This is a genomic window from Anaeromusa acidaminophila DSM 3853 (assembly GCF_000374545.1).
Classification (GTDB): Bacteria; Bacillota; Negativicutes; order Anaeromusales; family Anaeromusaceae; genus Anaeromusa; species Anaeromusa acidaminophila.
On record NZ_KB894583.1, the window covers coordinates 1 to 57,671 of the forward strand.

49 protein-coding genes and 1 other annotated feature (1 of these 50 running past the window's edge) are annotated in these 57,671 nt (G+C 49.5%); of the genes, 37 read left to right on the forward strand and 12 right to left on the reverse strand.

Features of this window, described 5'->3' with window-relative positions:
• Positions 1-196, reverse strand: a 196-nt coding sequence (locus C508_RS17575) for a transposase (RefSeq protein ID WP_018701811.1), incomplete at its 3' end; no start/stop codon positions are given.
• A 126-nt stretch (positions 197-322) separates the two neighbouring features.
• Between C508_RS17575 and C508_RS0101755 the strand changes: the two genes are divergently transcribed.
• The 12 genes from C508_RS0101755 to C508_RS0101815 all read left to right on the forward strand — a co-directional run bounded on the left by C508_RS0101755 (position 323) and on the right by C508_RS0101815 (position 15,199).
• A complete protein-coding gene (locus C508_RS0101755; protein WP_018701812.1) occupies positions 323-1,600 on the forward strand; it encodes a cytochrome c biogenesis ResB family protein in 1,278 nt (425 codons plus the stop codon).
• A gap of 40 nt (positions 1,601-1,640) precedes the next feature.
• On the forward strand, positions 1,641-2,450 hold the full coding sequence (ccsB, locus tag C508_RS0101760; RefSeq protein ID WP_018701813.1) for a c-type cytochrome biogenesis protein CcsB: 810 nt from the start codon (positions 1,641-1,643) through the stop codon (positions 2,448-2,450).
• Positions 2,451-2,494: 44 nt separating this feature from the next.
• Positions 2,495-2,974, forward strand: coding sequence for a cytochrome c3 family protein (locus C508_RS0101765; RefSeq protein WP_018701814.1), 480 nt, complete (start codon positions 2,495-2,497; stop codon positions 2,972-2,974).
• Positions 2,967-4,256, forward strand: a complete 1,290-nt coding sequence (locus tag C508_RS0101770; protein ID WP_018701815.1) for an ammonia-forming cytochrome c nitrite reductase subunit c552 — start codon at positions 2,967-2,969, stop codon at positions 4,254-4,256. Before C508_RS0101765 ends, C508_RS0101770 begins: the two co-directional genes overlap by 8 nt.
• 543 nt (positions 4,257-4,799) lie before the next feature.
• Complete coding sequence (locus C508_RS0101780; protein ID WP_018701817.1) at positions 4,800-5,507, forward strand: Bax inhibitor-1/YccA family protein; 708 nt, start codon at positions 4,800-4,802, stop codon at positions 5,505-5,507.
• Between the two features lie 466 nt (positions 5,508-5,973).
• On the forward strand, positions 5,974-6,057 hold the full coding sequence (gene kdpF / locus C508_RS20900) for a K(+)-transporting ATPase subunit F (protein ID WP_071595756.1): 84 nt from the start codon (positions 5,974-5,976) through the stop codon (positions 6,055-6,057).
• A gap of 1 nt (position 6,058) precedes the next feature.
• Positions 6,059-7,750 carry a potassium-transporting ATPase subunit KdpA gene (gene kdpA, locus C508_RS0101790; RefSeq protein WP_018701818.1) on the forward strand — a complete coding sequence of 564 codons (1,692 nt, stop codon included), beginning with the start codon at positions 6,059-6,061 and terminating at the stop codon, positions 7,748-7,750.
• Between the two features lie 30 nt (positions 7,751-7,780).
• Positions 7,781-9,808, forward strand: a complete 2,028-nt coding sequence (gene kdpB / locus C508_RS0101795) for a potassium-transporting ATPase subunit KdpB (RefSeq protein WP_018701819.1) — start codon at positions 7,781-7,783, stop codon at positions 9,806-9,808.
• 24 nt (positions 9,809-9,832) lie between these two features.
• Positions 9,833-10,396, forward strand: a complete 564-nt coding sequence (kdpC, locus tag C508_RS0101800) for a potassium-transporting ATPase subunit KdpC (RefSeq protein WP_018701820.1) — start codon at positions 9,833-9,835, stop codon at positions 10,394-10,396.
• Between the two features lie 24 nt (positions 10,397-10,420).
• Complete coding sequence (locus C508_RS0101805) at positions 10,421-13,126, forward strand: ATP-binding protein (protein WP_018701821.1); 2,706 nt, start codon at positions 10,421-10,423, stop codon at positions 13,124-13,126.
• Positions 13,123-13,818, forward strand: a complete 696-nt coding sequence (locus tag C508_RS0101810) for a response regulator (RefSeq protein WP_018701822.1) — start codon at positions 13,123-13,125, stop codon at positions 13,816-13,818. The genes C508_RS0101805 and C508_RS0101810 overlap by 4 nt, the downstream gene beginning before the upstream one ends.
• Positions 13,819-14,200: 382 nt before the next feature.
• Positions 14,201-15,199 (forward strand): hypothetical protein, encoded by a 999-nt coding sequence (locus C508_RS0101815; RefSeq protein ID WP_018701823.1) that lies wholly within the window; start codon positions 14,201-14,203, stop codon positions 15,197-15,199.
• A gap of 8 nt (positions 15,200-15,207) precedes the next feature.
• Here the strand turns inward: C508_RS0101815 and C508_RS0101820 are convergent, their stop codons facing one another.
• Together C508_RS0101820 and C508_RS0101825 are read right to left on the reverse strand one after the other, a co-directional pair.
• Complete coding sequence (locus tag C508_RS0101820; protein WP_018701824.1) at positions 15,208-16,107, reverse strand: TIGR01777 family oxidoreductase; 900 nt, start codon at positions 16,105-16,107, stop codon at positions 15,208-15,210.
• A 96-nt stretch (positions 16,108-16,203) separates the two neighbouring features.
• Positions 16,204-17,220, reverse strand: a complete 1,017-nt coding sequence (locus tag C508_RS0101825) for an alpha-hydroxy-acid oxidizing protein (RefSeq protein WP_018701825.1) — start codon at positions 17,218-17,220, stop codon at positions 16,204-16,206.
• A 176-nt stretch (positions 17,221-17,396) separates the two neighbouring features.
• Between C508_RS0101825 and C508_RS0101830 the strand changes: the two genes are divergently transcribed.
• Positions 17,397-18,191 carry a C39 family peptidase gene (locus C508_RS0101830; RefSeq protein ID WP_018701826.1) on the forward strand — a complete coding sequence of 265 codons (795 nt, stop codon included), beginning with the start codon at positions 17,397-17,399 and terminating at the stop codon, positions 18,189-18,191.
• 148 nt (positions 18,192-18,339) lie between these two features.
• On the opposite strand, the gene purB is transcribed toward C508_RS0101830, so the two are convergent.
• Positions 18,340-19,695 (reverse strand): adenylosuccinate lyase, encoded by a 1,356-nt coding sequence (purB, locus tag C508_RS0101835; protein ID WP_018701827.1) that lies wholly within the window; start codon positions 19,693-19,695, stop codon positions 18,340-18,342.
• Between the two features lie 205 nt (positions 19,696-19,900).
• On the opposite strand from purB, the gene C508_RS0101840 reads away from it, so the two are divergent.
• Together C508_RS0101840 and C508_RS0101845 are read left to right on the forward strand one after the other, a co-directional pair.
• On the forward strand, positions 19,901-20,269 hold the full coding sequence (locus tag C508_RS0101840; protein WP_018701828.1) for an arsenate reductase family protein: 369 nt from the start codon (positions 19,901-19,903) through the stop codon (positions 20,267-20,269).
• Between the two features lie 10 nt (positions 20,270-20,279).
• Entirely contained in the window at positions 20,280-21,707 is a 1,428-nt protein-coding gene (locus C508_RS0101845; RefSeq protein WP_018701829.1) for a C39 family peptidase, read from the forward strand.
• Here the strand turns inward: C508_RS0101845 and C508_RS0101850 are convergent.
• Complete coding sequence (locus C508_RS0101850; protein ID WP_018701830.1) at positions 21,696-22,559, reverse strand: AraC family transcriptional regulator; 864 nt, start codon at positions 22,557-22,559, stop codon at positions 21,696-21,698. The two genes, C508_RS0101845 and C508_RS0101850, sit on opposite strands and share 12 nt — an antisense overlap.
• A gap of 115 nt (positions 22,560-22,674) precedes the next feature.
• Between C508_RS0101850 and dapF the strand changes: the two genes are divergently transcribed.
• From dapF to C508_RS0101915, 12 genes are all read left to right on the forward strand, one after another.
• Positions 22,675-23,529 (forward strand): diaminopimelate epimerase, encoded by an 855-nt coding sequence (dapF, locus tag C508_RS0101855; RefSeq protein ID WP_018701831.1) that lies wholly within the window; start codon positions 22,675-22,677, stop codon positions 23,527-23,529.
• Between the two features lie 97 nt (positions 23,530-23,626).
• Entirely contained in the window at positions 23,627-24,862 is a 1,236-nt protein-coding gene (locus C508_RS17580) for a purple acid phosphatase family protein (RefSeq protein WP_018701832.1), read from the forward strand.
• A 180-nt stretch (positions 24,863-25,042) separates the two neighbouring features.
• Positions 25,043-26,209 (forward strand): ABC transporter substrate-binding protein, encoded by a 1,167-nt coding sequence (locus tag C508_RS0101870; protein ID WP_018701834.1) that lies wholly within the window; start codon positions 25,043-25,045, stop codon positions 26,207-26,209.
• Between the two features lie 123 nt (positions 26,210-26,332).
• Positions 26,333-27,274: an AEC family transporter gene (locus C508_RS0101875; RefSeq protein WP_018701835.1), complete on the forward strand. Its 942-nt coding sequence runs from the start codon at positions 26,333-26,335 to the stop codon at positions 27,272-27,274.
• A 203-nt stretch (positions 27,275-27,477) separates the two neighbouring features.
• The gene (gene dcuC / locus C508_RS0101880) at positions 27,478-28,728 is read left to right on the forward strand and encodes a C4-dicarboxylate transporter DcuC (protein WP_018701836.1); all 1,251 of its coding nucleotides are present in this window, start codon (positions 27,478-27,480) and stop codon (positions 28,726-28,728) included.
• Positions 28,729-28,906: 178 nt separating this feature from the next.
• Positions 28,907-29,578 carry an aspartate/glutamate racemase family protein gene (locus C508_RS0101885; protein ID WP_018701837.1) on the forward strand — a complete coding sequence of 224 codons (672 nt, stop codon included), beginning with the start codon at positions 28,907-28,909 and terminating at the stop codon, positions 29,576-29,578.
• A 52-nt stretch (positions 29,579-29,630) separates the two neighbouring features.
• Entirely contained in the window at positions 29,631-30,602 is a 972-nt protein-coding gene (locus C508_RS0101890) for a bile acid:sodium symporter family protein (protein ID WP_018701838.1), read from the forward strand.
• Between the two features lie 37 nt (positions 30,603-30,639).
• A complete protein-coding gene (locus tag C508_RS0101895; RefSeq protein ID WP_037350595.1) occupies positions 30,640-31,038 on the forward strand; it encodes a GlcG/HbpS family heme-binding protein in 399 nt (132 codons plus the stop codon).
• A 99-nt stretch (positions 31,039-31,137) separates the two neighbouring features.
• Positions 31,138-31,854: a FadR/GntR family transcriptional regulator gene (locus tag C508_RS0101900; protein ID WP_018701840.1), complete on the forward strand. Its 717-nt coding sequence runs from the start codon at positions 31,138-31,140 to the stop codon at positions 31,852-31,854.
• A gap of 31 nt (positions 31,855-31,885) precedes the next feature.
• Positions 31,886-32,728 carry a class II fructose-bisphosphate aldolase gene (locus C508_RS0101905; RefSeq protein WP_018701841.1) on the forward strand — a complete coding sequence of 281 codons (843 nt, stop codon included), beginning with the start codon at positions 31,886-31,888 and terminating at the stop codon, positions 32,726-32,728.
• A 56-nt stretch (positions 32,729-32,784) separates the two neighbouring features.
• Entirely contained in the window at positions 32,785-33,588 is an 804-nt protein-coding gene (locus C508_RS0101910) for a beta-keto acid cleavage family enzyme (RefSeq protein ID WP_018701842.1), read from the forward strand.
• Positions 33,589-33,590: 2 nt separating this feature from the next.
• Positions 33,591-35,036 (forward strand): four-carbon acid sugar kinase family protein, encoded by a 1,446-nt coding sequence (locus C508_RS0101915; RefSeq protein WP_018701843.1) that lies wholly within the window; start codon positions 33,591-33,593, stop codon positions 35,034-35,036.
• Positions 35,037-35,194: 158 nt separating this feature from the next.
• Here the strand turns inward: C508_RS0101915 and C508_RS0101920 are convergent, their stop codons facing one another.
• The gene (locus C508_RS0101920; RefSeq protein ID WP_215731947.1) at positions 35,195-37,810 is read right to left on the reverse strand and encodes an AMP-binding protein; all 2,616 of its coding nucleotides are present in this window, start codon (positions 37,808-37,810) and stop codon (positions 35,195-35,197) included.
• Positions 37,794-38,045, reverse strand: a binding site (T-box leader). It overlaps the preceding gene by 17 nt.
• Positions 38,046-38,293: 248 nt before the next feature.
• Here C508_RS0101920 and C508_RS0101925 point away from each other — a divergent pair.
• Complete coding sequence (locus C508_RS0101925) at positions 38,294-39,973, forward strand: DUF3329 domain-containing protein (protein WP_018701846.1); 1,680 nt, start codon at positions 38,294-38,296, stop codon at positions 39,971-39,973.
• Between the two features lie 299 nt (positions 39,974-40,272).
• On the opposite strand, the gene C508_RS0101930 is transcribed toward C508_RS0101925, so the two are convergent.
• From C508_RS0101930 to C508_RS0101940, 3 genes are all read right to left on the reverse strand, one after another.
• Positions 40,273-41,121 (reverse strand): ChbG/HpnK family deacetylase, encoded by an 849-nt coding sequence (locus tag C508_RS0101930; protein WP_018701847.1) that lies wholly within the window; start codon positions 41,119-41,121, stop codon positions 40,273-40,275.
• 430 nt (positions 41,122-41,551) lie between these two features.
• On the reverse strand, positions 41,552-41,956 hold the full coding sequence (locus C508_RS0101935; protein ID WP_018701848.1) for a GtrA family protein: 405 nt from the start codon (positions 41,954-41,956) through the stop codon (positions 41,552-41,554).
• A gap of 1 nt (position 41,957) precedes the next feature.
• On the reverse strand, positions 41,958-42,938 hold the full coding sequence (locus C508_RS0101940; protein ID WP_039796618.1) for a glycosyltransferase family 2 protein: 981 nt from the start codon (positions 42,936-42,938) through the stop codon (positions 41,958-41,960).
• Between the two features lie 200 nt (positions 42,939-43,138).
• Here C508_RS0101940 and C508_RS0101945 point away from each other — a divergent pair, with 200 nt between their 5' ends.
• The 3 genes from C508_RS0101945 (at position 43,139) to C508_RS0101955 (ending at position 46,850) form a co-directional block, all read left to right on the forward strand.
• Positions 43,139-43,978: a GGDEF domain-containing protein gene (locus C508_RS0101945; protein ID WP_018701850.1), complete on the forward strand. Its 840-nt coding sequence runs from the start codon at positions 43,139-43,141 to the stop codon at positions 43,976-43,978.
• Positions 43,979-44,059: 81 nt separating this feature from the next.
• Positions 44,060-44,374 carry an SH3 domain-containing protein gene (locus tag C508_RS0101950; protein WP_162143534.1) on the forward strand — a complete coding sequence of 105 codons (315 nt, stop codon included), beginning with the start codon at positions 44,060-44,062 and terminating at the stop codon, positions 44,372-44,374.
• A gap of 430 nt (positions 44,375-44,804) precedes the next feature.
• On the forward strand, positions 44,805-46,850 hold the full coding sequence (locus tag C508_RS0101955) for an LTA synthase family protein (RefSeq protein WP_018701852.1): 2,046 nt from the start codon (positions 44,805-44,807) through the stop codon (positions 46,848-46,850).
• Positions 46,851-46,895: 45 nt separating this feature from the next.
• Here C508_RS0101955 and C508_RS0101960 read toward each other — a convergent pair whose 3' ends face one another.
• Both C508_RS0101960 and C508_RS17585 read right to left on the reverse strand, forming a co-directional pair.
• Positions 46,896-48,860 carry a DUF2075 domain-containing protein gene (locus C508_RS0101960; protein ID WP_018701853.1) on the reverse strand — a complete coding sequence of 655 codons (1,965 nt, stop codon included), beginning with the start codon at positions 48,858-48,860 and terminating at the stop codon, positions 46,896-46,898.
• 77 nt (positions 48,861-48,937) lie between these two features.
• Complete coding sequence (locus C508_RS17585; RefSeq protein WP_018701854.1) at positions 48,938-50,410, reverse strand: tetratricopeptide repeat protein; 1,473 nt, start codon at positions 50,408-50,410, stop codon at positions 48,938-48,940.
• Between the two features lie 160 nt (positions 50,411-50,570).
• Here C508_RS17585 and C508_RS17590 point away from each other — a divergent pair, with 160 nt between their 5' ends.
• The 3 genes from C508_RS17590 to C508_RS0101980 all read left to right on the forward strand — a co-directional run bounded on the left by C508_RS17590 (position 50,571) and on the right by C508_RS0101980 (position 52,930).
• Positions 50,571-51,113, forward strand: coding sequence for a hypothetical protein (locus C508_RS17590; protein ID WP_018701855.1), 543 nt, complete (start codon positions 50,571-50,573; stop codon positions 51,111-51,113).
• 125 nt (positions 51,114-51,238) lie between these two features.
• Complete coding sequence (locus tag C508_RS0101975) at positions 51,239-52,201, forward strand: AEC family transporter (RefSeq protein WP_018701856.1); 963 nt, start codon at positions 51,239-51,241, stop codon at positions 52,199-52,201.
• A gap of 156 nt (positions 52,202-52,357) precedes the next feature.
• Positions 52,358-52,930, forward strand: a complete 573-nt coding sequence (locus C508_RS0101980) for an ATP-dependent Clp protease proteolytic subunit (protein WP_018701857.1) — start codon at positions 52,358-52,360, stop codon at positions 52,928-52,930.
• A gap of 331 nt (positions 52,931-53,261) precedes the next feature.
• Here C508_RS0101980 and C508_RS0101985 read toward each other — a convergent pair whose 3' ends face one another.
• Complete coding sequence (locus C508_RS0101985) at positions 53,262-54,089, reverse strand: RMD1 family protein (protein ID WP_018701858.1); 828 nt, start codon at positions 54,087-54,089, stop codon at positions 53,262-53,264.
• A 301-nt stretch (positions 54,090-54,390) separates the two neighbouring features.
• On the opposite strand from C508_RS0101985, the gene nspC reads away from it, so the two are divergent.
• The 3 genes from nspC to C508_RS0102005 all read left to right on the forward strand — a co-directional run.
• Positions 54,391-55,494, forward strand: a complete 1,104-nt coding sequence (nspC, locus tag C508_RS0101990) for a carboxynorspermidine decarboxylase (RefSeq protein ID WP_018701859.1) — start codon at positions 54,391-54,393, stop codon at positions 55,492-55,494.
• Positions 55,495-55,524: 30 nt separating this feature from the next.
• Positions 55,525-56,787, forward strand: coding sequence for a saccharopine dehydrogenase family protein (locus C508_RS0101995; protein WP_018701860.1), 1,263 nt, complete (start codon positions 55,525-55,527; stop codon positions 56,785-56,787).
• Positions 56,788-57,327: 540 nt separating this feature from the next.
• Positions 57,328-57,671, forward strand: partial view of a peptidylprolyl isomerase gene (locus tag C508_RS0102005; RefSeq protein ID WP_018701862.1) — the 5' portion only. The gene runs 268 nt beyond the window's last position; only the first 344 of its 612 coding nucleotides appear in the window; it begins with the start codon at positions 57,328-57,330; the stop codon falls past the right edge of the window.

The following is a 57,671-nucleotide window of genomic DNA, read 5'->3' on the forward strand; positions in this document are numbered from 1 at the left end:
GGCGAACCCGGTATCCGGAGCGATATCCTTGGCGTCCTTCACTACGCTCGGATTTTTCAGCGCCAAGCTTTCCTTCTACTTCGGCTTCCATAAGCCGTTCACAGAGCCATTTGAGCATAGATAACATGGGTTCTTCGTCCAACACAAATTTCATTAGCATTTTTTCGAAAGGTACGGTAGAATTTTGGTAAGCCATCGATTACACACTCCTTTGGGTTTGCTAGCACTTACCTTTTCGGAGTTTTCGATGGCTTTTCCTTTTTCACTTTTGCGAACTTAATTCTACGCTATCAAAACGACTAAAAGAATTCGAGGTGAGGCAATGAAGCAAAAAACATTTTGGCAAAGATTCACTTCGATGAATACGGGAATTGCCCTGCTGCTGCTGATAGCAGCTCTTGCCGTTGTGGGAACGCTCATTCCCCAGGAACGAGCCGTAGCTTCCTCGTCGCCCTTGGTGCAGATGTTATATCAAACCGTCGGTTTGGGCGATCTTTACCACGCCTGGTGGTTTCGCGGTTTATTGGGATTGCTGAGTTTAAACGTGCTGGCCTGCATGGTTCGGCAGTTTCCTGCGTTGTGGCGGCGCACAAGTTTGCAAGAACCGTGGCCTTCCCTGAAGGAGACTTCGCCGCAGGTAGTGCTGCCTTCGCGAGAGCAAGCGGTTTATAACGTGGAACGCGTATTGCAAGCAGATGGCTTTGCGTGGAAAAAGCAAGAAATAGAGGGGCGGCTTGTTTGGCTGGCGTATCGCCGTCGCTGGGCGGCTTGGGGAACGTTCTTAGCGCATCTATCGGTACTGTTGATTACCGCAGGGGGACTTTATGGCAGCTTGGCAGGCATGCAAGGGGAACTCTCCGTACCGGTAGGAGAACGCCGACTGCTTGATGAGACCTGGGGTGCAGCGACGGGGCTGGAAATAGAATTGGCGGATTTTCGTACGGAGTATTATGAAAATGGACAAGTATCGGATTGGATTAGTGATGTAATTGTTCGCAAGGACGGGCGGGAATTAGCCAGGCAGCTTGTGAAGGTAAACCAGCCGCTCGATTTGGACGGCTTGCGTTTGTATCAATCCTTTTACGGCCAGATGATTGACGCCCAACTGGGAACGGGCATGAAGCAGCGTCTGGCGGAGCGCCAAGTCTGGGTGGTGGAGCCAACTAGGCAGGTTGCGGTGCAGGTTATGCGGTATATACCGGATTTTGATCCGCTGCGGCCGATGGTCAGCCGTTCGACAGAAGCGAGAAACCCTCATTTCCTGTATGTAGTCTATGAAAATGGACGACAGAGCGATTGGGGCGCTGCGGCAACGGGGCAGGAAGTAAAGCTGCCGGGAGGCGGCAGTGTGGTCTTTACCGGGGCGGCTCCGTTTTCAGGCTTTCAGATTAAGCTGGATCCGGGAATTCCAATTGTTTTTACGGGCTTCATTTTGTTGGTATTTGGCTTTTTTGCGGGCCTGTACGGAAAAACAAAGTATTTTTCCTGCCAGGTAGATGCTAAAGGAAATTTAGCGGTAGGCGGCTTAGGGAAAGCTGAAGAGGAAGTCTTTTGTCGGCGCATTCGTGAAGGGAAAGAAACAGCGAAGGAAGCGGTGTAGAAAGCCTAGCTTCCTGGTAAGCAAAGCAGGAGGTGGTCCGATGGCAGCCTATGAAGGCGTATTGTTTGCAGGAGCATTTTTTCTTTATTTTTTGGCGGCGTCGTGTTATTTGCTGCGTTTAGTTTGGAAAGCGCCTGTTTGGGGAAAGGCGGCTACGATTCTAGCGGTGCTGGCGGTAAGTTTGAATGCAGCGGCCGCTGTAGCTAGAACCGCTGGGGCAGGAAGAGCGCCGTTTGCCAATATGTATGAGTTTGGCATGCTCTTTGTTTTGTGCTTGGGGTTGCTTCACTTATTCATTGAGTGGCGGCAGAAAGAACAGTCTTTTGGAGCGTTCATTATGCCGGTGGCCTTTTTGTTCAGCGGTTTTTTTGCGCTGTATTATCAAGAAGCACGCCCGTTGATGCCGGCGCTGAAAAGCAATTGGCTCATGGCGCATGTGTTGACGGCGGTAGTGGCCTACGGCTTTTTAGCTGTATCTTTTGCGCTGGGGCTGATGTTTTACTGGCGTCAAGGGCTCCAAGGCGTTACGACGCTGCCTTCTTTGGAGCGGTTGGAGAACATGACACATCAGGCCATTGTTGCGGCGATGCCCTTTTTGACACTGCTTATCATTACCGGCGCCGTCTGGGCGGAATATGCCTGGGGAACGTATTGGCGCTGGGACCCTAAAGAGACGTGGTCGCTGGTGACCTGGATTATTTACGCGGTATATTTGCATGGACGGCTTAGCCGGGGCTGGCGGGGGAGGAAGGCTGTAAATTGGGCCTTGGGCGGCTTTCTAGCAGTGGTTTTTACCTTTATCGGTGTCAATCTGTTGTTGTCCGGTCTTCATAGCTATGCATTAAATTAAAGGTTGTAAGCAGGCTTTTTCGTAGTGTGAAAGGAGGTTTTGAGATGGACGAGAGCCCGCTAAAAAAGAAATTTGTCTTGCTGTATATGACGTTGGGAGCCGTTTTAGCAGTTGTGGTGCTGGCTGTTTCAGCCGGGTCTATGGCTTATGCCGACAAGCCGCAGTTTTGCGGCAGCTGCCATTCCATGCAGGAGGTGTATGCGACCTTCAATGAATCGACGCACCGGGGAATTAGTTGTGGGGACTGCCATTTGCCGCAGCAAAACATCGTTGTGAAAATGACGGCGAAAGCAAGTAATGGCCTGCGGCATACCTATCATGAAACGCTGCGGGATTATCCGGAACCCATCCTGGTCAGTGGCAGTGCCAAACAGGTCGTAAATGACAACTGTCTGCGCTGTCACAGCGGTTCAACAGCTAATACGCACTTGACTGCAGGGGGCGACTGCATTTCCTGTCACCGGGATCTGGTGCACAATGAACGCCGCTTGGCAGAGAAGAAAGGAGGCGTAGGTCTTGAATAGGGGGCAGAAGATACTCATTGGTTTTCTGGGACTTCTGATGCTTGTTTTCGGCTTAGTCGTGGTGATGCGGGTTTGGGTTATGCCGCCGGCTTCCGCTACGGTGGCTGCGGCGAAAATTCCTAAAGGCGAATACGATCCTGCCGTTTGGGGCAAAGCCTATCCTTTGCAGTATGCCAGCTATGAAAAAAACAAAGAAATGAAAGCGTCTCCTACGGGATACGGCGGCAGCATTAATGTGCAAAAGTGGGATATGCAGCCGGAACTTAAGGCGAATTTCGCGGGGATGCCCTTCAGCAAAGACTATCGGGAGGATCGCGGACATCCCTATGCTTTGCAGGATCAAAAAGAATCAGCTCGGGTGACTCCAGCGACGGTGGGTTCTTGTATTGCCTGCAAAACGCCGTATGTAGAGAAACTATATGCGGAGCAAGGATGGGGATTTACCAAGACACCCTTGCTAAAACTAATTGATGAATCCAAGCATCCTGTAAGCTGTGCGAACTGTCATGATAATGAAACCATGGCTCTGAAAGTGACGCAGCCTGCTTTTGTTGAAGCGATGCAGCGCAAAGGCGTTGACATCTCTAAAGCTAGCCGGCAGGATATGCGCACCTATGTTTGCGCGCAGTGCCATTCGGAATATTATTTTGAACCCGGAAGCAATCGTGTGGTTTTCCCGTGGGATAACGGCCTGACGGCGGAGGCTATGTATTCGTATTACAGCACGAAACCGAATGGTTTTGAAAAGGACTGGATCCATGGAACCTCACAGGCTCCAATGCTGAAGGCCCAGCATCCGGACTATGAAGAATGGTCGACAGGTGTACATGGTCAGTCCGGCGTCTCTTGCGCGGATTGCCATATGCCGTATATGCGCAATAACGGGCAAAAATATACGTCCCATCATATGACAAGCCCGCTGCAGGCCATTCAATCTTCTTGCCTTACCTGCCATAAGCAGGATGAAGCATGGGCGTTGAACCAGGTTAAGGGCATTCAAGATTCGGTGTTTGCTATGCAGCACAGCGCCGGCCAAAATATTGCGCGAGCCCATGAGACCATCGCAAAAGCGGCGGCGCAGCCGGGAGCGAACGAAGCTGATTTGGCTGCGGCGAGAGAACTGGTGCGGCAGGCGCAGTGGTATTGGGATTATGTAGCTGCTGCCAACAGCATGGGCTTCCACAGCCCGGTGCAGGCGCAGCGCAACTTAGGTCAGGCTCTTGACTTGTCCTATAAGGCCATCGAAAAGGCCAACCAGGCGGCAGGCCGCGGCGGGTTCTAGAAGCTCCGTTCAACAGGGAGAAAGATTGGTGTTGTAATCTCAAATGTTGCTTGGGCAGGCCCTGCATTTTTGCGGGGCCTGCTTTTGACTTTTCGGTTCCTCACTCTACTCACGCTGCTCTTGTTCAAAAATATATTCTGTAACTCTCAATCAGGCCCTCGTGTGGACGTCGGTTGCCATGCCATCCATGGCATTTTCAGCGGAGACCGGCAATTATGCCATCCGTGGCATTGCCGGCATTAGGCACTTCACGTGCCGTCAGACGCATCCAGCGCCGTCGCCGGTTCTCCTGTTCAATTCTTGTTTTTCCTGTTTTCTCTCTGCTTCCTCTGGCCTTTTCTCTGTTGCTCTGTGTAAACCGAATATCCCCGTCGAGTCTCCCACTACTCCTGTTAAAACTCGTTTTTGCGTATCCCTCAGTCATGCCCTCCGGTTCTCCCGTGACTCTTGTTCAATCCCCGTTTTTTCTCTATGCTTCGTTCCCTGTATTGTTGCCAGATGTGGTATAATAAAGTTCACATTGACATAAAGGAGATGAATAAAATGGCAAATCCTGTCATTTCAAAGGTTAAAGAACTTCACAGTTACAGTGGCGAAACGGCCACCTATGCAGGGGTAGCCGTAAAAAGCCTCTCCCTGGTCGGCATTGCTCTCGCTTCGGCGGGGGTGACCTGGGTTATGGGTTACGCGTCGCCCGTCACGGCGACGGTGACGGCGATTATGGGCTTGATTACCGCTTTCGCAATCAGCTTCCGGCCGCAATGGGCCGGCTTTCTCTCGCCGCTCTATGCTATTCTGGAGGGGATGTTCTTAGCGTCCATATCCGCCATGTTTGCCCGGTTCTATCACGGTATTGTCCTGCAGGCGGTGATGATTACCCTGGGGATTGCTGTGAGTTCGGCGTTGATTTACGCTAAAGGCTATGTGAAGGTAAATGAAGGCTTTATGCGTGCGACGATGATGGCTACTATGGGTATCGCCATTACGTATTTTATTGAGTTCGTATTGAGCTTTTTCGGCATCCGCATTCCCATGATTCATCAGGGCGGCATCGTCGGCATCTTGTTTAGCCTGGTTGTGATTGGCATTGCTACAATGAACCTGTTTGTTGATTACGAGCAGATCCAGCAGAGCGTGCGTCAAGGCATGCCGAAAGAGTACGAATGGTTTTGCGCCTTTGGCCTTTTGGTAACGCTGGTTTGGCTATATATTGAGGTCTTGAATTTGCTGCGGAAGTTGAAAGACGAATAAGCTGCAGCGGTGATTCCCTAAAAAATTAATCAGACATAGATTTAAAGCGAAGAAGTCTTTCACTTTGGTGAGAGGCTTCTTCGTTTTTTGGTCTATACCAAAGCTTATAAGTTTTGAGAGGCTGAGACAGCAGGATTGGAAAGGGTTTGTGAGAACGACAAATCAAATTTCGTGCTTTTCGCGATTTTCGCGGTTGGATAATAAAATCGGGAGACGTTGCTAACGAACCGCGAAATACACGAAATACGCGAAAGGAGAGTTTGAGGGCTAAGAGCTTCCGTATAAACGGCGGCCTCGAACGTACCCTCCCTTTACTCCTTCTACTCTTGTTCAAAACCCGTCACTCATCTGTGTTCGTCCTCTGCCAATTTTTACATTTTTTTTATACGCAGCCCTGCTTTTTTGACACCATTTTGAAGGGTATCAGGAGTACAATCAAAGTAAGAAAAGACAAGGGGGCGTTTATATGGAATGGTGGCTGGGCGCGGCAGTAAGCGCGGCTTTGTTTGTCTATTTATTTTATGCCTTATGGAAGCCGGAGGATTTTTAAGATGGGATACGATCTGATTTTAGTAGGCTTGTTTTTAGTGGTTTTGTTGATGCTTGCTTGGCCGATAGGACATTATCTAGTTCGCGTTTTTCAACAGGAAGCTACACTGCTGGATCGAGCCTTGCTTCCTATTGAAAAAATCATCTATCACGTCAGCGGAATTCAGCCGCAAGAGGATATGACCTGGCAGCGTTATGCCGGATCGTTAGTGGCGTTTAACCTGTTGGGCTGCGCCGTTGTTTTTGCTTTGCAGCTGCTGCAAGGCGGGCTGCCTTTAAATCCCCAAGGCTTGCCAGGCGTAGAGTCGTGGCCTTTGGCCTTTAATACGGCGGTCAGCTTTATGACCAATACGAATTGGCAAGCCTATAGCGGCGAAAGCACAATGTCTTATTTGACGCAGATGCTGGCGCTAACGGTGCAGAATTTTCTTTCCGCTGCGACGGGCCTTGCAGTGGCGGTGGCCTTGATTCGCGGCCTGCAGCGTCAGGAAGAAAAAGGCATTGGGAATTTCTGGGTAGATATGACGCGCAGCGTACTATGGGTTTTACTGCCTCTTTCGTTGCTTTTGGCGCTGGCGTTGATGCAGCAAGGGGTTATTCAAAATGTATCCGCCTATGTGCAGGCGGTAACGCTGGAAGGAGCGGAGCAAATTTTGCCAATGGGACCGGTAGCTTCCCAAGAAGCTATTAAGCTTATTGGAACCAATGGCGGCGGTTTTTTCAACGCCAACTCGGCGCATCCTTTTGAAAATCCTACAGCCATTACTAATTTTCTCGAAATGCTGGCTATCTTCTTGCTGCCGACGTCGTTGGTGTTTAGCTACGGCTTTTGGTGCGGCAATGTCCGGCAGGGCTATGCTATTTTGGGTGCGATGCTAACCTTGTTTGTGCTGTTCTTTGGTGTCATGTACGCCAGCGAACAGGCGGGAAATCCGAGCTTGGCTCCCTGGGGGCTGTCGGGTCCGACGGCTATGGAAGGCAAGGAAGTGCGCTTCGGTCTAGGAGGGTCTTCGCTCTTTGCTACGATTACGACCGCCGCTTCTTGCGGCGCCGTCAATGCCATGCATGACAGCCTGACTCCCTTGGGCGGGATGGCGGCGATGCTGCAAATGCTGATTGGCGAAGTGGTTATTGGCGGCGTGGGCGCCGGGTTTTACGGCATGCTATGTTTTGTGCTGCTGACCGTCTTTATTGTGGGGCTTATGGTGGGACGTACGCCGGAGTATTTGGGTAAGAAAATTGAAGCCTATGAAATGAAAATGGTGGTTCTGGCGGTGCTGGTCCCGGCGCTGACGGTTCTTTTTGGCACGATGACGGCCGTGTTGAGCCAAGCTGGGGTGGCGGGCGTATTAAACGAAGGACCTCATGGCTTCAGCGAGATTCTTTACGCCTTTGCTTCGGCGGCGGGGAATAACGGCAGCGCTTTTGCCGGCTTGAGTGCGGACAGTCTTTTTTACAATATGATTTTGGCGGTTTCTATGCTGCTGGGACGCTTTGGCGTGATTTTACCGATTTTGGCAGTTGCAGGCAGCTTGGTTCGCAAAAAAGCGGCGCCCGTTTCGGCAGGCACCTTTGCTACGGATCAGCCGCTGTTTTCGTTCTTGCTTATGGGGGTCATCCTTATTGTCGGGGCCTTGACGTTTTTACCGGCCTTGGTGCTGGGCCCGGTTGTGGAACAAATGCTGCTGTGGTAGACGAACGCGGTGCAAAAGGAGGAATAAGTCGTGAAAAAAGCACAAGGCTTTGACCGGCAGCTGCTCACTGCTGCCGTATGGCAGGCTTTTTATAAAATGAACCCCAAGGTGCAGCTTCGCAATCCGGTGATGTTTTTAGTATGGGTAGGCTGCGCTTTGACGACAGTTTTATTGGCTGCAAGTCTATATGAAGGCGGCAGGGACGTAGTATATGAGCTGCAAATTATCGTGTGGCTTTGGTTTACTGTGTTTTTTGCCAATTTTGCGGAAGCGGTTGCTGAAGGGCGTGGTAAAGCGCAGGCTAATGCGTTGCGGGGCACGCGGGGGCAGACGCTGGCAAAACGCTGGGAGAATGGAGCCTGGAAAGCGGTGGATGCTGTCTCGCTTCGCAAAGGGGACGTCATTTATGTGGAAGCAGGCGATACCATTCCTAGTGACGGGGAGATTTTAGAAGGTATGGCGACGGTGGATGAGAGCGCCATTACAGGAGAGTCAGCGCCGGTCATCCGCGAATCCGGCGGCGACCGTTCTTCGGTGACGGGAGGAACGCGGATTTTGTCGGATTGGCTGAAGGTAAAGGTCAGCGTTAATCCGGGGGAAACCTTTTTGGATCGCATGATTTCTTTGGTAGAAGGAGCTAAACGAGGCAAGACGCCGAACGAGATTGCCTTGACCATTTTACTCATTGGTTTGACAATTATCTTTTTGGCAGTAGTGGTCACACTTCAGCCGTTTGCTCTTTATGCTAAGACCAGCCTTTCGTTGACGACGCTGGTAGCCCTTTTAGTCTGTTTGATTCCGACCACTATTGGCGGGCTGTTGTCCGCCATCGGCATTGCCGGCATGGATCGTCTGCTGCAGCGCAATGTGCTGGCGATGTCCGGCCGAGCCATTGAGGCGGCCGGGGATGTCAATGTGCTGCTCTTGGATAAGACCGGTACCATTACCTTGGGTAATCGGATGGCGACACAATTTTTGCCTGCGCCGGGCGTTAAGGAAGAAGAATTGGCAGATGCCGCGCAGTTGGCCTCGTTGGCGGATGAGACGCCCGAAGGGCGGAGTATTGTGGTGCTGGCTAAAGAACGTTTCAATTTGCGAGAACGAGACCTGACGGGTCTCAGTGCGGAATTTGTTCCCTTTACCGCGCAAACGCGGATGAGCGGGGTAAATGTTCAGGGGCGGGAGATTCGTAAAGGCGCCGTGCAGGCGATGGCGGACCATGTTCGGGTCTGCGGCGGGAAGTGGCCGGAAGAAGTAGTGAAAACGGCGGACGCGATTGCTAACAAGGGCGGTACGCCGCTGGTCGTAGCGGACGACAAAAAGGTGCTGGGCGTAGTGTATCTGAAAGATGTGGTCAAAGGCGGCATTCGCGAACGCTTTCAGGAATTACGGCGCATGGGCATTAAGACCGTCATGATTACCGGTGACAATCAACTTACGGCGGCTGCCATTGCGGCGGAAGCCGGGGTGGATGATTTTCTGGCGGAAGCCACGCCGGAAGATAAATTGGCCTTGATTCGTTCGTATCAGCAAAAGGGGATGCTTGTGGCTATGACCGGAGATGGGACAAATGACGCTCCTGCCTTGGCCCAAGCCGATGTAGGAGTGGCCATGAACAGTGGTACCCAAGCGGCGAAGGAAGCAGGCAATATGGTGGACATGGACAGCAATCCGACCAAACTCATTGAAGTGGTGGAAATTGGCAAACAGCTGCTGATGACAAGAGGCTCGCTGACTACCTTTAGCATTGCCAACGATGTGGCCAAGTATTTTGCCATCATTCCGGCGTTGTTTATGGGAACGTACCCAATTTTGGGGGATTTGAACATTATGGGGCTGGCTACGCCCCAAAGTGCGGTACTAAGCGCCGTTATTTTCAATGCCTTGATTATCATTGCCTTAATTCCGTTGGCGTTGAGGGGCGTTGCCTACCGTCCGGAAGGAGCGGCGGCGGTACTGCGACGCAACCTGCTTTTATACGGCGGCGGCGGCTTGGTGGTTCCTTTCATTGGCATCAAACTGATTGACTGCATCTTGTCGTTGCTGGGCGTGGCGTAATGCAGAAGGAAGGAGGGGAAGAGCATGATAGGCATTTTGAAAATAAGTGCAAGGCTGCTGTGCATATTGACTATTTTAACGGGGTGTGTGTACCCGTTGGTTTTGACGGGCCTGGCGCAGGCCATCTTTCCGGAACAGGCGCAGGGAAGCCTCCTTGTGGAAGGGGGACAAGTACGCGGTTCACTGCTCATCGGACAGTCCTTTCAGAGCGAACGCTACTTTCATGGACGACCGTCGGCGGGAGAGTATGATGGCTTGCTTTCCGGCGGTTCGAATGCAGGCCCGTCAGCAGCTAAGCTGCATGAAGCAGTAGGTCAGCGGGCGATGCAGGTCCGGCAGACGGAAAGATTGACGCCGCAGCAGCCCGTCCCTGCGGATTTGGTTACCGCATCCGCCAGCGGCTTGGACCCGCATATTTCGCCGGAAGCGGCTATGCTTCAAGCGCAGCGTGTTACCCAAGCAAGGGGACTGTCGCTAAAACAGGTAGAAACGCTGGTGTATGAAACATTGGAAGAGCGGCATGGCGGATTTCTGGGTGAACGCCGGGTAAATGTGTTAAAATTAAACCAAAGATTAGACCGGAATTAAAAATAGAATCATGAGGCTGAAGACATGAAGCAAGAGCGCGAAAGAAAAAAACCGGAAGACTGGCTGGAACAGATCGCTCGGGAGAAAAAGGGCGAACTGACGGTGTTCTTAGGTGCGTCGGCAGGGGTCGGAAAAACCTATGCCATGCTGGAAACAGCTCATGAACGATTGTTGGAAGGCCAAAATGTCATTGTGGGCTGGATCGAGACGCATGGCCGGAAGGAAACGGAGAAATTGGCGGCCGGCATTCCTAAAACAGAGCCGAAAAAAATAGTCTATCGGGAACGGGAATGGCTGGAAATGGATGTGGACGCTATTTTGGCGCTGCACCCGGATATTATCTTGGTGGATGAACTGGCGCACACGAACATTCCCGGAAGCCGTTACGTACGGCGTTTTCAAGATGTGGAAGAACTGTTGGCTGCCGGCATTGACGTCTATACGACACTCAACATCCAGCATATTGAAAGCCTGAATGATGTAGTGGCTAAAATTACGGGCGTTGTTGTGCGCGAAACCGTGCCGGATTCCATTCTCGAACAGGCGGCGGTAGTGGAGCTGATTGACCTGCCGCCGGAGAAACTGCTCAAGCGGTTGCATGAAGGCAAAGTATATGTAGCAGAGCAGGCGCAGCAGGCGGTGCGCAAGTTTTTTCGCCCAGGGAATTTAAATGCTCTGCGTGAGCTGGCGCTGCGCTATACGGCTCGCCGAGTGGATCAGGAGCTCAGTGCCTATATGCGGGCCCATGGCATTCCCGGCCCGTGGCCTGCAGCGGAGAGGGTTATGGTTTGCGTCAGCGCCAGTCCTTTTTCCGCGGAGCTAGTCCGCGCGGCAAAACGGCTGGCGGACGGTCTGCAGGCGGAATGGCTGGCGGTATATGTAGAAAGCTCTTCGCAGCGAGCGTCTCTCGGCGATGAAGAGAGCGCCCGGGTCAGTCGGAATTTGAAGTTAGCCGAAGAATTAGGCGCTAAAATCATAACTGTTTTGAGTTCGGAGCCAGCTGAAGAAATCTTATCGTTGGCTAAAAATCATAATGTAACGGCGATTGTTATTGGGAAGACCCGCAAAACAGCCTGGTGGCAACGTTGGCAAAGCTCTATTGTTGATGAGATTTTGAGGGGAAGCGCGGGGATTAGCGTTCATGTTATTCAGGCGGAGGACGAGAAGGTCAAAGTCCCTGTTATTGCGATAAAATATCCTTTGACTCCTTTTGCATGGAAGAATCACGGCAAAGGGCTGGCGTTGGTGGCCTTGGTGACGCTGGCGCTCTGGCTGCTTCGCGAACAAGTGGATGCAGCCAGTATTGTACTTATTTACCAATTGCCTACGTTGCTAAGCGCCTTTTGGTGGGGACGCTGGGAAGCGTATAGCAGTGCTGTTGCCAGTGTGTTGGTTTTTGACTATCTTTTTGTAGAGCCTATTTTTACCTTTGCTGTTTCCGATATCAAGCATTTGTGGAGTTTTCTTGCTTTTTGGGGTTTGGCTGTCGTTATTGGACGGAGAACGGAGCAAATGCGTCTGGATTTGAAAGTGTCTCGGCAGCGGGAAAAAAGTACGCGCTTTCTATATGAATTTAGCAGTGAGATGGCTGGTACTGTTGAACGAAGCATCGTGGCGGAGCGACTTTCCTTACAGGCGGCGGAGACATTGGGGCGGGAGACCTTGGTGTTTTTACCGGTAAAAAACCGCTTGGAGTTGTGGGCGCGCCATAGCGGAGAGTGGAGTCGGCAAGGTCTGAATTTGAACCCGCCGGAACCTGCGGAAATGGCAGTGGCCAACTGGTGCTTTGAGCACGGTCAAGCAGCTGGGAGAGCGACGGAAATTTTGCCTAGCGCCGATTATTTGCATGTGCCTCTGCGCAGCCAGGAACGGGTGATGGGAGTTTTCAGCGTACGCTTACAGGAAAGCAAGGTTGCGCAAGAAGAGCGTCGGCTTATTGATGCTTGGGCCGCTTTAGCAGCGCTTACGCTGGAGAGAGCTTCTTTGGCGGAAGAAGCGCGCAAGGCCGCTCTTTGGAGTGAGTCGGATCGCTTGCGAACGGCGCTATTCAATTCCGTGTCGCATGAATTGCGGACGCCTCTAGCTTCGATTTTGGGAGCTACGCAGACATTGCTTCTTTGTCGAGAGCGTTGCGATGCGGCACAGCTTCAGGAAATGTTGCAATCCATCAGTGAAGGAGCGATGCGCATGGAGCGGGTTGTTTCCAATCTGCTGGATACAGCCCGCCTGGAAAGCGGCATGATGCAGTTAAAAGCAGATTGGTGTGATTTAGAAGATGTGCTGGGGGTGGTGCTGCGCCGCTTGGAGGGCTCGGTTTATTCGCGAGAAATTATAGTTAAAATGGAACCGGAATTGCCGATGATTTGGGGAGACTGCGTTCTTTTAGAACAGGTCATAGTAAATTTGCTGGATAATGCGTGCAAGTATTCTCCGGCTGATGCGCCGGTTGAAATACGCGTGTCCAAGGCGGCGGATGAGGTTAAATTAGAAGTGCTGGATCGCGGGACGGGGATGGCGCAGGAGGAATTAGAATTAGTTTTCGAGAAGTTTTATCGTGCGCCGAGGACGCATGCGTCGAAGCCGGGCGGAACCGGTTTGGGACTATCCATTTGCAAGGGGATCGTGGAGGCGCATCATGGGCGCATTGAAGCGGCTAATCGCGAAGCTGGGGGAGCGATTTTTAGAGTGTATTTGCCTGTGAAAAAAGCAGAGGAGGCTGTTTCTTCATGACAGAAGGGCAACTTCGAGTGCTGATTATTGACGACGAGCTGCCGATGCGACGAATGTTGCGGGTTGCCTTAGAGTCGTATGACTATACGGTAACAGAGGCGGCAAACGGCAAAGAAGGTTTGACGCAGGCGGCCATGCAGCAACCGGATCTAATTCTTTTGGATTTAGGCTTGCCGGATTTAGACGGCAAAGAAATCGTGCGGCGTTTGCGCGAGTGGACCCAAGTTCCCATCGTTATCTTGTCAGCTCGCGACCAGGAAAGAGAGAAAATTGAAGTGCTCGATGCCGGAGCCGACGATTATTTGACGAAGCCTTTCGGTATGGGCGAGTTATTAGCAAGAATGCGGGTGTCGCTGCGGCGGTCTGGCCGAGAGGATAATGGACCGGCCTTGCTGTGCGGCGCTCTTTGCGTGGATGTAGCTTCTCATACAGTGACGCTTCAAGGGGAGGAGCTGCATCTGACGCCGACGGAATATACGTTGTTAAAAGTGCTGATGCAGAATACGGGAAAAGTAATGACCCATAAACAATTATTGAAGCAAGTGTGGGGCGACGCCTATTCCCAAGACACGCATTATGTGCGGGTCTATATTGCGCAATTACGCCGGAAAATAGAAGAGAACCCCTTGCGGCCACAGTACATTATTACAGAGTCCGGCGTGGGGTACCGGTTTACGGAACCTAGAAATTAAAGAATACAACAGTTTTTTTGATGGATACTATAAAATAATCAAACTGTATTGATGGTGTTGACAATGATACAATAAATTTAACAAGTCGTGACGGGCTTGGGGCATCTGTGGCCTTTTGGCGCGGATGTGTCTCCCCTCTGTGCGGATGCTCGAAAAGCGAGGCCTTTGGCCTTACGACTTCTTGAGCCATTGCCGCGCGTTTTGTTGCTTGGCGTTTAACAATTATATTGGAAAAGGCTGATAGCGACAGGCTCCCTGAGATGCAGGGGGCGTTTTTTTTTATTTAAAGAGCAGCGTGCTTGGGAACGTTCTAGACGAGCAGGGTTTTAAGGGCGGCGAAAAGAATGTATGTTAAAAAGCAATGTCGAGGGGGGGCTAGGCAGTGGAACAGGACTTTCAACTGGTTTCGGTTGATGCCGTCAATGCCAAGCATGTAGGAACGGTATTTCGTTCGGTTTATGGAAATGATTTTCCCATTCAATATGTGTATCAACCAGAAGCCGTAGCCGCAGAAATAGCAGCGGAACGTCTGACTGCGGTGTTGGCCTTTGATGCGGCAGGGCAGCCCGCAGGCTATGTGTCTATGTTCAAAAATGCGCCTAATTTTCAGCTTTGGGAAGTTGGCAATATGGTAGTGAATCCTGTGTATAAGCAAAGCCGCCTATCGTTACTGTTAGCCAATTGCTGCCAAAATGCGGAACTGATGAATATTGCAGGCAGCGATGGCTTGTACAGTGAAGCCGTGTGCCACCATTACATGACGCAAGTAGGCAGCGCGAAAGCGGGGATGGCGGACTATGCACTCGAAATAGATCAACTCGCTGGTTCTAGTTTTAAAGAGCACTGTGCTGATACGGAACGGATCTCCTGCGTTTTTAACTTTATCGAATATACAAAGCCTTCTTTGCCTACGTATATTCCTCCAGTCTATGAAACTATGGTACAAACCTTGCTGGAGCCCTTGGCCCATAGAGAGATCCTTATCTCGGCAGCAGCGTTACCGCAGCAAGGAAACTTGCGAAAAGAAGAAAAATATTACGAGTTTGCCGGCACCTGGAAACTTGCGGTGTGGGAAACCGGCGCCAAGTGGCGTGAAGAAGTGGAGGCTCTTTTGCAGGAAGCGGCGCGCAGAAAGGTCGTCAGCTTGCAGGTCGCCATTGATATGGCGCTGCCCCATCTGGGTGCGGCGGTGGAAGAAATGCGCAAGCAGGGCTTCTTTTTTGGAGGCGTTCTGCCGCGTTGGTTCGGCAGCGACGGCCTTTTGATGCAAGTTGTATTAGGCGGGGCGCCGAATTTTGCAGGAGCTAAACTTTACACCCAGACGGCCCGCTCCTTGCGTCAGTACTGCCAGGCGGATTGGGAGAAGGTGCGCAAGGCGTAGGGCAAGCTTTATTCTTCTGCAGGGTACAAGTCCGCCAAGGCGCTTGCAAGGTCGGGGAACTGAAATTGAAACCCTGATTCCAGCAAGCGTTGCGGCAATACCTGTTGATCCGCCAGTAAGACGGCTTCCGCCATTTCGCCTAAAAGGAGTTTGGATGCCGAAGCGGGAATGCGGGTCCAAGCTGGCTTTTTCAGCTGCTTTCCCAAAGAGGCGGCAAATTGGCGCATCGGTATGGGGTTCGGACTGGTGAAGTTATAAGCTCCTTGCAGAGAAGGAGTGGTAAGCGCTAACTGCAGCATCTGCAGCAAATCTTGCAGGTGAATCCAGGAAAGGTGCTGCGTGCCGTCGCCGATGGTTCCGCCAACGCCCCAATGAAAGGGAAGCGCCATGCGGGGCAAAGCGCCGCCGCTAGTTCCGAGGACGACGCCAAAGCGGCCAATAACGGTTCGTATTCCCAAGCGCTCAGCATGAAGAGCTGCTTGTTCCCATTGCTGGCAGACGGAGGCTAAAAAGTCAGTCCCAGGAGGGCTTGCTTCGGTTTGAACTCCTGCCGGCGATATGCCGTAATAGCCAATCCCTGAGGCGTTTATGAAAACAGAAGGAATAGGGAGCTGGAGTTCTTTGGCGCACTGTAAGGAGTCTACCAGAAAACGCGTAGTGTTGAGACGGCTTTCAAGAATGCGGGCTTTGGTTTTTTCGTTCCAGCGCTGGCTAATACTGACTCCTGCTAAATTGATGATGCCGGAGATGTCAGACAGCTCTTTAGCGGGAAATACTTCGTTTCTATTTTGATAAGCGAAAATATCTTGGTGGGATAAGGGTGTGAGTTTAAACTGGTTTTTGTTTAAGAAGCGGAACAGCTCTTGGCCGATGAAACCGCTGCTTCCTGTGACTAGAATTTGTTTCATAGTCGCTCCTCCTTGTCCATGCGAGAAATGCGCTTGACGATCAACTGAAAAAGGCTGTGCAGAAAGAGTATTCTGCACAGCCTTGCTTTTTTACTTCTATTTTCGCACCATATCTTTGGTAATTTCTTTTAAACTGAAAGCGCCGCACATGGCCATGGTGTCCTTCAGTTCTTCTCCCAGCTTATCAATATAGAGCTTGACGCCCTCGGCTTCAGCGCCATACACGGCGGTAACAAAGGGGCGGCAGATCAGTACGCCGTCAGCGCCCAAGGCCAACGCTTTAAAAATATCCGTACCGGAGCGGATGCCGCCGTCTACGAGGATTTTCAGATCGCTGCCGATAGCGGCTGCGATTTCCGGCAAGACTTCAGCGGTGGAGGGGCATTGATCCAGCACCCGACCGCCGTGATTGGAAACAACAATGGCTGCAGCCCCGGCGTCTTTCGCCTTTAGGGCGCTTTTAATGGTCATAACTCCTTTGACGATGAAGGGGATGCCCGCCAATTCCGAAATGCGACGGAGTTCTTCGATGGATTTGCTCCCGGCAGGAGGCGTCATGTTTTTTAGAAAAGGCAGGCCGGCAGCGTCAATGTCCATGGCAACAGCGAAAGCGCCAGCTTTTTTTACGAGCGCTAATTTTTCCTGAATGGTATCTAAATTCCAAGGCTTAATAGTAGGTACGCCGCAGCCGCCCGCTTTGGCGATTGCCGCGGTGGCGCCTTCCATAACCTTGGGATCAACGCCGTCTCCGGTAAAGGCGGCAATGCCGTTTTCCTTGCAGGCGGAAACGAGAATATCATTGTAGGTGGTATCGGTGTATTTATCACTGTAGTGCATATTGACCGCACCGACGGGAGCGGCAAAAAAAGGATACTTAAAGGTTTGCCCGAATAATTCCAAAGTGGTGTTAACCGGTTTGTTTTCGCAAAGGGTATCCATGTTGACCCGGATGTCCTGCCATTTTTGATAGTTACGGATGGCCGTATCGCCGACGCCCTTAGCGCCGGGGCCGGGGATGGTGTTTTTGCAGACTATGCCGTTGCAAACGGTACAGGCTTTGCAATAAGCGCCGATACAGGTGCGGGCGCTCTCCAGAAGTTCCTTGTAAGTCATAGTAGTTCCTCCCTCTTTTTCTCTATGTAGGTTCCTCGCTGAATTGAATCAATACTATTTTTATTATACTGCGCCGAAACGTCTTGGTTAAAGAGGTTTTGGATAATTGATAAAATTAGTTTCTGATGTATAATTTTTACATAAAAGAAACTGCAAATTACGTAAGGAGAAGATGTATGCAAGCAAACCTTTTTAAATCAGGGAAAAAAGCAGTTGCTGCGTCAGCGGCGCTGGCTTTTTTAGGAGTTTTTTTCCTGGCTAATCCTGTAAGCTTTGCGGCGGCAGAACGTACGATCCCGTATCCGCCGGGCTATGTTATTGACAAAGAGGGCGCCTCGTCCTTTAACGGCGTAGGCAATGTGGAAAAATCGCCGTATTTTTCAACGCAAGATTATTATACTTTGCAGTCGAACAGCCATCTGACGATTTTATCGCACTATAAGACGTATCAGCAAACAACTGAAATTACTTGCGGGCCCGCAGCAGCCTTGACCGTGCTGGCGCATTTTGGAAATCACGCTTGGGACGAATTGCAGATTGCTAAAATCATGGGAACCAAAGCGGAAGTAGGCACCGATACAAAGGGCATGGTGAAGTTTTTTAAAGCGATCCATTGGGATGTAAATTCCAGCTTGCAGGCATCCGGCAAAGACGGCGCGACTTTTGCGAACTACTACGAATTTCGCGATTTTGTGCTGAAGAATCTGCAGGCTAATACGCCCATTATGGTGGAAAATATTGAATGGGGCGGACATTGGCGGGTTATTATTGGCTATGACACTATGGGGACGGAGACCGTGGCTGATGACGTCTTGATCATGGCTGATTCGTACGATACGGCGGATCAGCAGCAGGACGGCTATGCCGTCCATTCTGCAGTGAAATTTTACTATATGTGGTTTGACGCGCATATGCTGCCGAAAGGACAGCAAAACCAGCAATGGCTTGTGGCTAAGCCATTGGCAAAATGAAACGAACAAGAGAACCAGAGTGACCTGAGGGTACGCTGGAGGACTATAAAATCTAAAAAAGCTCCGCTTTTGCTTGACGCAAAAAGCGGAGCTTTTTTAGATTTTATGGTTGGATAATAAATTCGAGAGACGTTGTTTAATCTCGTACCTAAATATGCTTGAGCAGTGAGGAAGCAATGCCCACGTATTGCGCTGGGGACAGGGCCAACAGGCGCTGTTTGTCAGCGGCCGGCAGGTCGACGCTTTCGATGAAAGCTTTGATGTCGGTTTCGCTGATGCCCTTGCCGCGAGTAATGGCTTTAAGCTTGTCGTAGGAGTTGGCATGGCCGAATTTACGCATCACTGTTTGCACGGCTTCCGCCAGCACTTCCCAGGCGTGATTCAAATCGCCAGCCAGGGCTTCCTGGTTGACGACGGTTTTCTTCAAGCCCTTCATAGTGTAGGTAATGGCAATATGGGAATGAGCCAGGCCGGTACCCATGTTGCGCTGCGCCGAAGAATCGCTCAAATCGCGCTGCAGACGGGAAATAGGCAGCTTGTTGGCCAAATGATCCAACACCGCGTTGCTCAGGCCTAGGTTGGCTTCGGAGTTTTCGAAATCAATGGGGTTGACCTTGTGCGGCATGGTGGAGGAGCCCACTTCGCCGGCAATGGCTTTCTGTTTGAAATAGCCCATTGAAATATACAGCCACATATCGCGGTCAAAATCCAGCAGGATATTGTTGAATCGGGCCAGCGCATGGAAGGCTTCGGCCACGTAATCATGGGATTCGATCTGCGTGGTCAGCGGATTGTAAGTAAGACCTAAAGATTCCACGAAAGAGCGGGATACTTGCTCCCAATCTACTTCCGGGTAAGCGATGCTGTGGGCGTTGAAGTTGCCTACGGCGCCGTTGAATTTTCCTAAGTACTCTAACGCGCGAATTTGCTTTAATTGGCGATTCCAGCGGTAGACGAAGACGGCCAGTTCTTTGCCGATGGTGGTAGGCGAAGCGGACTGACCATGGGTATGGGCCAGCATGGGGATGTTTTTTTCTTCCTCTGCCATGGTAGAAACCATTTTTACCAGCGTTTCGGCAGCCGGCAGCCAGACGTCGTTGAGACCTTCCTTAAGCATCAGCGCATAGGAAAGATTGTTGATATCTTCCGAGGTGCAGGAGAAGTGAATGAATTCAAGCAAATCTCCTAGGGACATGGCGCCCATGGTTTCGCGCAGGAAGTACTCGACCGCTTTTACGTCATGGTTGGTAGTGCGCTCGATTTCCTTGATGCGGAGCGCTTTTTCGTCGTCAAAGTTGGCGACAATATTGCGCAAGAAAGAAACCTCTTCAGCCGTGAAGGGGCGAATTTCAGCAAAAGCCGGGTTGGCGGCCATGGCAATCAGCCATTCTACCTCTACGTGCACCCGGTATTTAATCAAAGCCCATTCGGAAAAATAATCGCCAAAAGGCTCGGTGATGGCGCCGTACCGCCCTTCCAGCGGCGTCAATGATTTAATGCTCATGTTTATACCTCGTCATTTCAAATTTTCATGGACAGCAAATAACCATCTGCTGCGCATATATAATCTATTGTACTACTAAACGGCTGAGGGAACAATTGCCATCTACGAAGTGGCTTGGGGAAATTTCCAGCGGCAGGATTTGCTGTAAAAGGAGAGAAAAGTGCTTATAAGTTGGTTGATGGATTCTTGAAGGAGGGCTTGAAGTATGAAACGGCAATTTATTTGCTATCCCAAGTGTACAACCTGTCAAAAAGCGAAAAAATGGCTCGATGATCAAGGGCTTGCCTACGAACAGCGGCATATTAAGGAACAGCATCCTACAGCGGTCGAACTGGAAGCATGGTGGAAGCAAAGCGGCTTGCCTTTGAAGCGCTTTTTCAATACAAGCGGTCTTTTATATAAGTCGCTGCAATTGAAGGAAAAGCTGCCAGCCATGTCGGAACAAGAAATGCTGGCCTTGTTGGCTACGGACGGCATGCTGGTCAAGCGGCCGCTGCTCATTGAGGCGGGCAGAGTATTGGTGGGATTTAAGCAGGCGGAATGGGAGCAAGCCCAAGCAGACGCCCGTGAATAAGGGGAAATGCATGAAAACGGCAAGCGGCAAGAAGGGATTCCTGGATTCTTGGCGGGCCATTATTCAAGGCGCAAGCTTTATTTTCGTGTGGGCGTTGAGCTTGTTTGGGAGCGTTGAAACCGTCTGGGCGCAGGAGAGACCGCCAGAATTGAGACAAGAACAGAGCATGGCCGGAGCGTTTTTAGATAATTTTATGGCTGGTTCTTTTGAGGGAACGCAACGAATGGCGCAGGGAGAACTTGTATTAGCCGGGCCTAGGAGGAACTTGGGCGTATACTGCTCGCCTATTTTTAAGAGTGCCTCGTTTACGGAACTGGTGATGTCATGGAATGCGGCTACCCCGCAGGGAACGTCAGTAGAGGTGCAAGCGCAGGTTCGCGTAGAGGGCAAGTGGTCTGCCTGGTTTTCCTGGGGAAAGTGGAACTCCTGGAGCGCTGTCGGTTCGCAGCAAGAGACGGTAAAAGACGGCTTAGCTGTCATGGATATTGACACTCTCAAAGTGGTTAAAGGAAAAACGGCCGACGCCTTGCGGTATCGTATCTTCTTAAGTAGTGAACAAGCCCACGTGACGCCCCGCGTTACTTTGTTGGCGGCGACGGTAAACGCCGAGCAAAAAACTTCTAAGGAACTCACGGAGAAAAAAGACGTGGTGCTGGAAGTCCCGGCGTATGCACAGCGTCGAAGCGATCCAAGGATTGCGGGGCAGATTTGCAGTCCCGTATCAATGGCTATGACGCTCAACTATCATGGCGTGGACGTGTTGCCGGAAGAACTGGCTTGGCGCGTGACAGACCATAGTCAAGACCGCTTTCCCTTTGGAAACTGGTCTTTTAATTGCGCAGCCGCCGCCGCTTTTGGGCTCAAAGCGTATGTGGCGTATGAAAATTCGTTGGTGGAACTCAGAGAAACGCTGCAGCAAACAGGGCCGGTGATCGCCAGCGTTATGTACAAGAACAGTGAGGATGTTCCCGATGACTTGCCTGTGCTGCATGGTGCGCCGGTGGAGGCGACAGACGGGCATTTGGTGGTAGTGAGAGGCTTGGTGCAGCAAGGCGGTAAGGAGTGGGTCCTTGTGAACGATCCGGCGGGGGACAGCGGCTCGGTTCAGCGGCAGTACGCGGCGGAGGAATTTGAAAAAGCTTGGACGCATTACGTATACGTAATTGCCAAAGAAAAAGAGGCCGCCTTGCGGCAGCCACGGCGTATCTCGGTAAAACTCCTGCAGAAAACGGCTCAAACTTTTTTGCTCCAAGGAGAAAAAGGCGAACGTATTGTTTTGGAACTGCAAAATATCGGCAGTATTGTGAAACGCAAAAATCAGGAAACAATCGGCTTTTTAGAGCCGGAATCCCTGGGCGCGTTGCTGCTGAGACCCGAAAAAGACAGCCAATGGCTGCTTATTACGAAACAGCAACAAACGTTTTGCTTAACGTTCTAGCTGCAGGGAGTAATATTTTTTAGGAGAGACGCCATGCGCTTTTTTAAAGGCGCGCGTAAAATTAGCATAATCTTGAAAGCCGCTTTCCAGGCAGGCTTGGAGGACGGAATGCCCCGCGCGGAGTAATTGGCCGGCAGCGATTAAACGCCGCTGCAGAACATATTGGTGCGGCGTAAAGCCGGTATGCTCTTTGAATTTGCGCGAGAAGTAACTGGGCGCAAGAAAGCAGAGAGAAGCTAGTTTTTCCACGGACAGGTCTTCAGCAATATGTTCTTGCATGTACTGCAAAATCCCGTTGATGGTGTCGTCGCTGCGCCGTTCAATACCGATCGGCCCCGTTTGCCTCAAAGAAAGGCGATTTAGATACACTAAAATTTGCAGGAACAACGTGCGTTGCAGGATATCGGAGCCAAAGGCGTCGCTTGCTCCTGCTTCTTCCAGTTGGGCGCATAATTCCTGCAGACGAAGCTGCTGAGGAGCTTCTGGGCGCAGCAAGTGCAGGCCGCTTGCTGTTTGCGTAAAACAGGCTTGCAGGTCAGTGCCGGGGCTGCTGCTTGCTTCCAGAAAAGAAGGCTTGAGCCACAGAATGATACGGTTATAAGGGGAAGCGGCATCGATCAACGGTTTGTGAATGGTATCTCTTTCAATAAGCAGCAGATCCCAGGGCTGCAGCGGATACGCGGTACCTTCCACATAGTACGTGACCTTGCCGGAAAGGAAAATGACGATCTTGTTGAAATCGTGATAGTGAGAAGCGATACGCAATTTTCCCGTATCTTGCAAATGAAAAAAAGAAAACTCTTTGGTCAAATACCCTCTGCGATTGTGTTGCGGTGTTGCGTTGTTTTTCATACCAAGGTAATTCGCCACCGCAGGTTTTGCAACCTTTTTTTCAGCTTCTGCAATGTTTAGGCAAGCGGAGTTGTTTATAATGAGCTTGCAAAATACAGGCAGGAGGAATGCAGAGATGAAATTCCATTTTTTCAAATACCATGGTTTGGGAAATGATTACTTGGTGTTAGATCCCAATAGTTTTTCATGGGAGCTTTCACCCGAGACGATTCGCTTGCTTTGCCATCGACACTTTGGCATCGGTTCAGACGGGATTTTATGGGGGCCATTTCTGGAAAATGGCCAGATGCGTTTGCGCATTTTCAATCCTGACGGCAGCGAAGCCGAAAAAAGCGGCAACGGGGTGCGGATTTTTTCGCGTTACTTAGTAGACGCCGGTTATGTTACAGGCCGGAACTTTTCGCTAAACACCTTGGGCGGCCAGGTAGAAGTGGAGCTGTTGGCGAAGGATGGCAGCAGCAGCCGGGTGGACATGGGCGCGGTGAGCTTTCTTAGCAGCCAAGTTCCGGTGAAGGGATCGGAACAAGAACTGGTCGGCGCGCCTTGGGCGGTGCAGGGAGAAAACTTGCTGATGACCTGTCTTTCTGTGGGCAATCCGCATTGCGTCATTTTACGCGAGGAAGTATCAGCCGAAGAAGCCTGCCGCTTAGGTCCGGTCATTGAAAAACATGAACGGTTTCCGCAGCGGATTAATGTGCAGTTTTTGAAAGTGTTAGACCGAAAAAATATCCAAATTGAAATTTGGGAGCGGGGCGCCGGCTATACGCTAGCTTCGGGCAGCAGCAGCTGTGCCGCCGCAGCTGCCGCCTATCGCTTAGGGCTGGTGGATGAGGAGGTAGACGTGCATATGCCGGGCGGTGTGTTGGCGGTGCAACTGCGCGAGGACGGTCATGTGCTGCAAAGCGGCGCAGTATCTTTTGTGGGCAAGGGCTTCTTGGCAGAAGAACTATTGAAGCAAGGAAAATCTTAGACAACAAGCTGTGTTTTAGGAAGGATGCGCATTGTCAGCGTCCTTCTTTTTCTTTATGATGTAGGTAAAGAAAAAGAACGGAGGTCTGGCGGGACCCATGAAAATAGGATTATCCAAACGGAACTTGCTGTTGTCGGCATCGGTTGCCGCAGTTTTGTGGGCGGGAACCTATTTTGCGCCGCTGTTGGCCGTTACGCCAACTCACGTGATGCTGACGCAAACGGCCAATCCGGCGGCGGAGCAGACCATTATTTGGCATACAGGCCCTTTGGGCAAGGGCAGTAAAGTGGAATTCTCCGAGGCGGACGGCGGGGCGGTGCAAACTAGTAGCGGCACAGAAACGGAACTGCAGACGGAGCGCGGGACGATCGTGGTTCATACCGCGCAGTTAACTGGACTTAAGGCGTCCACTCCCTATCGTTACCAGGTTGGCGACGGGGTATTCTGGAGCGAGAGCCATACCTTTACGACGGCGTCAGCCCAGGACAAGCCCTTTCGCTTTCTTCTTTTCGGGGATTCTCAAAGCTACACGTATGAGTTGTGGCAGGAGGTGCTGCATATAGCGTACGCCAGGAATCCGCAGGCTTCTTTTATGGTGAATATCGGAGATCTAGTAGACGTAGGCCTTGATTACGGCCAATGGGACGGCTGGTTTGGAGCAGGCAAAGGAGTTATCGACTCCATTCCCGTCGCGGCGGTCATGGGAAATCACGAAACCTACACGCCTCAAGGAAAGATCGTCTTGCCGGAGTACTTTGATGCGTTTTTCTCTTCGCCAGGGAACGGGCCGAAAGAATTGAAAAAACGCGTATATTCCTTTGACTACGGAGACGCCCACTTTTCAGTTCTCGACAGCCAGCGCCAGGAAGAAGAGGAATGGCTGCCGCAGATGCTGGCGTGGCAGCAGTCCTGGCTGGAACGGGATTTGGCGGCGACCAATAAACGCTGGAAGCTAGTGCTTATTCATCGTCCGTTGTACCATAATCGACCGTCTTTGGATTCGGACGCGGATTTGCGAGCAGCCTTTGGGCCGATTTTGGATCGATACGGCGTGGATGTCGCTTTTGCCGGACATGATCATGTCTATGCCCGTTCCTATCCGCTGCAAGGGGGCCGCTGGAGCGAAGCGTCGGGAGACGGCGTTGTCTACATTACTGTGGGCCGCAGCGGCACGAAGACCTTTGCCCGAGCGCAGCCAAAGGAATGGGACGCCGCTTTTCATAATCCGACAGAGCAGCCGAATTATTTGACCGTGGATGTGAGCGATAAGGAGCTGGTGGTGCACAATTTTGCCGCAGATGGTACGGTTCTTGATTCGTGGACGAAACGATAGGGCCATGGCAATGGTTAGGCAGATGGTCTCTGGAAAGAGATTTTTCTTTATGATCGCGTTGAAAGTAAAAAGAGCTTGCCGGTTCTTTGTTGCTTACTTTATAATTATACAGACAATTGATTGCTTATGTATTTTCTGGAAGGACGATTTGGTTACTAGAGAGATAACGGGGGGAGAACTATGAGAAAGAAGCTGTTTTGGAAAAACATGCTGCTTAGCGGCCTTGTTTTGGCGTTGGGGCTGGCGGCAGGCTGCGGCAATAGTGCTAGCGGCGATTTGAAGATCGGCATGGTCTATGAATTGACGGGGAATACGGCGACCTACGGAACTTCGGCGGCGAACGGCGCTAAGCTGGCTTTTAAAGAAATCAATGCCGCTGGAGGCGTCTTAGGTAAGCAGATTCAGATTGTAACGGCCGACAACAAAGGAGAGCCGTCGGAGTCGACGAATGCCATGACCAAAGTGATCACGCAGGACAAAGTAGTGGCGGTGACAGGCTTTACAGTCAGTTCCTGCGGCATTGCCGGTTCCTCTGTAGCGGAAGGGAGCAAGATTCCTTTTGTGGCGGCGGCTACGGTTAACCCGAAGGTGACGGTAGACGGCAATACAGGCAAGGTGAAAAATTATACGTTCAGGGCGTGCTTTATTGATTCTTTCCAGGGCGCGGTGGGGGCGCAGTTTGCGTTGAATAGTCTCAAAGCCCAAAAGGTATCGATTTTGACGGATAGCTCCAGCGACTATAGCAAGGGCTTGACTCAGATTTTTAAAGACTCCTTTACTAAAAATGGCGGACAGATTGTCGGCGAAGAAGCGTATTTGCAAAAAGATCAAGACTTCAAGCCGGTGTTGACCAAGTTGAAGTCTCAAAATCCGGATGTTTTGTACATTCCCGGCTATTATGAAGATGTTGGTAAAATTGTCAAGCAAGCGCGTGAGCTAGGCATGAATATGCCTATTCTCGGCAGCGATGCTTGGGATTCGCCGAAACTGGCGGAAATAGGCGGTCCTCAAGCCTTGAATAACACCTATTTTACCAACTTCTACTCGATCGAAGATCGCAATCCGGTTTCCAACGCTTTTGTGGAGGCGTACAAGAAAGAGTACGGGCAAGTGCCGGACTCCATGGCGGCTATGGGGTATGACGCGGCGCGACTGCTGGTTGACGCCATCAAGAGGGCCAATAGCACCGACGCGGCGAAAATCACGAAGGCTCTGGCGGAAACCAAGGACTTTGCCAGCGTCAGCGGTCCGATGTCATTGAATGATACCCATGACGCCGTGCGCGGCGTGGTCATCGTGGAAATGAAAGACGGAAAACAAGTCTATAAAGAAACCATTAAGCCCTAGGGTCACTGATTAATTCACTATCGACTCCCTTGGAAATCTAAAAAATAGCCATGTCTGCCTATGGGTAGGCATGGCTATTTTTATCAGGAATAGGGAAACGCATTATACTAAGGAGGCCTGACGATGGACATTCAAACCAAATTGCTGTATTTAGTAATTGACCTGCTGTTGCCGCTGGCCATCGGCCAGGTCTGCCGGAGTCAAACACGTCTGAGCGCAAGCTTTTTTCAGCGCATGATCATTCTTAATATTTGTCTGGTGTATCCGGTGCTGGCGGCGCTGACCATTTGGAGCTTGCGCCTTAATTATGAGCTTGTTGGCTTACCGCTCATGGGCGTGCTTCTTTGTATTATTCCCGGCGCTGCGGCGTACTTGCTTGTGGAACGCAAGTTTGACAGCGAACTGGATAAGGGTAGCTACCTTTTAAGCGCTATGTTGTCGAATACGGCTACCTTGGGAGGATTGTGCACGTACATTATGTACGGGGAAGCCGGTTTTGCGTATACGCAGATGGCGGTCATCTTGCAGAACGTGGTTATGTTCATGTTTTGTTTTCCCTTGGCGCAATATTATTATCAAAAAAGCATCGGACGTCCTTTTGATCGGCAATCGGTCATCTCTTTATTTATCAACCGCAACCAACTGCCAGTAGTGGGCATGGTTATCGGTGTAGCGCTGAACGTATCTGGCGTAGTGCGGCCATACTTTTTGGAAGTGTTAGTGGATCCGCTAGTGCATCTAGGGGCTTGGACGGCGCTGGTTCCCATTGGCTATTCCATTGATTTATATGGAATGCGGCGGTATTACGGAAAAATTTTGGACTTGCTGCCCATTAAGCTGGTGCTGACGCCACTAGCCGCCTATGTTTTGGCGAAGTTTGTTTTTGAAGAACCGGTGCTTATCAATACCATCGTGATTTTGGCCGCCATGCCGACAGCGATTAACGCGGTAGTGGCGGTGCAGCTTAATAAGCTGAATGTGGATTTGGCGACGGCGTCATTTGTGTTGACGACAGCCGCCTGTTTACTGGTGGCGCTGCCCATTCTATTTGTCGTCCTGTCTTGACAAAGAAACCGATACACGGTATAGTATGTTTGCAAAAGATGCTATATTCAAGAGGATAGTTCCAAGGTATTGTAAAAGTAAGAGCAAAGAAGCTCAAAGCGAAATTAACGCTGCTTTGGGCTTCTTTTTTTACGGTGAGTGTAAGTTTGTACTATCTATCAATAACGCATCAAGAAAGTGAAAATGCAAGGAGGATACAAGAAATGATGACGGCAATCGGCGTAATTATTGTTGCAGTGACGGTCTATTTTCTATTAAAGAGGTACGACGCGCGATTGGTTCTTTTGACTTCGGGGATTCTTATGGCCTGTGTGGCGGGAACGCCCATGGCTTCGTTAGATGCGTTCGCTAAAAACATGACTAATGGGGGTTTAATTCAAGCAGTTTGTTCGGTTATGGGCTTTGCGATGGTCATGCGCTATACGGAATGTGACAAGCATTTGATCAACTTGTTGGCTGGGGGGCTTTCTAAGGTTCGGCCTCTGTTGATTCCCGGCGTGGTACTGGCTACCTATGCAGTCAATGTGGCCTTGCCTAGCGCGGCAGGAACTGCTGCGGCTGCGGGCGCTATCTTTGTGCCTTTGATGATGTCTGCCGGTATTCATCCGGCGATGGCTGGAGCTGCAGTAAAATGCGGGACCTATGGGAGTATGCTCAATCCGGGGCTGGCTCATAATCCATTTGTGGCGAAAATTGCCGGCGTAGGGGTCATGGATGTGATTGCTTTTCACTTCAAAGCCAATATTGCCTCGCTTTTGACGGCGGCAGTGCTGATTACCCTGATTGCTTATTACCGCAAAGAACATAAAGGATACATAGCGGAAGGCTTGGAAGCGGAAGCTTCGTTTAAGGTTAACTGGCTTTACGCCATCATGCCGATTTTGCCGATTGTGATTTTGATTTTGGGAACAGCGGGTGTTGTGCCTGCGTTGAAAATGGATGTGCCGCAGGCTATGGTGATTGGGGCGCTGCTGGCGCTAGTGGTGACACGAAAAAACCCGACAAATTTGAGCAATGCTTTTTTTGACGGTATGGGTAAAGCGTACGGTTCTATTTTGGGTATTATCATTTCCGCCGGAGTCTTTGTTTCGGGCATGACGGCGCTGGGGCTTGTGAAAACCTTTACTACGGCCATGCTTAACAATCCGGCCATCGTTAAAGTTTGTGCGGCGGTTGGTCCGTTTGTTCTTGGCGTTATTGTCGGCTCCGGCGATGCAGCAACCTTTGCGTTCAATGAAGCCATTACGCCGCATGCCGCTGATTTTGGTATGTCCGCTGTGCAGATGGGCAGCATGGCGACGCTGGGAGGAACCCTGGGCCGCACGATGTCGCCTATCGCCGGTGCAACGATTATCATTGCCGGCATTGCCGGAGTGAATCCTATGGAAATCGCCAAACGCAATTTTTTGCCGATGGTAGGGGCTATGGTTTTGGGAATGGCTTTCTTGATGTAAGCGAATTAGATACTAATAATAGAAGAGGTAAGACCGGGTGCTGTAAAAGCCGGTCTTACCTCTTTTTTGCTATAATCAGAAAATTACTATTTACTTTTTCAGGCTGCTGTGCAATAATTTACTTAAAGTCAAACGTAGGATGTAGTATATACTACATAAAACAAAAGGAGGAAGAATCATGAAAGTAGCATTGGTGTACACAAGTACCACTCCGGAGTTGATTGAACTAGTAGAAAAAGAAGTGCAGCAGGTATTGCCCGCCGGTACAGAGATCATCAGCAATCAAGACCCGTCCATTTTAGCAGAGGTGCGGGAAGCGGGCTATGTGACGGCGCCGCCAGCTTCGCGTTTGGTTGGCATGTATATGAAAGCCATCGGTGATGGAGCGGACGCTATTCTCAATATCTGCTCTTCGGTTGGGGAAGTAGCGGATTCGGCGCAGGATGTAGCCAAGTATACAGGCATCCCTATTGTGCGAATTGATGAAGATATGTGCCGCGAAGCAGTGCGGCAAGGAACGCGCATTGGCGTTATGGCCACGCTGCCGACGACGCTGGCGCCGACGAAGAACACCATTTTACGGGTAGCTCGAGAAATGAACAAGCCGGTGGAATTGGTGGATTCTTTGGTGGATGGCGCATTTGGCTTGGATCAAGAACAGTTCAAAGAGCTGATGACCAAGTATGCAGGAGAGATCAGCGATAAAGTAGACGTAATTTTGTTTGCTCAAGGTTCGATGGCGTATTGTGAAGAATACATTCATGAGAAATATGATTTGCCGGTATTGTCCAGCCCGCGTTTTGGCGCTGTAGCGCTGCAAGAAGCATTGCAGAAAAAAGGCTTGATGTAAAAAAGTAAAGTTGACGGTATAATTTAATAATCATCGCAAAGGAGCAAAAGCCATGATCGAAAAGCTTGGAAATATCGTAAAGTTCATTACGAAATACTTCTCGGTGTGGATTATTCTGGGCGTTGTAGCCGCATTCTATCAGCCGGAGCCGTTTAAGCCGTTGGCTAAATATGTGCCGTATTGTATTATGGCGGTTATGTTGAGTATGGGTCTTACGGTGTCGCTGAATGATTTCAAACTGGTTTTTTCGCGGCCCAAGGATGTCTTTTGGGGGATTGTGCTGCGGTACATGATCATGCCGTTCATTGCGTTGGCTTTGACCAAAGTGCTTGATTTACCCCCTGTGTTGGCAGCAGGCTTGATTTTGGTAGGGTGCTGCCCCAGTGGTGTAGCCAGTAATGTCATGACGTTTCTGGCCAAAGGCGATACGGCTTTGTCCATTACAGTGTCTACGATTAATACTTTAATTGCTCCCTTTATTACGCCCTTTATGTTTGCCTTGTTAGTAGGCTCGATTGTACCGGTAGATGCCAATGCTATCTTGTTTGACATCTTAAAAATTGTCTTGGTGCCGGTGGTTTTAGGAGCGGTTATCCGCGGGGTAGCTTCTGATTTTGTCGATAAGATTATGCCGATTATTCCTATCGTATCGGTTGTGGCTATTTTTGTCACGACGAGCTCCGGGTTTGCCTTGAGTGCCAGTAAATTGGCGGATGTAGCAATTATTGCGGTGCTGGCGGTGGTTCTGCATAATTCCTTGGGCCTGATGACCGGCTACTGGGCTGCACGAGGCGTAGGCATGCCTCCGTATAAATCGAAAGCGCTGTGTTTTGAAATTGGCATGGAAAACGGCGGCCTGGCCATGGCTTTAGCTTTGGCGCATCTGGCTCCGCTGGCCTTTATTCCTGCAGCTATTTTCAACCTGGTGCATAATCTGACAGGTCCTATGTTGGCCAGCTATTGGCGGGAAAAGGAAGAAAAGCTGGAAGCGCAGGAACAAACTAAGGAAGCGGCGCAACTGTGACGCAAACGTTAGCAGGGAGGTTTTAAGGTTGGAAAATATGACGTTAGAATTGGCTAAAAAGCTTGGCGCGTATGCGGAAAATCTGGTAGCTAAAGAATACGGAGCCAAGCCATTTAGTGTAGCGATATGTGATAAGGACGGGTTTATGGTGCTTTTCAACAAGCTGGATGGTGCGAAGCTGTTGACCATTAAACTAACGCCAAACAAGGCTTACACGGCGGTACGGATGGGCGTGAGCACGGCAGATTTTCTGAAGAGGCTGCAAACGGACAATCTTAATATTTCCTATTTTGCCGATGAAAATTTTGTAGGCATGCCCGGCGGCGTGCCGGTATTGAACGCACAGCAGCAGATTATTGGCGCCGTGGGTATTGGCGGTCTGAAAGAAGACGGCGAGGTAGCGCTTAAGGTTGCAGCGGCGGCAAATTCCTTGTAGGATGAGGCAAACAAGTGTATCACATACGGGTGATTGATTGTTTTGGACCGACGTATGATGTTATACTGAAAAGGTAAAAATAGCATCAGGAGGTCCGGCATGCAAGCAGAAACATTCTTAAAGGAAATTGGCGGTAAATCCGTTGTCGAACAGATTGTTGAAAATATTACCAATGCCATCATTAATGGTGAGTTGAAACCCGGAGATAAAATACCGACGGAAAATGAATTGTGCGCATCTATGGGCGTGGGCCGCAATTCAGTGCGCGAAGCCATTAAAATTCTGGTGGCTTATGGCGTGCTGGTAATCAAACGGGCGGAAGGCACCTTCGTTAAGCAAGATTATGACAAGAAAATGCTCTTCCCCGTGCTGTACGGAATCATCTTGCAAAAAGATTCTGCCAAACAGCTGATAGAGATGCGCAAAATTATTGATGTGGGGATTTTGCAGCTGGCCATTGAGAAGTTGGATTTTCAATCGCTGCATAAGTTGGAGCTGGCCATGCAAGAATTGGAGCGGACCATGTCGGCGGCTCAGGTAAAAGCCAGTGACATTTTTGCTGCAGATACCGAGTTTCATAAAGTGTTGGTGGATATTACGGAGAACGCGCTTCTGGAAGGGATCTGCTACTATGTCGACCAAATTACCAAAGCCTCCAGGTTAAAAGCCATTGAGATGTTTTTGGAGGCAAAGGCGACGGAAGAATTCCTGCGCATGCATCGGGATATGGTGCAGGTATTGCAAAAAAAAGATCACTCGAAAATTGGCGAAGTCATTGAAAAACACTATGAATATTGGGAAAAAGTAAGTCTATAGCTTGCCAAGAAGCAGGCTAGGAGGTTATTTTATGCTTATTTCTTTTAACGATATCTTGCAACAGGCGTATCAAGAACAGTACGCGGTAGGTTCCTTTAATGGCTACAATTACGAAACCTTTAAAGGCATTATTGAGGCAGGCGCGGAGGCGAAGCAGGCGGTTATTCTGGCTTTTGGCGCCAAGTATTTGAAAAATATGTCGCTGGAAACGGCAGCCGCATTGGCTAAAAGTTTGAGCGAAGAAAGCGGCGCTCCAGTTTGTTTGCACCTGGATCATTGCAGCAGTCTGGATACGGTATATCGCGCTATCCATAGCGGCTTTGGCTCGGTTATGTATGACGGTTCGGCGCTTCCGTTTGAAGAAAACATGAAAAACACCAGGCAAGTATGTCAGGTAGCTCATGCCTGCGGCGTATCCGTAGAAGCCGAGCTGGGCTGTTTAGCGGCTGGTGAACGTTCCCATGAAGGCTCGGCGGAGGACGTCGAAGCGTATACCGATCCGCAGGCAGCCAAGGAATTTGTCGCTGCAACGCAAGTAGATGCGCTGGCGGTTTCCATTGGCACCGTACATGGTTTGTACAAGGCTGAACCTTGTTTGCGCCTTGATATTTTGGAAAACATCAATAAACGTTTGACGATACCTTTGGTGCTGCATGGCGGCTCCGGCTTGTCGGAGGCGGATATTGCCGCTTGCCGGCAGCGCGGGATTGCCAAGGTGAATGTAAACACGGAAATATCCGTCTATGCGGTAGACAAGACGGCGGCCTTATTGGCTGGCAAACAACCTCATTTTTCCGAAGTATCTTTGCAGCAGATTGACTATGTCAAAGAAGTAGTAAAAAAATATATCGCCTATTTTGCGGCAGGCAAGTAAAGGCACGGAGAACCGCTGCAGAAGCAGCGGTTCTCCGTATTTTAAGGAGGACTATTATGAATAAAGTGCTTGTTTCAGTGGCTCCAGTAGCCAGTACCGATACGAATATTGTGCCGGAGAAAATTGCTGCGGAAGTAATCCAGTGTTGGAAGGCTGGTGCGGCGATGGTGCATCTGCATGTGAGGGATGCGCAAGGCCAGTTGACTACCGACATGGAACTGTTGAATGAAACGCTGCAGTTGATTCGTCAAGAGTCGGATATGATTATTGAAGTATCTACCGGCGGCGTTTCCAACTTATCCATTCAAGAACGCTGTGTGCCACTGTATTCCGAATTGGTAGAAGCCTGTTCTTTGAATGTTGGTTCTACTAATTTGGGAAAAGCTGTTTACTGCAACCCGCTGGACGAAGTAGAGTACTGTATTAAAGAACTGCTGAAGCAGAAGAAAACCCCTGAAGTGGAAGTGTTTGAGATTGGTCATATCCATACGATGCAGGAATTTATGGGACAATATGATTTTGTGGCGCCGGTACTGTTCAGCATTGTCTTAGGGCATCAAGGGGAAGCGCCCGCTACGCCGCAAGCGCTGACAACCATGATTCAGATGATTCCTGCAGGGACGCTCTGGGGTATTACCCAGGCCAATCGAAAAGATTTTGGTCTGATTGCCGCCGCATTAGGATTGGGAGCGCGTACGGTGCGCATCGGCTTTGAAGACAGCCGGTATTTGGATACGCGCACAGTAGTGGGCAGCAACGTGCCTCTCGTAGAGAAAACGGTGCGGCTTTTGCAGGCGATGGACAAAGAGCCGATGAGCCCGGCAGAAGCGCGGCAACTCTTTAAAATAGGCGGTCAATAAGTATGATGGCGCAGCATAAGCAATGCCCTACTTTAGACACAGCCGTGCTGGACCGCTTTCCTTCTGTAGACGCGGTGAATTTACAGAGGCTGTTGGAAGCGGCGGTTGCCGGGGATAAGCACAAAATTATTGTGTTGGATGACGATCCTACCGGTGTGCAGACGGTTCATGATTTATCCGTGTACACGGATTGGTCCTATGAAAGCGTACGACAAGGCTTTTTGGAAGAACGCAAAATGTTTTACATTCTGACTAATTCCCGAGGCTTTACCGAAGAGGAGACCATCAAAGCGCATCAAGAGATTGCCAAGATGGTATCTCAAGTGGCTCGGGAATTGCAACGACCATTTCTGCTTGTCAATCGCAGCGATTCGACGCTGCGGGGGCACTACCCTTTGGAAACACAGGTGCTGAAAGAGCAATGGGAGGCTGAAAGCGGTCAGGCGGTGGATGGAGAAATTCTCTGCCCTTATTTCAAGGAAGGAGGCCGGTTTACCCTTGGCAATGTGCATTACGTTCGGTATGGCGAGCAACTGGTACCGGCTGGAGAAACCGAATTTGCCAGAGATAAAACTTTTGGCTATTGTGCATCGGATTTGACAGAGTATGTAGAAGAAAAGACAGTCGGCGCTTATCGCAGCGAGAAGGTAACGACCATTTCGTTAGAAGAACTTAGAAGCCTGCAGGTGGAAGCCATTACGGAGAAGCTGCTTCGCGTTCACGGCTTCGGCAAGGTGGTTGTTAATGCTGTGGATGCTTGCGACGTGAAAGTGTTTTGCCTAGCTTTGTACCAGGCTCTTAGCCGAGGGAAACGCTTTCTATTTCGCGTGGCGGCCGGTTTGGTAAAAGAACTTGGCGCTGTATCGGACAGGCCTCTTTTAACGAGAGAGGATATGTTGAAGAGAACGCTTGGCACCGGCGGAATCGTCATTGTTGGTTCTCATACGGTTAAAACTACGCAGCAATTAGAACGTTTAAAAGAATTGCCGGACGTTTGCAGTCTAGAATTCAACTCCGACTTGGTTTTGGAAGAAGAGCGTTTTGCCGAAGAAATTGAAGCGGTTCTACAGCAGGAAGAAGCTTTACTGCAAAGCGGTAAAACTGTTGTTGTTTATACCAAACGCAAGCTGCTGTCTTTAGAGGGAGACTCTAAAGAAGCCGCTTTGCGGCGTTCGGTAAAGATTTCCGAGGCTGTGCAATCCTTAGTAGGACGGCTGCGGGTAACGCCAGCTTTTGTCGTGGCCAAAGGAGGCATTACCTCTAGCGATGTTGGTACTAAGGCGTTAAAGGTTAAACGCGCTCGCGTTCTCGGCCAGGTGCGGCCGGGGATTCCCGTATGGCAGACTGGAGAGGAAAGTAAATTTCCCCGCATTCCCTACGTGATTTTTCCGGGAAATGTCGGCGAAGCCGACACCCTAAAAGACGTTGTGAAAGTGTTGATGGGCTAAAGGGGGGAGGGATTCACAGAGCAGCGGGAGCAAGAACGTTTGAAGCAGTTTATATAAGGATAACGCAGAAAGAGGGCGCCTTTAAAAGGCAGCCCTCTTCTTTGTGTAGTCTATATTTTTTTCGTAACCCTTCTCGCATCCTTCGATTCCTAGTATCCTTACGCGGTCTCGACCTTGCTGTCTGCCGCAAGGCCCAGCTTTGCCACAGCCTGTTCGCGCATTTTGTACTTCATGATCTTGCCGGCGGCATTCATGGGGAATTCGCTGACAAAGTCAATATAGCGCGGGGTTTTGTGTTTGGCCATATGAGAGCGGATGTAGTCTTTGAGTTCATCCGAAGTCATCGTTGCGCCGTCTTTCAAGATGACGCAGGCCATGATTTCCTCGCCGTACTGTTTGTCCGGCACGCCGATGACTTGTACATCTTTGACTTTTTCATGGGTATAGATGAAGTCTTCAATTTCCTTGGGATAGATGTTTTCGCCGCCGCGGATGACCATATCCTTGATGCGGCCTGTGATTTTGAAATAACCATTTTCATCGCGCTTGGCCAAATCGCCGGTGTGGAGCCAGCCGTCTTTGTCGATGGCGGCGGCGGTAGCCTCGGGCATTTTGTAGTAACCTTTCATGATGTTGTAGCCGCGGGCGACAAATTCCCCGGACACATTGTCCGGCAAATCTTCGCCGGTTTCAGGATCCACAATTTTGCACTCCACGCCCGGTAAGGCGCGGCCGACGGTAGAGACGCGAAGCTCAATGGAATCGTCTACACGACTTTGGGTGCAGCCTGGAGCGGATTCCGTTTGGCCGAAGACAATGGTAATCTCCGTCATGTTCATCTTGTTGACCACGTCTTGCATGACTTTGGTGGGGCAGGGGCTGCCGGCCATGATGCCTGTGCGCACGTGAGAAAAATCGGTTTTGGGAAAATCCGCGTGTTCCAGCATGGCGATGAACATGGTAGGGACGCCGTGGAAGCAGGTGATTTTTTCGCGGTTGATGCACTCGAGCGATTGCTTGGGAGAGAAGTAAGGCAGCGGAGACATGGTGACGCCATGGGTCATGGCGGCTGTCATCGCCAAGACCATGCCGAAGCAGTGGAACATAGGTACCTGGATCATCATGCGATCAGCGGTGGACAGATCCATGCAGTCGCCAATGTTTTTTCCGTTGTTGACGACATTATAGTGAGTCAGCATGACGCCTTTGGGGAAGCCGGTGGTGCCGGAAGTGTATTGCATGTTGCAGACGTCGTGCTTGTTCAAAGAACGTTCGCGTCTATAGACCTCCTCTACCGGCACGGTTCCCGACAGTTCAACCGCCTCATCCCAGGTCAGGCATCCTGGCTGCTTGGAGTCGACGGTAATGATGTTGCGCAAGAACGGCAGACGAACCGAGTGCAGCGGTGTGCCAGGCTTGGTTCGTTCCAACTCGGGGCAAAGCTCTTGCATGATTTCAACGTAGTTAGAGTCTTTATAGCCGTCAATCATGACCAGCGTATGCGTATCCGACTGACGGAACAAATACTCGGCTTCGTGAATTTTATAGGCTGTATTGACGGTAACCAGAACGGCGCCGATTTTGATGGTAGCCCAGAAAGTAATGAACCATTGCGGCACGTTGGTAGCCCAGATCGCGACATGATCGCCTGGCTTTACTCCCAAAGCAATTAAAGAACGGGCAAAGGCATCCACGTCGTCCCGGAATTCCGCATACGTGCGTGTGTAATCATGCGTGGTATAGCGAAAAGCATACTGGTCGGGAAATTCAGCTACGACATGATCCAGGACTTGGGGGAAGGTTAGGTCAATAAGGCTGTCCTTTTCCCAGATGAACTTGCCTGTTTTGGCATTGTTGTCAAACAAGCGGCCCTTGGAAGTATTCTTTTCAATAAAGCGATTCATGTAATGGGCGAAATGAGGGAAGACAACTCCGGCATTCGCCAAGTCCGGTGCCCAGGCTTTGACCCATTCCAAGGACAGGTAACCGGCGTATTTGATGGAGTTCAGAGCGGACATGATTTGCGCAATCGGCAGATCTCCTTCGCCCAGCATGCGATATTGAATGGCATCATCTAGGACGACAGAATCTTTGACATGAGCGTATTTGATGTAAGCGCCGAGGTTCTGCACGGTTTGCTCTGGAGTTTCTCCGGCAAAACGGTAAGGATGATGAATGTCCCACAAAGCGCCGATGGCGTCACTTGCGATCTGGTTGAGCAACTGGCCCAAACGCTTGGTATCGGCGTAAACGCCGGAGGTTTCGACCAAAAGCGTGACTTGATTGGCTTCGGCAATGGGAATCAGACGGCGCAGGGCGGCAAGAACCACCTGATCGTCAACGGCTCCTGTTGGTTGGGGTTCATTATCGCCTAGAATACGAACATAAGGCGTCCCCAGTTTGCCGGCTAGCGTAATGTAACGTACAAGTTCTTTATGGTTGTCCTCGGCTTTTTCGGCGAACTTCAGACAGCAGCCGGAGGAAAGGCAAGATATTTCAAGGCGCAGTTCTTCCAACTTTTGTTTGGTATGCGGCCATTGCTCTTCGGAAAGAGGCTGACCTGGGCCGGTGAAGCGTTTGTTTCCCAGTCCGCGGACCTCAATACCGTCAAAGCCAAAGTCTTTGGCCAGAGAGTAAATGTCGCGCCAGCCGAATTCAGGACAACCCAAGGTGGAAAAAGCTATTTTCATACGAATCTCTCCTCTGCTTTTGGTTTCCAGGGGGCGGAAACAAAAAAATCGTCCCCTGGCATTGCTGCCAAGAGACGAAAGCATACACTTCCGTGGTACCACTCTTGTTGATATGAACTATATCCACTCTGCAGGCGCGGCCTATAGGCGATGCCCCTCTCGTGATAACGGCGAGATGCCCGTTCACGCCTACTTGCAAATTGCTTTCGGGTGAATGCTCAAGGGTGAGTTTCGCCATGGCGCAGTACGCTGTTTCGCACCAACCAACAGCTCTCTGAAGTGACGCGGCGCTAGGCTTTTTCCCTTTCAATGCATTTTGTATATTAAAATCTTGGTTATAATTTAGCAAAAAGACTAATCCTTGTCAAGAGAAAAGTTACAAAAAATATCGAAAGAACAAAAAACAAAGAATGTTAGTGTAAATTAACATCCGGCAGAACGAGAGAAACAAGCGCTGGAATCCTATGATCGGCTTTGCAAGAAAGATGGCAGGGCTTGAATTTTGTGGTACACTAAGGAAGCGCCTGATTAGTATTGTGTAACGAACAAGGAGGAACTAAAAAATCCATGGAAACGCAAGAAAATAAAGCATATAGCCGCAGTGATTTGCTGTCGTGGGGCATGCTGGCTTTGCTTTTTGTGTATATGCTATCTCTGAACTTTCTCATGCCGCTGCATCGCGATGATTATTGGTATTCCTTGATATGGGGAACGATGGATAAGCTAGCGGTTTTGCCGGATGTCTTTCAATCTATGTACGCCCATTATTTGACCCATGGCGGTCGTATGACAGCCTATGTGGTACTGAGCAGTTTTTTATTGGCAGGAAAGTTTTGGTTTAATCTATTCAATTCGTTTCTCTATGTGGCTTTAATTGTATTGATGTACTGGCATTCGCAACGTCAGCTTACCTGGCGTTTTCAGCCGCATATACTATTGCTGCTGATAACCTTTGCTTGGTTAGGACTGCCGCATTTTGCAGAAGTGACGATTTGGATGGCCGGTTCCTGCACGTATTTATTTACGGCCGTACTGATTCTTGCATTCTTTCTTCCCTATCATTTTCAAGCTTTGGGACGCGGCTTGTGGCGGGGAGGTTTTTTATCTGCTGCAGGTATGTTGCTCTTGGGGGTCCTGGCAGGCTGGGGAATTGAAAATACTTCGGCGACAACGGCATTCATCAGTGTTTGCGCCACCTTCTACTTTTACAAAAAGAAACAGCTGCAAACATGGATGTTGACAGGCGCTTTTGGCGCGGTATTAGGCATGATTATGCTGGTTATTGCGCCGGGAAACTATGTACGCTATGACGATTCGAAAACGAAATTGATTTATCATTTTACCAATCTTATCGCGGCAGGGGCGGAGGCGCTGCTCTATGTGCTGCCGGTTGTACTGTTTTTGCTTTTGGCTTGGCGGGTTTTGCTTGTTTGTCATGCGAAGGGCGCTGCTGCTATAGTGGAAAATCGGCAATTGGACGGACGTTTTATTTTTTCCTCCTTTCTGACCATGGCTGTGATTGCTTTTTTACTGCTTTCCTATAGCAATGGACACTTCTTTTCTACTTGGCTGGGGCCGTTGCTGATGGCTAAGGTGGCGGTGCCCCTGGGAGTCGCTACGCCGCGCCTGCAGGTGCAGCTTTTCAATACCTTGTCCGGTCTGGAGGAGATGTTGATCTATTTGCTCACGATCGCCCAACTGTATCGATATGCCTTTACGAAGCTGTCGTTGCGCAAAAAGGATTTGCAAGGGCTGGCGGCTGGTGTTCGCTGGCGGGAGATTATGGCGGCGCATCCGGCTTGCTGGCATGTGGCGGCCTGGCTGGGGCTGGCTTTGTTTAATCATTTTGTCATGGTGGCGTCGCCGCGCTTTCCGGCGCGGGCTACCTTTGGTTCGGTTGCATTCCTGCTGGTTGCGACAGCCAGCGTATTTACTGTGCCCGAAGTGCGGCAATATTTTTTGGAAACGGCGCGCAGGAAATACTTGGCTTTCTTCGCAGTCTTACTCCTCCTGCCCATGATGGCGGCAACCTTGAATCAGTATGTCACTATCTATCGGGAAGACGGGGCTCGGATGGCTTATGTGCAGGAAATGGCGGCTCAGGGAGTGACAGAACTCGAAGTGGCGCCGATTTCCATTAAAAATCGCGTGCTGCGCCATGTGTACTTTGAGGATTTAAATAATTCCGTCTCACGCGACCTGCTTTGCAATTATTACGGCCTGAAAACGATCAAGCTGAAAGAATAGCCGAGGTTAGGAACGAACAAGAGAATTGGAGAACCGGAGGGGCCGCAAGAGGGGAAAAACAGGTACTTCAAGTAACAACAGGATTTAGAGAGGAATTTAGAATTTAAAAAAGCCAGTGAAACCTTTTACATAAGGATTTCACTGGCTTTTCTGGATCATGTTGATCTTTTTTGATTATACTTCCAAACATCGCAAGCCTCATGAGAACCTTCTGGTTCTCTGCGCGACTCCTGTTCAATCCAACCTCGTCGTGCCCTCCCTTTACTCCTTCTACTCATGTTTAGATATTCCGTTCTTTCTTACGGAATATCCCGGAAAGAAGCCAGGGTAATTGAGCGCTCTTTGAGCAGCGATTTCGCTTGGCTGCTTAGGACGGTTTGTAGTTCTTCTTCAAACTGGTGCGCCCAGCCGCAGGCGGTAGCTAAAGCTTGATTATCAGTGCCGGGATGAATCATGATTTCTGTAGAACCGGCGGGCAGCTTTTGCAGGATTTCTAATAAACTTGCTTCGCGCAGACCGCCGCCGGCGACAATGCCGTAGAAATGGTCCGGCGTCCGAAAGCCGTGCTGTCGCGCCTTGCGGCGGGCTAAGGCGGCCAGAAAGATAAGGCCGGAACGGCCGACGAACTGTCCAGGCGTGCAGGAGTAGCCTCCGGTAAAGCCGAGCGGTACGGCAGGAATGCGTACGGCGTTGATTTTGTGGGCGGCGGCCAGTTCTAAGGCGATGTCGATAATCCCGGGCAGGACATGAAGATGCTGATGACTGTCAATGTGGGTGACGCGCAGGCCGCTGGCGATAACTTTTTGAATTTGCGCGGCCAGTTCGGCGCGCACTTCTTTTAAAGAAACAGCGCCTTTGAAAAAACGAGCCATAAACTGCGGGTATTTTTCAGCAAGCTGGCCGTTTTCATCGACTAAGCTGGGAATTTGCTCCGGCGGCAGCAAGGGCTTCTCGCCAATGAGCGTCAAATGCACCCCTACTCCTAACGAAGGATGGGCGGCTGCCTTGGTTACGGCGTCGTCAAAAGCGGCGGCGCTGGGCATCAAGGTGGCGCTGGTGATGCAGCCGTCTACATGGCCTTGGATGACAGCATCGTTTATTAAAGCATGGCGGCCGAAATCATCGGCATTGACAATGAGTTTTCGCATGAGTACTCCTTTTTCTGTGTCAGATAGTAAAATTTCTTATGCAAGTAAGCCGAAAGCTGGAGGCTTACTTGCATTTGAGACAAGATTTGCGCGCGCCTCGAAAAAGCGGGCTAAGTTGGCAGTTTCTTAACTCGCTGCGCTCAAACAAGCGAAACTGTATTCCGTCTTAACTCGCTTTTTCGTCCTGCGGACCGGCTTGCTCCAATAAAAGTCTCAAATACAAGCAGTGCCGCCGTAACCGACCCTAGGCGCATCCAGCGCTTTTATTAGCATTATTCTGTAGAGAACCGATGACTTAATGAGCACTCCGCTTAAGCACGAATTTTTTTCGTCAGACGAGAAAGAAAACGCAGGCATAGCGGCGCTTTGTCGAGTATTTCTGACGATGTATGACGAGAAAAAGGCCGCTTTAGTGTGAGATGCGAATAAGTCATCGGTTCCCTAGACGAAAAACCACGTGCTTGCTGGCAAAATAGTTAAGAATCGCCACAATTACGCTTGCGGCCAATTTCGCTGCAGCATCCGGGATGAGCAGCCCTTCAACCATGATAATCATGGAAAGAATATCGGCAAAATACGAAAGGGTTCGGAAAAAGAGAAAGCTGGAAAATTCTCTAAAGAGAAGGGCGATATCGGTTTTTCGGCTTTGAAAGACATAGAATTTATTGGTAATAAAGGCGAAAAGGACTGCCAGAATCCAAGCCAAAGAGGCTGCGATTTTGTAGTCCAAAGGAATGGTTTTGGTGAAAAACAGGTAAACAATAAAATTAACCAGTGTGGTCAGCAGGCCAAAAACAATATAGGAGCTAGTTTGGCTTATCTTGCATAGCTTCAAGTCAATTCTCTCCCTGGTCTTCAAAATGCAGGCGGTCACGGCGGTAGAGACTTTTTTTGCCGTTATACTCGTTTACAAGATATAAGGGACGTCGTTTGGTTTCGTTAAACACCCGCGCCAGATATTCGCCGATGACTCCCAGAAAAATAAGTTGGATGCCGCCTAAGAATAAGATGATCGATACCAGCGTGGGGAAACCTTGCACAGGGTCGCCAAACATCAGGGTGTTGAAGATGATCCAGCCCATATAAGCAAAAGAGATGAGAGAAATGACCAGGCCGGCAATGGAAGAAAGGCGCAGGGGAAAGGTGGTGAAAGAGGTAATGCCTTCTATTGCCAGATTGATCAGTTTTAACCAGCTCCACTTAGTGGCGCCTGCAGCGCGCAGCGCAGAGTCGAAAAGAATTTCTTTTTTGCGGTAGCCGATCCAGCTGAAAATACCTTTGGTATAGCGCTGGGTTTCGCGCATCAATTTGATTGCTTCTACACAACGGCGGTCCAGTAACCGGAAATCGCCCACATGCTCTTGGATCTTGATGGTGGATATTTTTTGCAGCAAGCTGTAAAAGGTGTTGGCTGCGCAACGGCGGATAAAAGATTCGCCGTTGCGCTGGCGTCGTTTAGCACAGACGTCATCATAGCCTTCTTTCCAGTAGGCAATCATTTCAGGAATGAGTTCCGGAGGATGTTGTAGGTCAGCATCCATAATAATAACGGCATCGCTGTCGGCGTAATCAAGACCAGCAATCATAGCCAGCTCTTTGCCGAAGTTACGGGACAAATCTAAATAAGAAATTTGCGGATGCTGAGCTGCGAGCTTCTTAATAACGTGCAGCGTAGTATCGGTGCTGCCGTCGTTGACGAAAAGAATTTCAAAAGAGACGGCGGATATTTCACCGAGAATGGTGTTTAAACGCAGCCAAAGCTGCTCTAAAACTTCTTGCTCATTATAGCAGGGGATGAGGAGCGTAATTTTATCCAAAATGGTTTTCATCCTCTCATTGCGATGGATAGAAAAAATATATCGTGTCTATTATACATCTGCGCCTTCCTATAAGTACAGATTGAATCCTGCATGGGAGTAGTTTTGCCTTTTTTCTGGGAAAAATTGTTTTTATTTGGTAAAGTAGAAGGCGAGATATAACGCTGGAAAACTCGTGCGACGAGGAGGCGGAAATAGCGATGGCTGGTTTGGGCAGGAAAAACGAAGTCTATTTTGTGGGCTTGTGTATGTTGGTTGCAGGTATTGCTTATTTGGATTACTTGACCATTCATGAGATCGATCTGTCTATTTTTTATTTATTGCCTGTAGGTTTGGCCTCGTGGCAGATGGGGCTTGTCTGGGGACGCAGCGCAGCCCTTTTGGCGGTAGCGTCGTGGGGATTGGCGGATTGGCTGGATGACTATGTTTATAAGCTGCCGTGGGGCGTGTATTGGGCTTCGCTGAATCATGCCGTGTTTTTTTGGGCTACGGCGGAAGTAACAGCCCGGTTGCGCTTAGCCTATCAAATGATAGAAAAGTCGGCGTTTTATGATGCATTGACTGGTTTATATAATCGACGAGCGTTTTTCACTATGGCGGAAAAAGAATTGCAGCGCAGTCGTCGCTATGGTCACCCTTTAACGGTGTGTTATATTGACGTGGATCATTTCAAGCAAGTCAACGATACGAGAGGCCATGAAGCGGGTGATCAACTGCTGCGCGAAATTGCTGCAGCGCTTACCGATCTGGTGCGACAAAGTGACCTTGTATCCAGGCTGGGAGGAGACGAGTTTGCGTTGCTTTTGCCGGAAACCGATACTGTAGCGCAAAGCGTATTGGAACGCCTGCGCGAACGGTTGCAACAGCGCATGGATACAGCTGGCTGGCCGGTGACCTTCAGTGTGGGCGCCGTTACTTGTCGGCAGTCGCCGCAATCTATTGATGATCTGGTGCAGTATGCCGATGCATTGATGTATCAAGTGAAGCATCAGGGGAAAAACCAACTGCGCTATGAAGTGTGGCAGGAGGAGAATAAATAGCTGTAATTTTTGGAATTAGTAGGGTTTTGGATGTGCAAAACAGAATATGTAAAACAAAAAGAACAGCAAGAGGTGTCAAAAATGAAACATTGGACGCTGATGATCCTGTTGATCCTGTGCTTAGCGGTCATAGGAGGGCAGCCAAGGACGGTGCACGCGGCTGCAGCAGGTATTGTTTCGGTAGACCAGGTGAATTTACGCACGGCGCCAAACTTGGAGAGTGCCGTGATTGGCGTTTTGGTGAAAAAAGACGTTGTGCAGTATCTGTATAATCGCAACCCCTGTCAGGTGAATGGGTATGTCCGGGTGTTGGTCGTGCGGGCTGCAGACAAGAGCCTGGAAGGGATGGAAGGATGGGTTGTCGAGAAGTATTTGTATTGTCCCCAGGCGGATTGAGTCACATAAACAGTAAGGCTGTGTCTAAGGGCTTGCTCTTGGACACGGCTTTTTTTATGCTTTTCAAGATTACGTGGTATAAACGGCGGTATGTTTGCATTTGAGACAAGATTTCCGCGCGACTCGCAAAAATAGGAGTCGACGGCAGTTCCGCGAACTCGCTGGGGCTCAGACATACGGAACTTTTCTCCGTCGTTTCCTGTTTTTGCGTCCTACGGACCGTCTTGCTCCCCAAAAGTCTCAAATACAATCATTGTCGCTGGCGCAACCAACCCTAGGCGCGTCCAGGGCCATCGCCGATTCTCTTGTTCAATATCTTCAGGCTTAAGAATATTTTTGAAAAAGAGGACTGCGCGCGGAAGGGTTTATTGGTATAATAGATCGAAGCGTTATCAGAAATACCTTGTACTGCCTCAAGACGTTGATTTTATTGGCGGCATACCTTGCGGCGGTTGCGAGAAAGGTTGGGTTTGCGATTAAACTTGCAAGTTGGGATGAGTTCTTTAGAGAACTGCAGCAAGACTGTAAATTATTTGTTTTTGTCTTGGCGCTGTTTACTCTATTTCGCATTGCCTTCATCGTCATTTTGCATTCGTTTATGAGTGATGCGGCTACGTGGGAAGACATTGGGACTGCCTTGTATTATGGTTTGCGCCTTAGCTTGAAGAGTACCGGATTGTTGATTTTGGCGCCTCTTTTATGCTGCACCGGCTTGCGGCTAATTTTCCCCTGGCGGCGGCTGGAACATTTGCGTTATTATTTGGGAGCGGTCTATGTGGTGGTTTTGAGCTTCTTATTTCATGCTCGACTGCCGTACTATCAGGAATTTCGTATGGCTTTTAATCAGTTGCTGTTCAATACGGTAAATGATGATGTAATGGCCATTATTTATACGGTTATCGAGCAGTACAATCTGCCTTTGCGCTTTGTGGTGGCCTGTGCGACGGCCTGGGCGCTGTGTCGGCTGCTTAAGCGGCTGTTGACGGCGGGGACCTTTTCGTTTCCGAAGCTGCCTCGCTGGTATCTGAATTTGTCTCTGCGTGCGGTGCTCCTTGTAGGGGTGTATTATTTCGCTATTTTTGTATCGTATGGCGGAACGATGGATGATATTCACAATCTTGATTGGGAAAACGCAGGTGTTACGCGGGATCAGCTTCTCAATGAGGCTATTTTGGATGATATGCATGCGTTGTATCGAGCGTATATTTTGCATGAGCGAATTGCCTCGTCTACTGGCTTGTTTATGGATCCGCAAAAGCTTGGCGCGTATGGCAATTATGTGGCAGGGCGCGAAGTGGACTCAAAGGAGATCGATGATTTCTTACGACATAAGGTCGTGGTAGGACAAGCTGCCCCACCGCGCCATGTGTTCTTTATTATCAGTGAGAGCTACGCCAATTGGCCCTTGCTGCCGCAGTACAAGTACCTGAATGTCGCCAATGGGGTTAAGCAGATTATAGAGCAAGATAACGCGGCGTATTCGCCTAATTTGCTGCCCAACGGTTTGAGCACAATTTCCGGAGTTATGGGCGTGGTGACTGGTTTTGCCGACGCCAATTTGTATTTGAATCAATTGCCTGATGCCTACAAAGAACCTTATAGCACAGCGTTGGCGGCGCAAATGAAGCGTCTGGGCTATAAAAGCGACTTTTGGTATGCAGGACCGTCTTCTTGGGAGAAAATTCGAGAGTTTACTTTGTCGCAAGGCTTTGACGTTTTTTATGGCAAAGGGGATTTGGCCAGTGAGAGCGGCAATGTCTGGGGCTGTGACGACCGAGATCTTTACCAAGCTGTCTTGGGGCGTATTCAAGATGAACAGCCAGGCTTTCATATGATCTTGAACGTGTCTAATCATTCTCCGTATACGGTGGATTTAGATGCGGAAGGCTATGATCGGGCGGCCATGGAGGCGATCTTGCCGGAAAAGGCCAAGCAAGATCCGGAAATGGTTAAAAAGCTGGGGCATTTCTGGTATGCTGATAAAATGTTGTCTCAGTTTGTAGCGGAAGCTAAAAAACGGTATCCAGATAGTGTTTTTGTGATCGTTGGCGATCACGCGGATCGTTTGAACCTGGATGTTAATCCGACGATGTATGAGCGCTATGCCATTCCGTTGGTAGTGTATGGCAAAGGAATTCATAAAGAAGCCATCCCCGAAACGGCGGCAGGCAGTCATATTAATTTGACGGCGACCTTGATGGAGCTTATTGCGCCTCCGGGCTTCGAGTATTATGCAATCGGTCCTAGCTTGACGCGGGGCAGCTCTTTTGGCATCAATTACGGTTTTTGGATTACCGCCGATTATATCGGCGATGCTGACAGCGGCGAACGCTGCGAGCCTCATTCGGCGCGGGCGGGCATTGCACCGCCGGATGCGGAAAAAATTCGCATGGAAGTCGATTCTGCTCGGGGGCTTTCCTGGTGGCGCATCAAATACGGCAAAACCCTGCGGCCCTTGACGGAAGCAGACAATTGAAGCGTATATACGGGAAGAGCCGCGCAATAGCGCGGCTCTTTGCTGTTACTCCAACTCTGCTATACCTATGCTTTTTAAATATGTATAGGTAGTATCATAAAAATCAGGTTGTCTCGTTGCGTCATTTTCGACGCCTTTAGGTACAAAAATCACCATGCCTTGACGTGCTCGCGTTAGTAATACGCGATAAGCATTTTTGCGATATAATGCATTTTCTGGCTTGTTAATGCTATGCCATTTTGAACCGGCTAAATTGTAGCAGTCAAAGGCTTCGTTGGTGAATCGAAAATCAGCATCCCAAGCAACTAGCGCCCAATCAAGTTCTAGCCCTTGAATATCAAATTCTGTGGCAGCGTCTTCTAAGAAATATGAAGACCTGATATCATCTTTTTCATTCAGGAACCAGTTTTTAGCTTCGATTTTACATTGCGTCCAAATTCCAAAGGGTTTTAATCTTGTCGAGCCAGAGCTGGCAATTACACCATATCGTTCGCTCCCTCTGGCCTTTTTCTTAATCCAGGCTTTTGCTTTTTTAATATCTCTTGTTAATGTAATAGGGTAAACGTCTTTGATTTCGGAATAAAGCTCTCTCGCTTTAGCCAGTTCAACATCCAAAATAGCTTTTACTAGTTCGGAAACGCGCTCGCTTCTAAAAGAACGTAGCGAAACTGACAAATGCAATTCTTCGCGAATCGTGTAGTTCAGACCGGATAACATTGTTTTTAAATTACTGCCATGTGTATATTCAGTGTCTAATAGCTGGTTGGATACGTAAATATTCCAATGTTTAAAACTGCGCTGTAAAGCTTGAAACCATTCGGGAAGACCTGCTTCGCCTGTGTTGATTTCTTGGCCACCGCCTACTAAACATACGATTACTGACCATTCGAGGTGTCGATCCATGACGCTTATAAGAAACTCTGGTTCTGACATAAGAAAATTCGGTTTCCCTTTTTTCTTTTGCATAAAACTTGAAGTTTGCTCTAACGTCCAGGCACGTTGGGCTTCGTCAAAGATTGCCACTTTTTCTAAAGGGGGAGAATCGACTGCCAGCGCATCATCTCTGAAATGATGAATCAACTGTATAAAGGTTTTTGCCTTTCTTAGGGCATCTGCTTTTTTTATTTTTTCCAAAGAAGTATTAACCTGATTTCGGGCTAGAGCCTCCTGTAAAACATCGACTAGAGGACCATTTCCTGACAGAAAAACTGCATGCTCATCTTCTGAAAAATTATGCCGTATATTGGCTATGTTTAGGCCGGCCAGTGTTTTTCCTGCTCCGGGAACACCTGTAATAAAACAAATGGATTTTTCGTTGTTACATTTGGCATTGTCAATAATTTCGTTAATAGCAACAGTTGTTGAACTCAAGTTTTTGTGCCCAGCATCTGAACGAGATATCTCTGTTACGCTGTGATTGCAATAAAGAGCTTGTGCAGCCTCAATGATAGTAGGAGTAGGCAAATAAGGTGAATTTTCCCAGTGTGCAGAGGATAACGGAGGCTCGTTGTATTTACTGCATACGTTCTGAATAATACTAGATATATCCGTGCCGTTACTAAGCAGCGGCTTTATTATTCTATCAGCATACTGGATGATCTGATTTTGCATTGAATCAGCTTCAGTGGCAACTAAAATAGGAACAATAATTCTAGCATGACTTTCCTTGTGGAAATTCTTCAGATCCAATGCATAATCCATTACCTGTTCAATGGCGTGATTGCGATAAACACTATCGCCAACTTTAAATTCTAGTAAAAAAACAAGCCCATTGGTTATAAAAACGTTGTCGATGCGGGAGCCGACACGTGGGATGGTATATTCGAAAAGGATAGTTCCTTGGGGAAAGCAGCGCAACTGTGATTTTAATAAATCAATTTGGTGTATCCAAGCGCGTTTTTGTGTGTCATCAAGGGCAAATGGATTGTTTCGAGACAGCTCCCCCAATATTTCGCTGTTGCGTTGGGTAAAAAAAGTATCAATGCTTTCGGAATAGTAACATCTGCTCATGGTATCATTCCTTTACTCTATCTACTCTGAATCCCCGAACCCTCAGTCGAACCCTCCCGTGACTCCGGTTCTCCTGTTCAATCTCCGTATTCTCTGGCTTTTCGATCTGCGCTCCGTATTCTCTCTAGTTCCTGCCGGATGGCAGCGAGCGATGTCTGCCAGTCGCCCGGTTTAGGCTGGCGGAAAAGGCGCATCGAGGCATACCAGGGGCTGTCTGTGCGTTTGAGCTGCCAGCGCCAGTCCGGCGCGAAGGGAATGAGCGTCCAGACCTTTTGACCCAAAGCGCCAGCCAGATGCGCTACGGCGGAATCGACGGTGATGACTAAATCCAGATTGGCAATCAGCGCAGCAGTAGCTGCAAAATCCTGCAATTGGTCGGAAGCGTCTACAAGGGTTTCTGGCCAAGAAACAGCGCTTTCTTCTGGTAGCTGCGCTTGCAGGCTGATCCAAGAAATTCCCGGCAGTGAAAATAGCGGAGCCAAGGAAGACAAAGGCAAAGAACGGTTACTGTCATTGTGATGCTGGGGGTTGCCAGCCCAAACTAAGCCGATTCTGAATGTGCCTGTCGCCGTGGTTTCTTTAAGCCAGCTTGCTTTTTGCAGAACGTCTGCAGCAGGCGCGTTAAGATAAGAGACGCCGGGCAAGGTATCATTGGCGGCGTCAAAAACCATAGGCAGGTTAGGCAAAGCGCAGGCGTAGTCAAACTCCTGCGCAGGCGCTTCTTCGCCGCTATAAAAATCTAGTTGCGGCCAGGAGGCCTGCAGCAATCGTTGCAGCTGCGGCTGCACCCAGATGGTGGTTTGAGCGGCTTGAGCTGCTGCTGGGGGGATATACCGGCAAAACTGCAGGGTGTCCCCAAAACCTTGCTCGTAAAAAAGCAACAGCCTTTTTTCGGCCAAATCTTCTCCTTGCCAGCGGGGCAAAGAGGCGGCGCGAGGGGAGAGCTGACGCATGCGCAGCGCGTTGTAATTTTGCCAGCCTTTGGCGAATTGACCGCGCAGCAAATAGAGTGTTGCCAGCGCAAATAAAGCATCCGTATATTGAGGCCGCCATTTTATGGCGCGCCGCAGGGCCTCTTCGGCGGCTTCCAAGCGGCCCAGGCTTTTAAAGAGGCAACCAAGATTGTAATGGGCTTCGGCAAAAGAGGCGTTGGCTTTAATTGCTTGGCGAAAGGAGGCCTCCGCTTGGCGGGAGCGGCCGGTTTCCTGATAGACAGAACCCAGGTTGTTATGTAGTTCAGCGGTTTTGGGACTAAGCTGAATCGCTTGACGCAACACTTTTTCGGCTTCGTCCCAGCGGCGAGTGTCCATCAGCAGCAGGCTTAGGTTGTTGTAAGCGCTGATCATTTTTGCATCAAGCGCAAGCGCTTTTCGCAGACAGGCCTCCGCGTCGGTGAAACGACGGGTTTGCTGCAAGACGAAGCCTAAGTTGCTGTAAGCGTGCGCATAGTTAGGGTTTAGCTCCAGCGCTTTGCAGAAGGCTTCTTCCGCTTCTTTCCATAAGCCGTTTTCCGTGCACTGAATGCCGAGGTTTAAAAAAAGACCTTCCATATTGGCAAGCCTCCTGGTAAGTAATGATTGTCGTACTATTATTATGCCCGGAAATAAGGGGGCTGACAATGTTAGAAGTTTATGTGAAAACTATGTTTAGAAAACAACAAGAATACTCGATATACTATTACATAGTGTATGCAGCAGGGAGGAAGAGCACATGGCTGGATTGCTGATTCAACCGCAACCAAGCGGCAATATACAGGCGTTAAACCGGCAGGGACAAAACGCGCCCTTGTCCGGCGTTTCTCCGGCGGGACAAGACAATAGCTGGCAGGCTCAGATTGGCCCGGCATACAAATTAGAGTTGTCGGAGGCTGCTAAAAACAGCTGGGCGGACCCGGAGGTGCGGCGATTGAAGCAGACTGGGCAGATTGAGTGTCAAACCTGCAAAAATCGAACCTATCAGGATGGCTCGGATGATCCAGGGGTCTCTTTTAAGAGTCCTACGCATATTGCGCCGGAAAATGCCGCTGCTGCAGTTAGTTCTCACGAACAGGAGCATGTAGTGCGGGAACAATCGTCGGCGCAGGCGGAAGGACGCAAGGTTATTGCGCAGAGTGTGCAAATCTACACATCCGTATGTCCGGAATGCGGCCGCAGCTATGTATCTGGCGGACAAACAAAAACAACTACTGCCGCGGAAGCGAAGCCGCCGGAGCCGAATGAAAAGCTGGGCGGTCAGGTGGATATGATGGCATGAGTTTCCAAGACCGCTAAGGCGGTCTTTTTTTATGAAGTGTAAGGGGATTTTCTTGACGGTGCCGGAGTCGGGTGCGACAATAGATATTGGAGTCGCCAGGACGGTGGGACGGGAGCTGTGTATGTGTGGGCGTTTTTTTCTATATTTTAAGTCATAATATTATTCCTATTTTTTTACTGATTTCATTAGGCTTTATTATTGCTAAAAAGTTTGAAATTCAGATTTTAAGCCTTACGAAGTTGATGTTTTATCTTTTTGTGCCTTCTTTTATTTTTGTGAATCTCTATACTACTCATTTGAAACTGGATTTGCTAATCGTATTGTTGTGCGGTATTTTGATGCTGCTAACAAACGATTTATTGTCGCGGATGATTGCTAAACGACGCGGGTATGATATTGGCTTGGCTAATGCGTTTAAAAGCTCCATTATGTTCAACAACTCAGGGAATATAGGCGTTTCTCTGGCTACGTTGATTTTTGGAGGCGCTCCCTTTGTCGTTAACGGTCAAACTCCCTATTTAAACGAAGCCGTTACGGCGCAAATCATGATTTTAGTTTTGCAAAACATCGGCGTTAATACGCTAGGATTTTATTATGCCGGCAGAGCCAACCGCAGCGTACGGGATTCCGTGAAAACCATTTTGACAATGCCGTCGATTTACGCCATTCCTTTGGCATTGGCGTTGAAAAGCATGGAAGTGGACATTACTGGCACGCCTTTTTGGCCGACCCTGGAGTATCTAAAAGCAGGCATGGTTCCCATGGCGCTCATTACGCTGGGCGTTCAGTTGGCTAGAACCCAGTTTGACTTTAAGGATCGAGATGTACATGCTTCTGTGTTCATTAAATTAGTGCTTAGCCCGCTAATGGCTCTTTTTTATATCTATTGCTTCGGCCTGAGCGGCGTGGTGGCCCAAACGGTGATGATTGCTCATGCAGTACCGACGGCGGTAAACACGGCCTTGATTGCTGTAGAGTGCAAAAGTTGCCCTGACTTTGCTTCGCAGGCGGTTATGATGTCGACGCTGCTAAGCGCAGTGACCTTGACCATGACGGTGTATGCTGCGCAACATATTTTCCCAGTATGAGGTTGAATGCAGGATTCTCTGCCTTTGTGCAGAAATCAAGGTAGGGAACGATCACAACTAGCGATCAAGCGATGAGGTTCTGAAAAAGTGCAGTGTGAAAAGCAAACAGAGAGCCGCTAGTATAAAAACGGTTTTCTTAAAAATGGAGGAGATACTATGGAACAGGATAGCAAAAATAGCCAACAGAAATGGCAAGAGCAGCTTTTAGCAAGTCGGTCTATTATTCTTACCGGTGAAATTACGCAAGAAGTGGCGGAAAGTGTAGCTTCCCGGCTGCTTCTTCTACAGGAACAAGGCGATGACCCCATTAAGCTGTACATCAACAGCCCTGGGGGCCATGTTGAATCCGGCGATACGATTCACGATATGATTCGTTTTGTGAAGCCCCGTGTGCTGGTAATCGGCACTGGCTGGGTGGCTAGCGCAGGTATTACCATTTATCTTGCCGTTCCCAAGGAAGACCGCATATCGTTGCCTAATACGCGCTATATGATTCATCAGCCACTGGGAGGCGTGCGGGGTCAGGCGTCGGATATTCGTATTGAAGCGGAAGAAATCGTCAAGGTTCGCAGTCGCATCAACCGCTTGATTAGCGCAGGCACTGGGCAGCCTTTGGAAAAGGTTGAACAGGATACCTTGCGCAACTACTGGCTCAGCGCCGAAGACGCCAAAGCGTACGGCCTTGTGGGACAAATTGTGGAGAAGTACGAGGATTTGCCGAAACTGTAAGCGATTGAAAGACGAACAAGAAAACCGGAGTGACCTGAGGGTGTGACTGAGGTCATTAGATAGTAAAGCCCCAGACTTTGTTGCACTCGTTTGTGTGCAATAGAGCCTGGGGCTTTCTTCGATATACTAGAATTTATAAATGAACCGCGAAAGGCGCGAAAGGGTTTTAGAATTTAAAATCTCTTTCTCTGCTTTTCGCGGCATCTGTGTTCCGTTTTCCCGTACTCCGTAACGCCCTCCCTCTACTCCCTTGACTCTTGTTCAAAAATCGTAATCCTCCAGCGTACCCTCCCGCGACTCCGGTTCTCTTGTTCAATCTCCTCGTACCTTCTTAGTGCAGCGGGCTGATGAACATGCTGTACAAGGAGAGGACAATTTCAATCATAATGAGGATGATGATCGCCCACTCCAGACGTGTGCCCCGACGGGCGTGAACCAAGCCAGAGAAAGCTTCGGTGATGTCCATGAGAGTTTCCGTTTTATGGCGAAGATTTTCATAACGCTCTTTCAGCTCGAAGAGCGTGGACAGTTCGTTGTGCAGCGAAGCCGCCGCTTCGTTATCCCAGGTAATATCCGGATTGTCGAGAAGCATGATATACGAAATGGTATTTAAACGAAAACGCAAAATATTAGCAGTCATGCGGGCTAAGCCGCTATCGGTCATGCCCAGTTCACCGCGGCTGAGATTGTTCACGACCGCTTCAATGCGATCCAATAAAGCGTCAACTTCATTTTCGTTTTTTTCGAGAGAGACGGATTTAGCTAAAATAGTGGCGATGATTTCTAAATGGTAGTCGTATTGGGCCGCGACAACGAGGCTATCGTTATTGATAGAGAAGTCTGCATCCGGGTTGACTTCAAGCTTATAATCATCCTCGTAAGGGAAGTTCTGCGAAATGTCTATTTCTGGCTCCAGACGTTTTAAGTAATGAATCACATCCAGAATTTCATGATGCTGCAGATTGACGCAAACTACGCTTCCAAAATGAAAAAGATAGACCATTTTATGATCGTTGTCGTTGACAATCCCTTGTAGTTGGTCCTGCTTAAGCAGCAAGGGATCTTCCCATTTAAATTTTCTCTGGATGCCGAAATGCGGCGCAATTTTGTTTAAATGCAGCTCATTGCCTATTACAATGGCTTTGAATTCAGTATACATAGATTTTATCCTCCAAAACACGGAAATATCGCTGGACGATGCGAAAATGTTTGCGAAAATATGCTATTTGTAGTACACTCAAAATACTGTTCATGGTTCCACAGGGAGCAGCCGTCCGTTAGGTTCATTGGACGTTGCATTGTCTGAGGGACTTTTCTTTATGTCTGAGCGTAGCCTATTTTTTCCTTTTTGTAAAGCAAAGACCAGTGTATAATGCTGGTTTAGTGTAAAAAGAATGTAAACTTTATGCGCAGACTCTATCGGTCATACCCGGAAATCGCGTAGTATAGGAGACAGGATGATGAAGCTAACTACTCCCTATTATTTGATTGATGAGAAAAAACTACAACGCAATATGGAAATCATCAAACAGGTGCGGGATTTGTCTGGAGCCAAGTCGGTGCTGGCTTTGAAATGCTTTGCCACCTGGTCTGTTTTTGATTTGATGAGCCAGTATATGGACGGTACTACGTCCAGTTCTTTGTATGAAGCGCGCCTGGGGCATGAAAAATTCGGCAAGGAAACTCATGCCTATTGCGTCGGCTACTCGGCGTCAGATGTTGCGGAAGTCGCGTCGTTTGCGGACAAGGTGATTTTTAATTCCTTCTCCCAACTGGACCGTTACCATGACGTTACTAAAGGGGTCAAGCTGGGCTTGCGAGTTAATCCGGGCTTTAGCACATCCGGTTTTGACTTGGCGGATCCGGCGCGGCGCTATTCGCGTTTGGGCGTACAGGATATGGTGGAGCTTCGACGACGGTTGCCGCTTTTGAGCGGCTTAATGTTTCATTATAATTGCGAAAATGACAGCGTCGCATCCTTTCGAGACCAATTGCAGCGTTTGGGAGAAACCTATGGGGAATTTTTGCACCAGCTGCAGTGGATCAGCCTGGGCGGCGGTCTGTATTTTACCAAAGAAGGGTATCCGGTAGAAGAGTTTGCGGCCTTGTTGAAGGAATTTGCCGCTCAATACGGCGTGCAAATTTATTTGGAGCCAGGCGAAAGCTCGATTACCGGCTGTGCGGAATTGGTAACAAGCGTAGTGGATATCGTTCATAACGAAATGGACATTGCCATTGTAGATGCGTCGGTAGAGGCGCATATGCTGGATCTTTTGATTTATCGTCTGGAAGGGAAAATGGAGCAGCCGCAAGAAGCAAAGCGTCGTTATATGGTGGCGGGACGTTCTTGCCTAGCGGGCGATGTTTTCGGAACCTTTGACTTTGAACGGGATTTGGAAATCGGCAGTGAAATTCGTTTGATGGATGCAGCTGGCTATACAATGGTAAAGAAGAACTGGTTTAACGGCCTGCAGATGCCGGCTATTGTGGTAAAACGGTTGGATGGTACGCTGGAATGCGTGCGATCTTTTAGCTATGAGGATTTCAGAACGGCTTTGTCTTAGAACGTTTTTGACAAGCAAAAGGAGGAAAAAATGAAAAAAAATGTTTTGATCATCGGTGCTGGCGGCGTAGCTCATGTGGCAGCTCATAAATGTGCAATGCACAATGATGTGCTGGGCGATATTTGTATTGCGTCGCGGACCCAGTCCAAGTGCGACGCTATTATTGAAAGCGTGCTGCGTAAAAACCACTTGAAGGATACTGCGAAAAAGCTCTATTCCCGCGCGGTGGACGCATTGGATATTCCGGCACTGGTCGCCTTGATTCAGGACACGAAATCGGAGATTGTTCTCAACTTGGGACAATCCTATGTCAATATGTCCGTGTTGGAGGCGTGCATCGAAACAGGCGCTGTATATATGGATACAGCCATCCATGAAGAACCGGACAAGGTTTGCGAAAACCCGCCATGGTACGAAAATTATGAGTGGAAGCGCAAAGAGCGTTGTGCGGAAAAAGGCGTTACCGCTATTTTGGGCGCAGGCTTTGATCCTGGCGTGGTTAACGCCTGGTGCGCTCTGGCGCAGCAAAAATATTTCGATACCATTGACACCATTGATATTTTGGATGTCAATGCCGGCAGCCATGGCAAGTATTTTGCCACGAACTTTGATCCTGAGATCAATTTCCGGGAGTTTAAAAAGGTTTGGACTTGGGATGAGCGTCAGTGGAAGCTGCAAAAAGTTCATTCCATTCGCATGGACTATGATTTCCCGGTAGTGGGAAGCTGCCCAGTATACCTTACAGGCCATGACGAATTGCACTCGCTGTCGAAGAACATCGACGCCAATTCGATTCGTTTTTGGATGGGCTTTGGCGACCATTATCTGAACGTCTTTTCCGTGTTGACCAATCTCGGCATGACTTCGGAAAAACCGGTGCGTTTGCCGGATGGCACGGAAGTAGTCCCGCTGAAGGTGCTGAAGGCCCTTCTGCCGGACCCGTCTTCTCTGGCGCCTGGTTATACTGGCAAGACCTGTATCGGTAACTTTATCAGCGGCATGAAAGACGGTCAGAAGCGGGAAATTTTCATTTACAATACCTGCGACCATGCGGAATGCTACCAAGAGGTAGAGGCTCAAGCTATCAGCTATACCGCAGGCGTACCGGCTGCAGCTGCGGCTATTCTAGTCGCCCGGGGCGAATGGGATGTAAAACATATGGTCAATGTGGAGGAACTGGATCCGGTGCCCTTTATTGAGCTGTTGGATCAGATCGGCTTGCCTACGGAAGTGGAAGAAAAGCCGTTGGCCTTTGTACCGCCGGCGATTGCCGCGCTGGAGAGCGTCGACTAAATTACTGAATTATTAAACCTCCCGCAAGACCTGCGGGAGGTTTCTTTAAATATACCAGGCTTAACAAAACGAACCGCGAAATACGCGAAGGGATTTTTCAAGATTATGCGGAATAAACGGCGGCATAACTGTATTTGAGACAAGATTTCCGCGCGACTCGCAAAAATAGGAGCCGCCGGCAGTTCCGCGAACTCGCTGGCGCTCAGACATACGGAACTTTTTTCCGTCGTCTCCTGTTTTTGCGTCCTGCGGACCGTCTTGCTCCAAAAAAGTCTCAAATACAATCACGGCCACCGCAGTCTCAGTCGTGCCCTCACTTTAAGCAGTAGACGTCGGTCCATGCCTTCCATGGCGTTTTTAGATGAGACCGGATGCTATGCCATCCCTAGCGCATCCGGCATTAGGTACATCACGTACCGTCCCCTGCTTCCAGCACCGTCGTACTCCTGTTAAATTCCATAACCCTCCGTCGGACCCTCTCGCGACTCTGGTTCTCTTGTTCGACATTTTCAGTCTAAAACAAAATGGAGGTTCTTATTAATGAAAAAGATGTTGATTTTGGCTGTGACATTTCTATTTTGCTTAACCGCGGTGACCGGTTGTGCTGGCCCTGGAAGCAAAACGGCGGAAAAAACGGAGCCTGTAAAAGCAGACACACCCTTGCCGCCGGCGGATTCGAACAAGAAAAACAGCTTGGCTGTTTTTGAAACTTCTATGGGAACCTTTAAAGTGGAACTGTTTGAAGATAAGGCGCCTCGGACGGCTCAGAATTTTATTTCCTTGGTAAATAAAGGATTTTACAACGGCCTGATTTTTCATCGCGTGATTGACGGCTTTATGATTCAAGGGGGCGATCCCAAGGGCAACGGCACCGGAGGCCCTGG

Coding starts and splice junctions, on each gene's coding strand:
- C508_RS0101755 (WP_018701812.1), top strand. CDS start 323: ATGAAGCAAAAAACATTTTGGCAAAGATTCACTTCGATGAATACGGGA.
- ccsB (WP_018701813.1), top strand. CDS start 1,641: ATGGCAGCCTATGAAGGCGTATTGTTTGCAGGAGCATTTTTTCTTTAT.
- C508_RS0101765 (WP_018701814.1), top strand. CDS start 2,495: ATGGACGAGAGCCCGCTAAAAAAGAAATTTGTCTTGCTGTATATGACG.
- C508_RS0101780 (WP_018701817.1), top strand. CDS start 4,800: ATGGCAAATCCTGTCATTTCAAAGGTTAAAGAACTTCACAGTTACAGT.
- kdpF (WP_071595756.1), top strand. CDS start 5,974: ATGGAATGGTGGCTGGGCGCGGCAGTAAGCGCGGCTTTGTTTGTCTAT.
- kdpA (WP_018701818.1), top strand. CDS start 6,059: ATGGGATACGATCTGATTTTAGTAGGCTTGTTTTTAGTGGTTTTGTTG.
- kdpC (WP_018701820.1), top strand. CDS start 9,833: ATGATAGGCATTTTGAAAATAAGTGCAAGGCTGCTGTGCATATTGACT.
- C508_RS0101805 (WP_018701821.1), top strand. CDS start 10,421: ATGAAGCAAGAGCGCGAAAGAAAAAAACCGGAAGACTGGCTGGAACAG.
- C508_RS0101810 (WP_018701822.1), top strand. CDS start 13,123: ATGACAGAAGGGCAACTTCGAGTGCTGATTATTGACGACGAGCTGCCG.
- C508_RS0101820 (WP_018701824.1), bottom strand. CDS start 16,107: ATGAAACAAATTCTAGTCACAGGAAGCAGCGGTTTCATCGGCCAAGAG.
- C508_RS0101825 (WP_018701825.1), bottom strand. CDS start 17,220: ATGACTTACAAGGAACTTCTGGAGAGCGCCCGCACCTGTATCGGCGCT.
- C508_RS0101830 (WP_018701826.1), top strand. CDS start 17,397: ATGCAAGCAAACCTTTTTAAATCAGGGAAAAAAGCAGTTGCTGCGTCA.
- purB (WP_018701827.1), bottom strand. CDS start 19,695: ATGAGCATTAAATCATTGACGCCGCTGGAAGGGCGGTACGGCGCCATC.
- C508_RS0101840 (WP_018701828.1), top strand. CDS start 19,901: ATGAAACGGCAATTTATTTGCTATCCCAAGTGTACAACCTGTCAAAAA.
- C508_RS0101845 (WP_018701829.1), top strand. CDS start 20,280: ATGAAAACGGCAAGCGGCAAGAAGGGATTCCTGGATTCTTGGCGGGCC.
- C508_RS0101850 (WP_018701830.1), bottom strand. CDS start 22,559: ATGAAAAACAACGCAACACCGCAACACAATCGCAGAGGGTATTTGACC.
- dapF (WP_018701831.1), top strand. CDS start 22,675: ATGAAATTCCATTTTTTCAAATACCATGGTTTGGGAAATGATTACTTG.
- C508_RS17580 (WP_018701832.1), top strand. CDS start 23,627: ATGAAAATAGGATTATCCAAACGGAACTTGCTGTTGTCGGCATCGGTT.
- C508_RS0101870 (WP_018701834.1), top strand. CDS start 25,043: ATGAGAAAGAAGCTGTTTTGGAAAAACATGCTGCTTAGCGGCCTTGTT.
- C508_RS0101875 (WP_018701835.1), top strand. CDS start 26,333: ATGGACATTCAAACCAAATTGCTGTATTTAGTAATTGACCTGCTGTTG.
- dcuC (WP_018701836.1), top strand. CDS start 27,478: ATGATGACGGCAATCGGCGTAATTATTGTTGCAGTGACGGTCTATTTT.
- C508_RS0101885 (WP_018701837.1), top strand. CDS start 28,907: ATGAAAGTAGCATTGGTGTACACAAGTACCACTCCGGAGTTGATTGAA.
- C508_RS0101890 (WP_018701838.1), top strand. CDS start 29,631: ATGATCGAAAAGCTTGGAAATATCGTAAAGTTCATTACGAAATACTTC.
- C508_RS0101895 (WP_037350595.1), top strand. CDS start 30,640: ATGACGTTAGAATTGGCTAAAAAGCTTGGCGCGTATGCGGAAAATCTG.
- C508_RS0101900 (WP_018701840.1), top strand. CDS start 31,138: ATGCAAGCAGAAACATTCTTAAAGGAAATTGGCGGTAAATCCGTTGTC.
- C508_RS0101905 (WP_018701841.1), top strand. CDS start 31,886: ATGCTTATTTCTTTTAACGATATCTTGCAACAGGCGTATCAAGAACAG.
- C508_RS0101910 (WP_018701842.1), top strand. CDS start 32,785: ATGAATAAAGTGCTTGTTTCAGTGGCTCCAGTAGCCAGTACCGATACG.
- C508_RS0101915 (WP_018701843.1), top strand. CDS start 33,591: ATGATGGCGCAGCATAAGCAATGCCCTACTTTAGACACAGCCGTGCTG.
- C508_RS0101920 (WP_215731947.1), bottom strand. CDS start 37,810: ATGCTTTCGTCTCTTGGCAGCAATGCCAGGGGACGATTTTTTTGTTTC.
- C508_RS0101925 (WP_018701846.1), top strand. CDS start 38,294: ATGGAAACGCAAGAAAATAAAGCATATAGCCGCAGTGATTTGCTGTCG.
- C508_RS0101930 (WP_018701847.1), bottom strand. CDS start 41,121: ATGCGAAAACTCATTGTCAATGCCGATGATTTCGGCCGCCATGCTTTA.
- C508_RS0101945 (WP_018701850.1), top strand. CDS start 43,139: ATGGCTGGTTTGGGCAGGAAAAACGAAGTCTATTTTGTGGGCTTGTGT.
- C508_RS0101950 (WP_162143534.1), top strand. CDS start 44,060: ATGAAACATTGGACGCTGATGATCCTGTTGATCCTGTGCTTAGCGGTC.
- C508_RS0101960 (WP_018701853.1), bottom strand. CDS start 48,860: ATGAGCAGATGTTACTATTCCGAAAGCATTGATACTTTTTTTACCCAA.
- C508_RS17585 (WP_018701854.1), bottom strand. CDS start 50,410: ATGGAAGGTCTTTTTTTAAACCTCGGCATTCAGTGCACGGAAAACGGC.
- C508_RS17590 (WP_018701855.1), top strand. CDS start 50,571: ATGGCTGGATTGCTGATTCAACCGCAACCAAGCGGCAATATACAGGCG.
- C508_RS0101980 (WP_018701857.1), top strand. CDS start 52,358: ATGGAACAGGATAGCAAAAATAGCCAACAGAAATGGCAAGAGCAGCTT.
- C508_RS0101985 (WP_018701858.1), bottom strand. CDS start 54,089: ATGTATACTGAATTCAAAGCCATTGTAATAGGCAATGAGCTGCATTTA.
- nspC (WP_018701859.1), top strand. CDS start 54,391: ATGAAGCTAACTACTCCCTATTATTTGATTGATGAGAAAAAACTACAA.
- C508_RS0101995 (WP_018701860.1), top strand. CDS start 55,525: ATGAAAAAAAATGTTTTGATCATCGGTGCTGGCGGCGTAGCTCATGTG.